Origin of the sequence: Aquabacterium sp. (assembly GCF_035476535.1) — a bacterium.
GTDB lineage: Bacteria > Pseudomonadota > Gammaproteobacteria > Burkholderiales > Burkholderiaceae_C > Pseudaquabacterium.
This window is the reverse complement of the sequence record NZ_DATILJ010000063.1, coordinates 1-56,380: the sequence shown is the minus strand read 5'-3', so window position 1 is coordinate 56,380 and position 56,380 is coordinate 1. Positions and strand designations below refer to the sequence as shown.

The following is a 56,380-nucleotide window of genomic DNA, read 5'->3' as shown; positions in this document are numbered from 1 at the left end:
CCCTGGTATTCCTTCTTCAGCTGGGGCTGGCGTTCACCGGGCGACTGGTGGCGAGCCTTCCGCTTCGAAGGCCGCGAGTACCAGGCGCCGACAGCGATGGTCGACCTGGCCAAGCCCTCGCACAAGTTCGGCGTCGTGCAGCTGCATGTCGGCCTCGATGCGCACAAGCTCGAGGTCAAGGTCACGGCCGACCAGCCGCAGTACGCGGTGCGGCAGAAGGTCAAGGCCAAGGTGCAGGTGCTGCAGAACGGCAAGCCCGCGGCCGGCGCCGAGATCGCCTTTGCCGCGGTGGATGAAGCGCTGTTGGCGCTGATGGGCAACAGCAGCTGGAACCTGCTCGAGGCGATGTTCCAGCCGCGCGGCTGGGCGGTGGAAACCGCCACCGCGCACAGCGAGATCATCGGCCGCCGCCATTACGGGCGCAAAGCCGTGCCGGCCGGCGGCGGCGGCGGGCGCAACCCGACACGCGAGCTGTTCGACACGCTGCTGCTGTGGCGTGGATCGATAAGCCTCGATGCGAACGGAGAAGCCACGATCGAGGTGCCGCTGAACGACTCGCTGACCAGCTTCCGCCTGGTCGCGCTGGCCAGCGCCGGCGCCGACCGCTTCGGCACCGGCAGCACCAGCGTGCGCGTGACGCAGGACCTGCAGATGCTGCCCGGCCTGCCGCCGCTGGCGCGCGAAGGCGACCGCTTCGATGCAATCTTCACGCTGCGCAATACCACGGCTCGCGAGATCCAGGTCGAGGCCACGCTGGCTGCCACCGCGCAGCGCGACGAGGGCGCGGGCATCACCCGCACGCCGATGCCCTTTGCGCCGCAACGCCTGACGCTGCCGGCTGGTGCCGCGGCCGAAGTGAAGTGGCCGGTGGAGGTGCCCACCGGCGCCTTCAGCCTGGCCTATGAAGCGGCCGCCATGCAGACCGGCGGCAGCGCGCAGGACCGTGTGAAGCTGACGCAGCTGGTGAAGCCCGCCGTGCCGGTGCGGGTGTGGGCCGCCAGCCTGCAGCAGCTCGATGGCACGCTCAGCGTGCCGCCACACGATGGCACGCTCAGCATGCCGGTGGCCCCCCCGCCGGACGCCCTGCCGCTCACCGGCGCCAAGTCGGGGGGTATTCAGATCGGCCTGCAGCCGACTCTCGCCGGCGCGCTGCCCGGCATCCGCCGCTTCTTCGAAACCTATCCGTTCAGCTGCCTCGAACAGCAGGCGTCCAAGGCGCTGGCCTTGAAGGACGGCAAGGCCTGGGCGCAGCTCGGCCATGCCTTGCCGGGCTACCTGGATGCCGATGGCCTGGCGCTGTACTACCCGCCGCGCGAAGGCGACCCGCCGCGCGGCAGCGACCGCTTGACGGCTTACCTGATCGCCGCCGCGCATGAAGCGAATCAGCCACTGCCCGACGCCGCGCGTGAACGCATGCTGCTGGCGCTGCAGGCCTTCGTCGAAGGGCGGCTGCTGCGTGACAGCTGGAGCGCGCCCAGCGCCCGCGGCATCGACCTCGATGTGCGCAAGCTCGCGGCGATCGAAGCGCTGTCGCGCCATGGCCGCGCGGCGCCGCAACACCTGCAGTCGATCACCGTCGCACCGAAGCACTGGCCCACGGCCGCTGTCATCGACTGGCTGCGCATCCTGCAGCGCATCGAGGCCTTGCCCGAACGCGCGCAACGCTTGCAGGAAGCGCAGACGATCCTGCGTGCGCGGCTCACCTATGCCGGCACGACGCTGAAGTTCAGCACCGAGGACAGCGACTTCTGGTGGTGGCTGATGGACAGCGCCGATGCCAATGCGGCACGCCTGATCCTGGCCGTCGTCGACGACCCGGCGTGGAAGGACGAACTGCCGCGCATGGTGATCGGCGCGCTGGGCCGGCAGCAGCGCGCGGCGTGGCTGACGACCACCGCCAACCTGTGGGGCGTGCTGGCACTGGACCGCTTTGCGGCGCGCTTCGAAACGGCTGTTGTTGCCGGCCGCAGCAGCGCTACGCTGGGTCCGGCGAGCGCGACGCACGACTGGTCGACGGCACGCCAGGGCGGCCGGTTGATGCTGCCGTGGCCAACCGCTTCAGCGCCGCTGAACGTGCAGCACCAGGGCAGCGGCAAGCCCTGGCTGGCGGTGCAGGCGCTGGCCGCCGTGCCGTTGAAAACGCCGATCGCCGCGGGCTACCGCATCACGCGCAGCGTCAACGCGGTCGAGCGCAAGGACGCAGCGGCCTGGACCCGCGGCGATGTGCTGCGGGTGCGCATCGAGATCGACGCGCAGAGCGACATGACCTGGGTCGCGCTGAACGACCCGGTGCCCGCCGGCGCCACCTTGCTCGGCAGCGGCCTGGGCCGCGATTCGGCGATCGCGACGCAGGCCGAGCGCAAGCAAGGCACGGCCTGGCTGGCGTATGAAGAACGTGGCCAGGAAGCCTTCCGCGCCAGCTGGGAGTTCATGCCGCGCGGCAAGCACGTCATCGAGTACACGCTGCGCTTGAACAGCGCCGGCCGCTTCCACTTGCCGCCATCGCGGGTGGAAGCGATGTACGCGCCGGAGAGTTTTGGCGAGCAGCCGAATGCGCCGCTGGAGGTGCGGCCGTGAAGCCGGTGGCAGCGGCCCGCCGCTGCATCGCACGGTCGGTCGCACTGCCGGTCGTGCAGACCCTCGCGCGGACCCTCGCGCCGATGATCGCGCTGACTTTCGCGATGACCGTCGCGTTGGGGGTCGCGCTGGCTTGTTGCGCGCCGCCGGCCGCTGCCGCCACCGAGCTGCCGAGCTTCTCCGCATGGCGCCAGGCCCATCGCCCTTCCGACCTGCTGCTGCTGGACCGCCACGGCCAGCCGCTGCAATCGCTGCGCGTCGATGCCCAGGCGCGTCGTTTGCCTTGGCTGCCGCTGGACCAGTTCTCGCCCGCGCTGCGCGAGCTGATCGTGCAGGGCGAAGACCAGCGCTTCTGGTCGCACCACGGCGTCGACTGGTCGGCCGCGGCGCGCAGTGCGGTGGCCAACGCGCAGGGCGGCACACAAGGCGCATCGACGCTGACGATGCAGCTCGCGGCACTGCTCGATGCCGACCTGGCGCGTCCGGCCGGTGGCCGCAGCGTGCTGCAGAAGTGGTCGCAGATCGACGCCGCGCGCACACTCGAGACGCGTTGGCGCAAGGCCGAGATCCTCGAGGCCTACCTCAACCGCGTGCCGCTGCGCGGTGAGCTGGTCGGCATGCCGGCCGCCGCCTGGGCCTTGTTCGGCAAGCAGGCCTCGGGGCTGGACCGCAGCGAGGCTGCGCTGCTGGTTGCGCTGGTGCGCGCGCCGAATGCGAAGCCCGATCTCGTCGTGCGCCGCGCCTGCACGCTGTTGGCCGAACCCCCGCGCTGTGAACGCATCGCGGCGCTGGCCGAGCGGGCCTTGAAGCGCAGCGCCGGGCCGCCCTTGACCGAAGCGCTGGCCCCGCACTTTGCGCGCTGGCTGCTGGCCACCCAGCCGCTGTCGGCGAAGGCGGTGGGCCCGGTGCGCACCACGCTCGACGCCCGCCTGCAGCGCAGTGCCATCACGCTGTTGCGCACGCAGATGGCCGAGCTGCAAGGCCGTCAGGTCGAAGACGGCGCGCTGGTGGTGCTGGACAACGCCAGCGGCGAAGTGCGCGCCTGGGTCGGCTCATCCGGCGCGGCCTGGTCCGATGCACCGGAGGTGGATGCGGTGCTCGCGCGCCGCCAGCCCGGATCGACGCTGAAGCCTTTTGTCTACGCACTGGCCTTCGAGCGCGGCCTGATCACGCCGGCCAGCCTGCTGCACGACGCACCGGCGGATCTCGATGGCGGCAGCGGCGCCTTCATGCCGCGCAACTACGACCACCAGTACCGCGGCTGGGTCAGTGCGCGCACGGCACTGGCCGGCAGCCTCAACGTGCCGGCCGCGCGGCTCGGGGCTTTGCTCGGTCCGCAGGAGGTGTTCGACGGCTTCAACCGCGCCGGCCTGCAGTTGACTGAAAGCGGCGGCTTCCATGGCCTGGCGCTGGCGCTGGGCAGTGCCGAGGTCACGCTGCTGCAGCTGAGCAATGCCTACCGCATGCTGGCCAAGCGCGGCCGCTGGACACCGGTGGCCGGACTGCCCGGCGCGCCGGCGCAGGTGCTGCACGAGCGCACGGCCTTCCAGGTCGGCGACATCCTGGCCGATGCCGGCGCGCGCGCGGTGAGCTTCGGACTCGACAGCGCATTGGTCACGCGCGGCTTCGCGGCGGTGAAGACGGGCACCAGCAAGGACATGCGCGACAACTGGTGCATCGGCTTCACTGATCGCTACACCGTCGGCGTGTGGGTCGGCAATGCCAGCGGCGAAGCGATGCATCGCGTCAGCGGCACGCAGGGCGCCGCGCCGGTGTGGCGCGCGCTGGTGCAGCAGCTGCATGCCGGCCTGCCGTCACGGCCGCCTCAGGCGCCAGCGGGACTGCGTCAGCAGGCCGTGATCTTCGATGCCGGACTTGAACCACCGCGTGACGAGTGGCTGGCCGATGCGGCGCCCGCGGCGCCATCGCCTCTGCGCGTGCGCGCCGGCGAGCAGGTGGCGCTGCACCGGCCCAGCGGCATCACGAGCCCGCGCGATGGATCGATCTTCGCGCTCGACCCCGACATGCCGGCGCCGGTGCAGCGCATCACCTTCAGCGGCGAAGCCGGCCAGTGGTGGCTGGATGGCCGCTGGATCGGCAGCGGTGCCGCGCTGGCGTGGCGGCCCTGGCCGGGCCGCCATCGGCTGGTGTTGAAGTCCTCAGCCGGTCAGGTGCTCGGCGAGTCGCGCTTCGAAGTGCGTGGTGCCGTGGTGCGCAGCGATCCTGTCAGCGATCCAGTCAGCGAGCGTGTGCGCGGCAGCGAGGCCACGCGCTGAAGCCACGCGCACAGGCCGGATGCACTTCACAGCTCGCTGCGGCTGAACAGGCGCTCCATCGCCACGTCGATCACCATGCCGCACAGGCTGTAGATCACCGAGCCGATCAGCGCGGCACCGAAGCCCGCGACATTGAAGCTGTCGTTCAGCACCGACGCGGCGGCCCAGAACATCAGCGCGTTGATCACGAAGAGGAACAAGCCCAGTGTCAGCAGCGTCACCGGGAAGGTCAGGATCACCAGCAGCGGACGCACCAGCGTGTTCATCAAACCGAGCACCAGTGCGGCCACCAACGCAGCGCTGAAGCTCGACACCTTGACCCCGGAATACAGGTGCGCCACCAACAGCAGCGCGGCGGCCAACAGCAGCCAGCGAACGATGATCTTCATGGCCGCGCAGCATACACGCGGCGCCTGCGCGACAACATGCGCGCGCCCCTCGCAACAGCACGAGCACGGCCTCGGTTGCCGCCCTGGGCACGCCGAGTGACGTGCCGCGGCGACAAATGCAGGTTTCCGAGAGGAAGAAAGCGCGTTTTACGAGGGAAAACCGCTTCTCAGCACGAATCACGCGCAGTACCATTGCGCCCGCAGAGGTCATGAGAGAAACGAGGGTGCATGCAGACCCCGACCCAGACCCCCGCACATCAACCAATCACGTGATGGAGAGAATCAACATGGCAACTGCGAAGAAGGCCGCTCCGGCCAAAAAGGCCGCACCGGCAAAGAAGGCCGCGGCTCCTGCAAAGAAGGCCGCAACGGCAAAGCCGGCCGCGGCTCCTGCAAAGAAGGCTGCACCGGCAAAGAAGGCCGCTCCCGCCAAGACGGCCGCCCCGGCCAAGAAGCGCACGCCCAACGCCGCCTTCATGAAGGCCATGACGCCCAGCGCCCAGCTGGCCGCCGTGATCGGCGACAAGGCGATCCCGCGCACCGAGGTGACCAAGAAGGTGTGGGAGTACATCAAGAAGAACGGTCTGCAGGACAAGGTCAAGAAGACGATGATCAACGCCGATGCCAAGTTGAAGGAAATCTTCAAGCAGGCCCAGGTGTCGATGTTCGAGATGACCAAGCTCATCAACGCCCACCTCAAGTGAGCGTGAAGTGAACTAAAAGCCCATCATCGGGGGCAGGCCTCCCCTGGCGTTGGGCAGACGAAGGCCGGCTGTGAAGCCGGCCTTTTTCTATGGGCGCAGCCCTTCCAGGGTCTGCCCGCACCAGGCCAGCATGTCGGGGTCGGTGATCTCGGCCAGCAGCGCCCGCATCTGCATCCGATGATCCGCGGCGGCTTGCACCTCACCCGCCGCGCGCTGCGCCAGCACCAGGGCTTCGTGCGCGAAGAAGCGCTCCACCGCATCGGCCGCTTCGGCCTCGCAGATCGACAGACAGGACTGCGCATGGACCAGCGCCGTGCGGCCCTGGCCGGCGGCCGCATGGCACAGCGCGAGCTGGTACTCGGCGCGCTCGATGTGCAGCCAGCTGCCAGCTGCGGCCCAGGCGCGGCGCGCCCGTGCGGCAGCATCGAGCATCAACGCGACGTGCGGTGCGGCGTGCGCTGCGGCCTGCTCACCGTGCTGCGGCAAGCACGCGCGCAACTCGCTGGCCACGTTGTTGGCCGTGGCCGCATAGGCCTTGCGTGCATCGAGCTCTGCATGCACCAGGGCCTGGGCTTCGGGTCGACGCAGCGCATCGGCCGCATCGGACCAGCGGCCCCGGCCGGCGAGTGCCAGCACGACGTTCTGCAGGCCGCGCCATTGCGCCGCGATCGGCAGCTCCGCCGGCGCTTCATCACCGGCCAGCGTGGCCAACGCCCAGGCCGCACGCTGGCGCGCTGCGGCCAGCGCCGGTGCCACCGGCAACTGATCGAGCAGGCGTTGCAGGCTGTCGGCATCGGCCAGGTGGCCGAGCATCACATGCTCGGCCAGACGCACCGCCTCGGCACCGTGCTCGTCATCCGGCAGCGTGGCCGCGCGGGCGAGCAAGGCCTCCGCCACGGCGCGTGGCGCTTTGAGGTGCTCATCCTGCGCACGGTCCAGCCAGTCGCGCAGGCTCATCGTCGGGTCGTCGTTCATCATCCGCGTGACTCCTGTTGCCACAGCGCGGCCATCTCGAGCCGGTGTTCATGGTCATGGGCCAGCATCGCGGCCAGCAGCGTGCCGGCATCGCCGGGCTGCGCGCTGAAAACCAGCGGCCGCGCCAGCGTCGCCGCATCGAAGCGCGCCAGCGCAGCCAGGCTGCGCCGCCGCTGCGTGATGAAGCGCCGCGCGGCCGCGCGCCAGGGCCGCTGCTGGTAGCGCCGCACGATGGCCAGGCGATCCCCATCGACACCGGGCAGCACGGGAGTGGACTCGGCCAGCACCCGCGGCAAGCGCTGTGCCCAGCCGAACTCTTCGACATCGGCCAGGTGCCAGACCTGCGCGGCCAGCGAAAAGCGGTCCGGCGCCGGCTGGGCATAGCCCTGGTCCGGCGTCATCGCCGCCAGCAGCAGGCGCATGGCCTGCGCGCTGCCGGCCAGGTAGTCGCGCGCCAGGTCCAGCGCCGCCTGGCTGCCAATGCGAGCGGCCATCAACACCGCCGCGGGCGGCGCCGCGAGCAGGCGGCCGATGGCATCGCCGGCAGCGGCCACCGGCAGGGCGCCATCGTCGTGCAGCACCGTCAGGCGGCTGCCTTGCGCGTTGGCTTCGATCGACAAGTGCAGCGCACGATCACCGGTCGTGCCCTGGAGTCGAAGCGACAGGCTGCACGGCGCCAGGGCTTCGACGACGGTCAGCCGCAGCGCCTGGCCCTGTTGATCCACGCCGTCGATCCTGCAGCCGGCCTGCAGCAAGACTGACGGCAAGGCCGCGCCCAGGTAGTCGGCGACGAAGCTGCTGTGCACCAGCCGTGCCCACAGCAACTCCGGCGATGCGGCAAAGCGTGTGCTCAACACCTGCGCCGGTCCGGTGGGTGCCCGCGTCAGGTCGGGGGTGCGTGTCGATGCGGCATTCATCATGGTGCTTGCTCCAGCGCGCGTTTCAGTGCCGACAGCGCCGCCGCATGCTCGCGCGCGCTGCTGGTCACCCAGCGCGCCGGCAGCGCCTGCAGCGGCACCGGATTCAGGTAGTGCAGCTTCTCGCGCCCGCGCCACACGGCCACCACCAGTTCGGCCGCTTCCAGCACCGCCAGGTGCTTGGACAGCGCCTGCCGCGACTGGGCAAATCCTGCCGTCAACTCGGTCAGCGTGAGGCCCGGTGCATCGCGCAGCCGGTCCAGCAGGCGACGCCGTGTCGCGTCGCTCAAGGCGCGCAGCAGGCGGTCGAGTTCTTCGTCATCGTCGTCGTCACGCATCGGCAACCCATCGTCGTGCAGTCGTCATCATGCAACCCATCGATTGCATGATGCCACCAAACGCAACGATGTGGTTGCTTTTTTCAGTCGGGGTCGCGCACGCCGAACAGTCGCGCCGCGTTGGCCCAGCCGATGCGCCGCGCCGCATCGGGCGGCAGGTCGCCGAGCCACTGCCGCGCTTCGGCCATCAGCGCCTCGTAGCTGCTCCAGCGTCCGTTGACCCAGGTGTCCGAGCCGATCACGAAACGATCGGGAAACTCGCTGAACAGCGCGCGCCAGTCCGCGCTCAGGCGGCCGGCCGCCTCGGTCAGCCCGGGCCGGTACGACAGCTCGCCGATCAGCAGCGGGTAGCGCTGGAACAAGGCCCGCACGCGCGCCACCGGCACGCCGCCGATGCCGGTGTGGGCCCAGATCAGCCGGGCCTGCGGCGCATGGGCCATCAGCCGGTCGATCGCGTCGTCGTCGACATGCGCCAGCACCGCGAGGCCACGCGCCTGCGCCAGCTTCATCAGCTTGGCAGCCACCACACCATCGGCGTTCTTGCTGTCGTAGAGATGGAATTCGCCCAGGCCCTTGTACGGTCCCGCTGCAGTGCCCGCAGCCAGTTCCTGCTGCACCATCGCATGGATGCTCTCGTCGGCGAACCAGCCGCTGTAGTCAGCGCGGTTGCGGTACAGCCGGATGAAGGGCACCACCGTGACGCCGGCAGCGCGCGTGGCCTCGCCCGCCGCGGCCAGCGACTTGGTACCGTCATTCGGCCGGCTGTTGGCGATGACCGCACGCACGCCGGCACGCTGCATCATCGCCAGCACATCGGCCACCGGGTAGGGGCAGGCGGCATTGAAGGCGCAGGCTTCGTCGTTGTAGTGCAGGTGGGCGTCGAACAGCGGGCCGCGGTAGGGCGCTTGCGCCGCCGCCAGCAGCGGCAGGCACAGCGCGAGCAGGGCAACAACGGGGCGCATGGCGCGGGCTCCTTTCGGGCGGCAGACCGCGGCAGTGTAGGCGCGCGCCTCCGGCCACGCAGCCGTGCCGGCGGTGGGCGGGCGCCTGCTGCACCTAGGCACTTGCCGCCAGCCTGACCTTGCGCAGCGCGCGGCTCAGCGCTTCGGGCTCGACCGACCCCAGCGCCACGCGCAGCGCTTGCGGCACATGCGTCGTCGCTGCAAAAGCTTCGGCGGTGCTCACCAGCACGCCGTCCTGCTTCAAGGCCGCGGCCACCTGGTCGGCGCGTTGCCCGCCGGCCAGCGGCAGCCACAAGTAGTAGGACGACGGGTGGGCGGTGAACGGGCAACCGCGCAACAGCCGGCGCGCCAGCGCCTGGCGCCGCCGTGCGTCGGCGCGCTTGTCGTCTTCGAGCGCGTCGACCCGGCCCGACGCTATCCACAGACAGGCCAGCGCCGTTGTCACCGACGGCGCCTGCCAGGTCGAGATGCGAATGGCTTGCTCGATGCGCGCGATCATCGTCGCCGGAGCGGCCACCAGGCCGACGCGCAAGCCGGCGGCCACGCTCTTGGACAGGCCGGACACGTAGATCGTGCGCTGCGGCGCGAGCTTGACGAGCGGCGTCGGCGCCGGCTCGGCCAGGAAGGCGTAGGTGGCGTCCTCGATGATCAGCACGTCATGGCGCTCGGCCAGCACGACGAGCTGCATGCGCGCGGCTTCCGGCATCACCGAGCCCAGGGGGTTGTGCATCGTCGGCATGGTGTAGATCGCCCGCACCGGGCGCCGCTTGCAGAGCCTGGCCAGCGCGTCCAGGTCGGCTTGCCCGGCCACTTGCGGCAGCGCCAGGATGTCCAGCCGGTGCGCCCGGGCCAGCGCCAGCATGCCCGGGTAGGTCAGCGCATCCATCACGATGGCATCGCCCGGCCTGAGCAGCGCCATCACGGTGACGGCCAGGCCTTGCTGCGCGCCGTTGACAATGAGCACCTGCTCGGCCGGCATCCGGATGCCACGGTTGCGCAAGTGCCTGGCCAGGGTCTGCCGCTCATGCAGGCGACCGCCTTGGGGCGCCGCATGCAGCAAGGCATCCAGGTCGCCTGAAGCCGCCAGGCTGCGCAAGCCCTCGCGCAGCATGCCGTCCTGGCCCGGCAAGGTCGGATAGCTGAACGTGAGATCGATGACGCCGGCGCCGGCACCTGCCGGATGCTGCTCCAGCCTCGACCCGCGCGGCAAGGACGCGTCACGCACAAAGGTGCCGCGGCCGACCTCGCCGACCACCAGGCCGGCGGCCGCGAGTTCGGCCATCACGCGCGAGGCCGTCGCCAGCGCGATGCCATGCTGCTGCATCAGCGCGCGCACCGTCGGCAGCCGATCGCCGGGCCGCAGTTCACCGCGATGGATGCACGCGGAGATCTCGTCGACCAGGGATCGATAGCGCACCGGCGGCATGGCTTGTATCTAGAACAATTTATTGATCGTACTGGATTGGCGATCTACCCTATGCATCTTCGCGCGTCGGCAGCCCGGCCGGCCCGCGCCACGCCAAACCACATCAGGGACTGCCATGCACATCGCCATCCTGACCTTCGACGGCTTCAACGAGTTGGACTCGCTGATCGCCTACGGCATGCTCAGCCGCATCGCACGGTTGGGCGACACCGACTGGCGCGTCAGCATCGCCAGCCCGACACCGCGGGTCACCTCGATGAACGGACTCACGCTGGAGGCCCAGATCGATCTGGCGGCCGCCAACGAGGCCGACGCGGTGGTGATCGGCAGCGGCATGAAGACCCGCGAAGTGGCGGCCGATGCAGCCATCATGGGTCAGCTGCAGTTGGACCCGGACAGGCAGTTGATCGCGGCGCAATGCTCGGGCACCTTCCTGCTGGCCAAGCTCGGGCTGCTCGGCCAAGTGCCGGCCTGCACCGATTCGACCAGCAAGCCCTGGGTGCAGGCCGCCGGCGTGCAGATCCTGAACCAGGCCTTCGTCGCGCAAGGCAACGTCGCGACAGCGGGCGGCTGCCTGTCGGCGCAGTACATCTCGGCCTGGCTGATCAGCCGCCTGAAGGGGCTGGACGCGGCGCGCGAGGTGTTGCATTACTTCGCGCCGGTGGGCGAGAAGGAGGTCTATGTCGAGCGCGCGCTGGCGCACGTCGTACCTGGACATGTGGCAGCGCGAGGCGACAAGGCCAGCGGCCCCACCCGCACTACAGCATCGGCTTCAGAAAGCGCCCGGTAAAGCTCTCCGCGCAATTCGCAATCACCTCCGGCGGTCCTTCGCTGAGCACGCGCCCACCACCGGCGCCGCCTTCGGGGCCCATGTCGATCAACCAGTCGGCCGTCTTGATGACGTCGAGGTTGTGCTCGATCACGACGATGGTGTTGCCGGCATCGCGCAGCTGGTGCAGCACACGCAGCAGCAGTTCGATGTCGGCAAAGTGCAGGCCGGTGGTGGGCTCGTCCAGGATGTAGAGCGTGCGGCCGGTGTCGCGCTTGCTCAGCTCCAGCGCCAGCTTCACGCGCTGGGCTTCGCCGCCCGACAGCGTCACGGCGCTCTGGCCCAGCGTGATGTAGCCGAGGCCGACATCGAGCAGCGTCTGCAGCTTGCGCGCGATGGTCGGCACGGCGCTGAAGAAGGGGTGCGCGTCCTCGACCGTCAGGCCCAGCACCTGGCTGATGTTCTTGCCCTTGTACTGCACCTCCAGCGTCTCGCGGTTGTAGCGCTTGGCGCCGCAGGTGTCGCAGGGCACGTAGACATCGGGCAGGAAATGCATCTCGACCTTCAGCACGCCGTCGCCCTGGCAGGCCTCGCAGCGGCCGCCGGCGACGTTGAAGCTGAAGCGGCCGGCGCCATAGCCGCGCTCGCGGGCCATCGGCACTTCGGCGAACAGCTCGCGGATCGGCGTGAACAGGCCGGTGTAGGTGGCGGGGTTCGAGCGCGGCGTGCGGCCGATCGGGCTCTGGTCGACGTTGATCACCTTGTCGAAGGCGTCGAGGCCTTCGATCTCGTCGTGCGGCGCGGCTTCGGCGTGGCTGTTGTAGAGCTTGCGCGCGACGGCCGCGTACAGCGTGTCGTTGACCAGCGTGCTCTTGCCTGAACCCGAGACACCGGTGACGCAGGTGAACAGGCCGACCGGGATCTCGACGGTGACGTTCTTCAGGTTGTTGCCGCGCGCGTTGACGATGCGCAGGGACCGCGGCTCCGTGCTCGCGGCCAGCGTGTGGCGCAGCGTGGGCACTTCGATGCGCAGCGTATGGGCCAGGTAGCGGCCGGTGAGCGATTCGGCGCTGGCCGCCACTTCGTCGGGCGTGCCCTGCGCAATGATCTGGCCGCCATGCACGCCGGCACCAGGGCCGAGGTCGATGACATGGTCGGCGCAGCGGATCATGTCTTCGTCGTGCTCGACGACCAGCACGCTGTTGCCCAGGTCGCGCAGGTGGCGCAGTGTGCCGATCAGGCGTTCGTTGTCGCGCTGGTGCAGGCCGATGCTGGGTTCGTCCAGCACGTACATCACGCCGGTCAGGCCGGAGCCGATCTGGCTGGCCAGGCGGATGCGCTGCGACTCGCCGCCCGACAGCGTGTCGGCACTGCGGTCCAGGCTCAGGTAGTTCAGGCCCACGTCGTTGAGGAACTTCAGCCGCGAGCGGATTTCGCGCACCACCTTGTCCGCGATCTCGGCCTTGGCGCCCTTCAGCTTCAGCTGCTCGAAATAGGCTTGCGTATCGGCCAGCGTGGCGTGTTCGACCTCGTAGATCGCGAGACGCGGCACGCTGGGTCCTTGGCCCGATTCATCCGCGCCCAGCAGGAAGACATGGCGGGCTTCGCGCCGCAGCCGCGCGCCGCCGCAGTGCACGCAGGGCTTGGCGGCCTGATAACGCGCGAGGTCCTCGCGCACGGCGACCGAATCGGTCTCGCGGTAGCGCCGTTCAAAGTTCGGAATGATGCCTTCGAAGGGATGCGAACGTTTCACCGTGCGCGCTTTGCCCTTGGCGGTTTCCGCGGTGTAGACGAATTCGATGTCCTCGCTGCCTGAGCCATGGAGCAGTGCTTTCTGCGCCTTCTTCGGCAGTTCCTCGAACGGTGCGTCGATGTCGAAGCCGTAGTGCCGGGCCACCGATTCGAGCATCGAGAAGGTGTAGGCATTGCGCCGGTCCCAGCCCTTCACCGCGCCGCCGGCCAGGCTCAAGCTCGGGAAGGCGACCACACGCTCCGGATCGAACACCGTCTGCTGGCCCAGGCCGTCGCAATGCGGGCAGGCACCCATCGGCGCGTTGAACGAGAACAGCCGCGGCTCCAGTTCCGGCAGCGCATAGCTGCACACCGGGCAGGCGAACTTGCTGCTGAACAGGTGCTCCTTGCCGGTGTCGATCTCCAGCGCAATGGCGCGGCCCTCGGCGGCACGCAAGGCAGCTTCGAAGCTCTCGGCCAGGCGCTGCTTGACGTCGGGGCGTGACTTCAGCCGGTCGATCACCACATCGATGTCGTGCTTCTCGGCCTTCTTCAGCTTCGGCAGTTCGGTGGCTTCGACGACCTGGCCATCGACGCGAAAGCGCACATAACCACGCGCCTGCATGTCGGCGAACAGGTCGCCGAACTCGCCCTTGCGGTCGCGCACCACCGGGCTCAGGATCATCAGCTTGGTGTCCTCCGGCAGCGCCAGCACCGCGTCGACCATCTGGCCGACGCTTTGCGCCTCCAGCGGCAGGTCGTGGTCGGGGCAGAACGGCGTGCCGGCGCGGGCATACAGCAGGCGCAGGTAGTCGTGGATCTCGGTGACGGTGCCCACCGTCGAGCGCGGGTTGTGGGAGGTTGCCTTCTGCTCGATGCTGATCGCCGGCGACAGGCCTTCGATGACGTCGACGTCGGGCTTGTCCATCAGCTGCAGGAACTGCCGCGCATAGGCCGACAGGCTTTCGACATAACGCCGCTGGCCCTCGGCATACAGCGTGTCGAAGGCCAGGCTGGATTTGCCCGAACCCGACAGGCCGGTGATGACCACCAGCGCGTGCTTGGGGATGTCGAGGTCGATGTTCTTCAGGTTGTGCGTGCGCGCGCCGCGGATGTGCAGGTGGGTGCTGCCGGCAGGGCTGTGCCTGGGGGGAGATACCGGGGGAGGTTCCGGGGATGTTTCGGGGACGGCAAGGGCGGGGCGGGGCATGGTCGGGCGCGGCGAGGGCAACCGGCCATGATAGCGGCGCGGGCCTGCGGCCGCACACCCCTGGGGAGTCGGCGCGTCAGAGCCTGCGCGTCAGAGCCGATGCAGGAGCGGCGGGGCGTCAGAACTGTGCGCGCAGCCGTGTCACGGCCGAAGCATCCAGCGGCGCGAACCAGCGCGTGCCGTCGGGCTCGGTCCAGCGCACGCCGTCGGCGTCGATGCGCAGGCCGCTCAGGCCCGAGGGCCCGGCCCATTGGTGCTGCGGCGTTTCCCGCTCCGTCGCCGTGCCGGGCAGGCGCTGCCAGCGCTGACGGGTCAGGCTGTCCAGTTGCTGCAGCGCACTGCGTTCCGACTCGCCCAGCGCCGCACTGCCAGCGCCCAGCAAGGCGGCCAGCGACGGCGGGCGCTCGGCGCTGGCCACGGCTTTGGCGGCGCTGCTGCGGCTTTCGAGCGCCTGGTTCAGGCCCGCGGCCGGCTGAGCCGGCATGCGCACGGGCGGCGCCACGGCGGCCGGAGCAGGTTCGGCACGATCCGCAGACGCCGTCGCCTCGGCCAGGCGGCGCTGCGGCGCAGCCGGAGCGAGGACGGCCGCGCGTGCCGGCGGCGGTGCAACGGCGGTGGGTGTCGATGGCTGGGCAATGGCTGCAGGCGCCGGTGGCGGTGGCGGTGCAACGACCATCGGTGCAGGGGCCGGCGCGGGGACCGGCGACGGCGGCGGGGCCACGGCGCCGGCAGCCGCGGCATCGCGGCCTGGGCCTGGGCTTGGGCTTGGGAGACCTGGAAAAGCACGCGGAGCGGCCTTGGCCAAGGCCTCGGGCTTGTCGGCCATGGCGCCGGCGGGCGCCTTGGCGTCGGTGGGACCGGCTGCGGGGCCGGCCACGGATCGATCGACGGGGCGGTCGGTGCGTTCGGCCTGGCGCGCGCGCGCGGCAACGGCTGGCGGCGTCGCAGGCGCCGGCGCGGCCGGGGGTGTCGCAGTCACCGGCCCGGGCGATGGCGGGGCGGGCGGGCGCGGCGCCGCGGCCTGCTTCGACTCCGGCGCTTCAGCCGGCGCCGAGCGCGGCGCTTCGGCCCGCCCCGAGACAGGCGCTTCGGCCTTGTGGGCCTTGTCCGTGTCAGCCGCGGGCGCTCCTCGCGCCGCCGCCGGCGCCTCTTCCCGCGGCGCTGCGGGAGGTGCCTCGGACAACACCGCCGGCGGGATCGGCTCGCCGACCCAGATCGACACCGTCAACCCGGCCACGACCATCGCCGCGGCGCCGCCGGCCCACACCGAACGCGGTGCGGCCAGGCCTTGCCAGAACGCACTCACGGCTTGCCGGAAGCCCCTGGGTTGACGCGCCGACACGGGTGCCGTGCGCAGCGCCGCGCGCGCTGCTGCGGTGATGGCCGCGCTCACCGCGGGCGGCGGCGCCAAATCGTTGTCCGGCGCATGGCGCAGCGCGGCTTGCAGCCGGGCGTCCTGCGGCGGCAGCCCGTCGTGCGGGGCGGGGGCGTCGTGGCGGCTCATCGGCTTCTCAGCAGCGCATCGGCGCCCAGGTAGGCGCCCATGCAGGTGCGCAGTTTGCTCATCGCGTAGCGCAGCCGGCTCTTCGCGGTTTCGAAGCCCAATTCCAGCGCCTGCGCAATGTCGTCCAGCGTGCACTCGTCGTCGTGGTGCATCAGGAAGACCACCCGCTGGGCCGCCGGCAGCTCGTCCAGGCAGCCCAGCAGGCGCTCGCCGGCACGGCGCCAGAACAGCCGGTCTTCATGCGTCGCGCCAGCGGGCGCCGGCCAGTCCAGCCAGGGTTCGCCGCTGGGCGTGAACGGGTCGCCTTCATCGTCATCGCCCGAGTTCGAGACCTCGCGGCCGCTGCGCCGCAGCAGGTCGATGGCGCGGTTCTGCGCCAGCGTGAACAGCCAGGTGCGGAACGTCGCGCCCTGCGGCGAAAACCGCTCGCGGGCATGCACCACGCGCAGCCAAGTGTCCTGGAACACCTCGTCGGTCTGCGCCGCCAGCGCCGGGCCCAGCACGCGCCGCACGAAGCGGTACAGCGCCGCGTGGTGGCGCGCGTACAGCTGGTCGAAGGCGGCAGCTTCACCCCGCGCAAACGCGGCCATCAGGCGCGCGTCATCGTCGGCACCGGCATCGGTGCGCGGGTCAGCGGCGGCGGGGCGCGCGAGCGGGTCGCTCATGGCCGGGCAGTCTGCCACGGGCCATCGCACCTGCCACCCCGGAACAAGCGGGGGCCGCCGATGGGGCAGCACATGAAGGTCCATGCCGGGTTGTACGGCTGACGCACCGATGTGGGGTTGACCGCGCGACGGGCAGGGCCGCCATCCAGCGGCGTAGCATGCCGGCATGAACCGCAGCATCCGCTTCGACCGCTGGCTGGGCTGGCTGGCCACGCTGGCCATCGCCGGCGGCCTGGCGGCCTGCGGCGGCGGCCTGTACATCGCCGTCGGCGACGATGGCTACGACGATCCGCCGCAAGTCAACCTGGTGGCCAGCAGCAGCAGTGCCAGCCCCGGCCAGGGCGTTCGGCTGGCCGCCGCGGCCAGCGACGACTACGGCGTGCAGCGGGTGCAGTTCTTCCGCATCGAGCCCGACGGCGCGGCCACCGCGCTGGGCAGCGACGGCGTCGCACCCTTCGAATGGGACACGACGCTGCCGGCCACCACCGCGAACGAGGTGCGCTACTTCGCACGCGCCTTCGATGACGCGGGCCAGGCCACCGACAGCGCGTCGATCGCGGTGACCGTGCAGCGCTGACGGTCCGGCGACCCTGGGGCCCGGGCGCCCGGATGAAGAGGTCCGAAAACGGCCGGTGTGCCACCCCTCGCCGGCCTACGCTGGCGTTCCTCATCCACCCCGATTTCGACTGGAGTTCCCATGGCAGCCATCCACCAAGAGATTTCGATCGACGTGCCCGCCGAACAGCTGTGGGACGCGATGCGCGATGTCGGCGCGCTGCCGACGCGGCTGGTCGCAGGCTTTGTCAGCGACTGCCGGCTCGATGGCAATGCGCGCATCGTCACCTTCGCCAACGGCATGGTGGCGCGCGAAGTGATCGTCGACCTCGACGACACCAGGCGTCGCCTGGCCTGGTCCGCGACCGGCGGGCGCCTGACGCACCACAACGCCTCGGCCCAGGTCTTTGCCGAAGGGCCTGGCCGCTGCCGCGTGGTCTGGATCGCCGACCTGCTGCCCGATGCGATGGCACCGGCCATCGCCGGCATGATCGCGCAGGGCCTCACGGCGATGAAGACAACGCTGGAAGCGGCGCCGCGGCCCGACCCAGCACGCCCCCTTGGCGCACGATGAACGCGTGCAGGCGCTGCGGGTAGTCCGCGGCGACCGCGGCCCGCCGAAGGTGCCTATTCGGTCGCCAGCACGCGCAAGATCTCCCGCCCATAGGCTTCGAGCTTCTTCGCCCCCACCCCACTGATGCCCGCCAACGCATCCAGCGAATCCGGGTTCTCGCGCGCCATCTCGGCCAGGGTCGCATCGTGGAACACCACATAGGCCGGCAGGTTGTGCTCCTTGGCCACCTCCGCCCGCCAGGCCTTCAGGGCCGCGAAACGCTGCAAACCGCTATCGTCCAAAGGCAGTGGCGGCGCCTTGTCCTTGCCGCCCGCCGCAACCCGGCTGCCGGAGCGAGCGGACCTGGCGCGCTTCGGCGCTTCGGCCGCAACCCGCAGCATCACCGGCACGTCGCCCTTGAGCACCGCCCGCGCCGACTCGCTCAGCTCCAGCGTGTTGTATTCGCCCTCGGCCCGCACATGCCCCTGCGCGACCAGCTGGCGCAGCACCCCGCGCCATTGCGTTTCGCTCAGGTCGGCGCCGATGCCAAAGGTCGAGAGATCTTCATGGCGGTGCTGCGCCACCTTCTCGGTGCGCTTGCCGCGCAGCACGTCGATCAAATGGCCGGCGCCAAAGCTGATGCCGCCATGCTGGCGGAAGCGGTAGATGCAGGACAGCGCCTTGCGCGCCGCATCGGTGGCGTCCCACACCGCCGGCGGCTGCAGGCAGTTGTCGCAATTGCCGCAGGGGTGGCTGTCTTCGCCGAAGTAAGCCAGCAGCCGCACGCGCCGGCAGTCATGCGCCTCGGCCAGCGCCAGCAGCGCGTCGAGCTTGCTGCGCTGCAGGCGCTTGAACTCGTCGCCGGCCGGGCTCTCGTCGATCATGCGGCGCTGGTTCACCACGTCCACCAGGCCATAGGCCATCCAGGCATCGGCCGCGGCGCCGTCTCGGCCGGCGCGGCCGGTCTCCTGGTAATAACCTTCAATGTTCTTGGGCAGGTCCAGGTGCGCCACGAAGCGCACGTCCGGCTTGTCGATACCCATGCCGAAGGCGATGGTGGCGACCATCACGATGCCTTCTTCGCGCAGGAAGCGGTCTTGATGGCGGCGCCGCACATCGGCATCCAGCCCGGCGTGGTAGGGCAGCGCAGTGAGGCCTTCGCCGCTCAACCACACGGCCGTTTCTTCGACCTTCTTGCGACTCTGGCAGTAGACGATGCCTGCATCGCCCTCGTGCTCGTCGCGCAGAAAACGCAGCAGCTGGCGCTTGGGTTCGTCCTTCTCCACCAGCTGGTAGCGGATGTTCGGCCGGTCGAAGCTGGCGACGAACTGCTGCGCCTCGCCCAGCGCCAGGCGCTCGACGATGTCGGCACGGGTGTGGTCGTCGGCCGTCGCGGTGAGCGCGATGCGCGGCACGTCCGGAAAGCGCTCGTGCAGTTGCGACAGGCCGAGGTACTCCTCGCGGAAATCATGGCCCCACTGGCTGACGCAATGCGCCTCGTCGATCGCCACCAGGCTGAACAGGCCGCGCTCGTTCAGCGAATCCAGCATCGCCAGGAAGCGTGCGGTGAGGATGCGCTCCGGCGCGGCGTACAGCAGCACCAAGCGGCCACCGAGCAGTTCACGCTCGATGCGCCGCGCCTCGTCGCCTTCCAGCGTGGAGTTCAGGAAGGCCGCATGCACGCCGGCTTCTTCGAGCGCGCCGACCTGGTCGTGCATCAGCGCGATCAGCGGGCTCACCACCAGCGCCACGCCGCGGCCGGCGCGGTGGCGGGCAATCGCCGGCACCTGGTAGCACAGGCTCTTGCCGCCGCCGGTGGGCATCAGCACCAGCGCGTCGCCGCCGGCGATCACACGCTCGACGATCGCCGCCTGCTGGCCGCGGAAGGCGCCGTAGCCGAACACCTGTTGCAGGATGGCCAGCGGCGAGGTGCTGGCAGCGCTATCTGCGGCGCTATGGGCGGCAGCTTGGGCGGTGGGTCGTGTGGCAAGCATGAAGCCGTGATGGTACCGATGCCGCGCCGCCTGGGCGCGTGGCCGGCGCGGACTATGCTGCACGCCATCACTTCTCAACCGCAGGATTGCCGATGAGCACCGACCGTGTCGCCACGCTGCGCCAGCAGCTGATCCGCAATGTCAACGAACTGCCGCTCGAACACATCCAGCGCGCGCCGCGCTACGACTCGCGCTTCACCGGCCTGACCGAAGGCACGGTGGCGCGCAAGCTCGGCGCCGGCTTCGACGTGCTGGCCCCTGGCGCCCAGGTGTGCCCCTACCACTTTCACCATGTGCAGGAGGAGATGTTCGTGATCCTCGAAGGCCAGGGCACGCTGCGCGTGGCCGACGAGCGGGTGCCGATCCACGCGGGCGATGTCATCTTCATCCCGCCCGGCCCGGAGTACCCGCACCACATCCTGAACACCTCGGATGCGCCGATGAAGTACCTGTCGATCAGCACGCAGGAGCGGCCCGACATCTGCGAGTATCCGGATTCGAAGAAGCTGGCGGTGATCGGTGCCGGCGAACGTTTCATCCAGCGCCGTGACGCAAGCCTCGACTATTGGGACGGCGAAGCCTGAACCCCGGCGCAGCCTGCGGCGCCCCTGAGTGGGGCGGCTACACTGGACCGGCCCATTCCGAGGAGCGCATGGCCGGCGCCGACCCCACTGCTGTACCCCCGTTGCCTGCTGACGCCGCGCTCACCGGCGTGCTGGCCGGTGTGTTGACAGGCTCGCGGCTCGGCGTATTGCTGGTGTCACCCGAGGGCGTGCTGCACTGGCACAACGCGGCGGCCGCCTTGATGCTCGAGGGCCAGGCCGACGCCGCGCTGCAAGGCCGCTTGCTGGCCAGCTTCTTCCAGGACGACGCGCCGCAGCAGCAAGCCCTTGCAACTGTGCTGGCCGGCCTGGCGCCAGGCGCAACGCCGTCGCCTGGCGCCGAATTGCCACTGAAGCGGCACCCGCGCTGGCTGCGCCTGGATGCGCAAGGCATTGGCGCCGACCTGCACGCCGGCGCCGGACTGGCCGGTGCGATCTCGCTCTCCGACGTCACCACGCAGCGCCGCGAGCGCCTGGACGCCGACCGCGAAGGCACGCTGCTGCGCCAAGCCGCGCACTTGGCTCGCATCGGCGCCTGGTCTTTCGAGCCCAGCGAGTTTCGAGTGCGCTGGAGCGACGAGATCTTCGCAATCCACGAGCTGCCCTTGGGCCGCTCGCCCGACCCGCTGCAGGCGCTGGACTACTTCGAAAAAGGCTCGCGCCAGCGCCTGCGCGAAGCCATCGAACTGGCCATGGCGCAGGGCACAGCTTTCGATTTGTCGCTGGGGCTGATCACCGCCAACGGCCAGGCCAAGCGCGTGCGCACGATCGGCAGTGCCGAGCGGGATGAAAACGGCCGCGTCGTGCGCGTGGCCGGCCTGTTCCACGACATCACCGAACGCGAGCAGCATGCGCAGGCACTGCTGGACAAGGCCGCGGCCGAGCAGGCCAGCCGCGCGAAGAGTGACTTCCTGTCGCGCGTGAGCCATGAGCTGCGCACGCCACTGAACGGTGTGCTGGGCTTTGCGCAACTGCTGCAGCACCGTGCCGGCGACCTGCCGGGCTGGACGGCTGAGCCACTGCGCCTGATCCGCCAGGCCGGCGATCACCTGCTGACCTTGATCGACGACATGCTGCACCTGGGCACGGTCGAATCGGGCGCGCCGCCGCTGACGCTGGCGCCGGTGTCGCTGGACGCGGTGGTCGGCGAAGCGCTGCGCCTGGTCGCGCCGCAAGCCCTGGCTGCCGGCGTCGCGCTACGGCCCTGGGGGCCCAGCCCGGCCTGGGTGCTGGCCGACGTGACACGGCTGCGCCAGATCCTGCTGAACCTGCTGTGCAACGCGATCAAATACAACCGCGCCGGTGGCGACGTGCGGCTGCTGCTCGACAGTGACGCCGCGCAGTGGACGCTGCGGGTGGTCGACAGCGGGCCCGGGATCAGCGCGCAACGCCGGCTCGAGCTCTTCCAGCCCTTCAACCGGCTGGGTGCCGAAACCGGCCTGATGCCGGGCAGCGGCCTGGGCCTGACCATTGCGCGTCACCTGACGCAGGCCATGGGCGGGCAGCTGGAACTCGCGCCGCCGGGCCCCGGCGGCGCCGAGTTGCGGGTGAGCCTGCAGCGTGCCGAGCCAGCCGCTGACGCGCCGGCACCGGCTGGGTCGCCGCTCGCGGAGGCCGGTGTCCCGGGCGTGTGCCGCGTGCTCTACGTCGAAGACCATCCCGTCAATGCCATGCTGGTCAGCGAAGCGCTGGCGCTGCAGCAGCCGCGGCACCAGCTGCGTGTGGCCGAGACCGGCGAAGAAGGCCTGGAAATGGTCGCCGCCGAGCGACCGGACATCGTGCTGCTGGACCTGAACCTGCCCGGCGCCGACGGCTACGAAGTGCTGGCGCGGCTGCGCGCCCACCCGGCCTGGGCCGGCATGCCCTGCGTCGCCGTCTCGGCCGATGCGATGCCGGAGGAACTGGCCCGCGCGCGGGCCGCCGGCTTCGACGACTACTGGACCAAGCCGCTGACCATGGTGGGGCTGGCCGACCGCATCGCAGCGATCGTCGCCGGCACGGCCGCAACGGGCGGATAACACGCGCCGGTGGACCTGAAGCCACTCGAAAAGACCGAGTGGCACTGGACCTGTTGGCGCGCTTTCTGCGCTGCCCTGGGCTCAGGCCGGCGGCGCGGTGTCCACGAAGCTCGGCCGCGAGGCCAGCTTTTCAGCCAGGCGGGCCAGGTTCGGATGGTCGCCGCGCCAGTCGATCTGCGCGAAGCGGAAGTCCAGGTAGGCCAGCGCCACGCCCACCGACACATCGGCCAGCGTGAAGTGGTTGCCGTTGCACCAGGGCTTGTCGCCCAGGCCCAGGCTCATCGCCTTCAGCGCCGCATGCACGCGGCTCATCTGGCGGTCGATCCAGGGCTGGCTGCGCGCTTCGCCGCGCGGGCCCCAGCTCTGCTCCAGCCGGGCCAGGATGGCGGCATCGCAGACTCCATCACCCAGCGCTTCCCAGGTGCGCACCTCCACGCGCTCACGGCCTGACGGCGGGATCAGCTTGCCCACCGGCGACAGCGTGTCGACATATTCGACAATGACGCGGGAATCGAACACCGCTTCGCCGCCTTCCATCACCAGGCAGGGCACCTTGCCCAGCGGGTTGGATTTCATGATCGCTTCATTGGCCCAGACGTCTTCCAGCACCAGCTGGTAGTCGAGCTTTTTTTCCGCCATCACGACCCGCACTTTGCGCACGTACGGGCTGGTCAGCGATCCGATCAGTTTCATGGGTGGCTTGGCTCTGGCGGGCTGGGCGCCCCTGTCGAGTTCATTCTAGCGAAGCGCTTCTGGGCGACGGGGCCCCACGTTCGAAGGATCCGGCGCTGTCGCTCGCAGCCCACGGCGGGCCGCGATCCGGGCCCCGGCCGGCCGCAGGCTGGCGAGAATACGGGTCCGGCTCAGCGCGGCAAGGTCCAGTCGATGCGCGCCGATCGCCCCGGCAGCGACAGCTGCGCCACCGCCGGCGCCGTGCGCGCGATCAGCTCGCCGCGGCGCAGCACCGCCAGCCGCGTGGCGCGCAGCCGGATCGCCTCGATCGGTGAACGCGCCTGCAGCAGCACCGCATCGGCATGGCAGCCCACTTCCAGCCCGTAGCCTTCGAGGCCCATCACCCGCGCGGCATTCACTGTCACCGCGTCGAAGCAGGCCCGCATCTGCGCCTGCGAGGTCATCTGCGCGACATGCAGCCCCATCTGAGCCACCTCCAGCATGTCGGCCGAGCCCAGCGAATACCACGGGTCCATCACGCAGTCATGGCCGAAGGCGACGTTGACGCCGGCGGCCATCAGCTCGGGCACGCGGGTCATGCCGCGGCGCTTGGGGTAGCCGTCGTGCCGGCCCTGCAGCGTGATGTTGATCAGCGGGTTGGCCACGGCATGCACGCCGGCTTCGGCGATCAGCGGCAGCAGCTTGGACACGTAGTAGTTGTCCATCGAATGCATCGAAGTCAAGTGCGAGCCGGTGACCCGGCCGTGCAGCTTCAGGCGCTGGGTGTGGAAGGCCAGCGTCTCGATGTGGCGCGACAGCGGGTCATCGCTCTCGTCGCAATGCATGTCCACGCGCAGGCCGCGCTGCGCGGCGATCTCGCAGAGCAGCTTCACGCTCTCGGCGCCGTCACTCATCGTGCGTTCGAAATGCGGGATGCCGCCGACCACGTCGACGCCCTTGTCCAGCGCGCGCTGCAGGTTCACCAGCGCGGTGGGCGAGCGCAGCAGGCCGTCTTGCGGAAAGGCGACCAGCTGCAGGTCGATGACCGGGCGCACCTGTTCACGCACCTGCAGCAGCGCATCGACCGCAAGCAGCCGCTCGTCGCAGACATCGACATGCGTGCGGATGGCCAGCAGGCCCTTGGCCGCGGCCCAGTCGCAGTACTGCAGCGCACGGTCGACCAGTGCCTGCTGCGTCAACAGCGGCTTCAGCTCGCCCCACAGCGCGATGCCTTCGAGCAGCGTGCCGCTGGCGTTGACACGCGGCAGGCCGTAGCTCAGGGTCGCGTCCATGTGGAAATGCGCATCGACGAAGGGCGGGCTCAGCAGCCAGCCTTCGGCGTCCAGCACCGGCTCGCCTTCGGGCAGCGGCAACGCGTGTGTCAAGTTCGGTCCGATGGCGGCGAAGCGGCCATCGCGCACCAGCAGGTCGATGCCGGTGCGGCCGTCGGGCAGGGTGGTGTTGCGGATCAGCATGGTGATGCGGGCGGCCCGCTGCGCGTGAGGATTTCGCATAGGCTACAGGGTTTCGTTGCAAGCCCGATGCCATGGCCACCCTCCGCACCCTGACCGAACCCGCCGCCAAGGACACCTGATGATCACCAAACGCCGCCTGCTGACGATGCCGGCCGCCGGACCTGGCCGCGCGCTCGGTCTCCGAAGCGCTGGCCAGGGCTTGGCCAACCGCATGAAGGCCGACACGGCCCAGATCGGCGGCATCATCATGATGCGCGGCATCAAAGTGGATTCCTGAGATCATGCTAGTGGACGAACAGATTGCAAGTTATCGCCAGAACGGCTACCTGGTGCTGCCGGGTTTCAAGACGGCGGCCGAAGTGGCGACGCTGCGCGAACGCGCGGCGCAGATCGTCGAGGCCTTCGATCCCGGCGACCGGCGCACGATCTTTTCCACCACCGACCAGGCGCGCGGCACCGGCGACGAATTCCTGGCCTCGGCCGAAGGCATCCACTGCTTCTTCGAGGAAGAGGCCTTCGATGCCCAGGGCGCGCTGAAGCAGGCGAAATCGCTGTCGATCAACAAGATTGGCCATGCGATGCACGACCTGGACCCGGTGTTCAGCCGCTTTTCGCGCGGGCCGCGTTTGCAGGCGCTGGCGCAGGACCTGGGGCTGGCGCAGCCGCAGCTGTGGCAGTCGATGTACATCTTCAAGCAGCCCGGCATCGGCGGCGAGGTCAAGTGGCACCAGGACGCCAGCTTCTTCGACACCACGCCCGGCAGCGTGACGGCCTTCTGGTTTGCGCTGGAAGATGCCACGCGCGACAACGGCTGCCTGTGGGTGCAGCCCGGCGGCCACCGCACGCCCTTGCGCGAGCGCTTCGTGCGCGAAGGCAACACCGTGCGCATGGAGCAGGTCGACGCCATGCCCTGGCCCGATCAGCGCAGCGCCGTGCCGGTGGAAGTGGAACGCGGCACGCTGGTGTGCTTCCACGGCCTGCTGCCGCACTGGAGCGCGCCGAACCGCTCGGCCGTATCGCGCCATGCCTACACGCTGCATGCCACCGACGGCCGCTGCGATTACGCGGCAGCAAACTGGCTGCAACGCAGCCCGGGCTTCCCGGTGCGCGGTTTCGACGAGTGAGGGCTGACTGAGGGCCGGCAGGCCGCGCGCCGCCGCCTGGCCTGCCCGAACACGCCCAGCAGTCCGATGGCCAGCATGCCCCAGGTGGCCGGTTCGGGGACCGGCGTCGCCAGAAAGCTGTGCGTCACGCCGGCGCCATCTTCAAAAAATCCGACCAGTTGACCGACGTCGTTGATGCCGTAGACGCCGCTCTCGGCGGCACCCGGCATGTCGATCGTCGTCACCGACCCGCCAATTCTGAGAAAACCGTGATACCCGCCGGCATCGGTAAAGACACCGACGATCTGGCCCGCGTCGTTGATGCCGGTGGCGTTGGTGTGGAGCGCGCCGGGCACATCGATGTTCGTCAACAGCGCGCCGTCTTTCAGGAAGGCGTGCTGCGGACCCGACACGATGTCGGCGGCATTGAACCCGACGACCTGACCGACATTGTTGATGGCCAGGGCGCCGCTGAATGCAAAGCCGGGCACATCGATGGTGGTGAAGGCCGGCCCGTCTTTCAGGAAGCCGTGATCATCCACGCCGCTGACGACGTTGAATTCGCCGACGATCTGGCCCGCGTTGTTGATGCCCCAGGCGGCCGACATGTCGGCGCCGGGCACGTCGATGGGCGTGAAACTGGCCCCGTCCTTCAGGAAACCGTGCCGGCCTGTCGCATCGTCGAAGACGCCGACGATCTGGCCGGCGTCGTTGATCCCGTAGGCGTAGGTCAGGGTGCTGCCCGGCACATCGATCAGCGTGTAGCTGGACCCTGCTTTCAGGAAGCCGTGAACACCGCTCGCATCGCGCACGGTGCCCACGATCAGGCCCGTGTCGTTCACCGCATTGGCCAGGGTCCATGTCGCGCCCGGTACGTCGACCGCGGTGAAGTGGTAGTCAGCCGCGAAGGCGCTGGACGCCAAGCCGAGTACAAGGGCTGCGGCCAGGCCCGTCGATCGCCGCAGGCGCGGACCGGGTCCGGCTTCAGGCGGCAGGGACGGCGCGTTCGCGAGCCCGTCGGGCGTGGAATGGAGGACATGGGCATGCATGGTGTTGCTCCTGGACTGTGCGCGGTGTGCGCGGGTTGAATGAGTGACATCGTTCGTTGTTCAGCGCCGCCGGAGCTTCAATCCGACAAAGCCCAGGCCCGCGAGCAGCAGCGCCCACTGGTTCGGCTCCGGCACCACGGTGACCATGGCCTGGCCCAGGCTCGGCGTGATCAGCTGGCCGGCTTTGCCGCCCACCGTGCCGATGAATTGCCCTGACACCAGCGCGAGCGATCCCGCGCCGGGTGCCAGGGCTCTCAGCGTCAGGGTGGCAATGTCGAAGTTGTCGTCGGTGGTCGCCGGGAAGGCACCGAAGGCCACGCCGGTCAGCGTGCCGCTGGCCTGGTCGATGACGCCCTCCCGGTTTCCGGCGGCAAAGGTCCAGCGCGGGTCGATGCTGACGCTGAGCAGTTCGAAGCTGAGCGGGTCATAGGCGACATTGAGTTTCTGCCCGCCGGTGACGTTGCCGATCGGCGCGCCGTCGGCGCTCAGGTCGAAGGACCGGCCCTGCAGCACCAGATCGAAGACCTGGCCGATGGCGACCGTTTCGACGTGCGCGGCGAACCGGACTTCGGCCGTGGCCTGCGCGGCCGTGGCCGCAACCGCGACGGCAAGACCGATGAGCGTTGACTTGAACATGGTGCTACTCCTGGGGTGGGTTGATCACGACAACAGTTCGCCGAGTGCGCTGCCACCGGTGTCGGCCGGCAGGCCGACCAGCAACAGCTCGGGATGCGCCGCCGCGAGCGGCTCGACCGGGGCGGCCGGGTCGACATAGGACGGCCCCGGCGCTTTGCCGAACAGGCTGTCCAGCAGCGACAGGTCGACAAAGTCCACCACCCCGTCGCCGTTGAGGTCGGCATCCGGGTCGCCGGTGAAGAACACACTGCCGAGCATCGACAGGTCGAACAGATCGACCATCAGGTCCTGGTTGAAATCGGCATCGGCAACGTTGCCGTAACCATCGCCATCGCTGTCGCGCTGGTCGGCGTTGGGCACACCGATCGCGTTGTCGCGGAAGTCGCCGACCCCATCACCGTCGCTGTCCAGCATCAGGCGCACCTGGGTCGACGCCGGCTGATCGGCCGCGCTCGGCGTGGCAACGAACTCGCCGACCAGCCCGGCGGCCAGGTTCACCAGCGTGGCAAAACTGCCATTGGCATTGCTGTCCAGCGCCAGCACGCCGGTGGTCGGGTTGTAGTGCAGCGCGCCGAAGCGCACGCCCGAGACCTCGATGATGTCGTCCAAGCCCAGGTCAGCGATCTGGTCCTGGTACAGGTTGACCGGCGAGTCGATAAAGTGGTCGGAACCGGCCCCGCCGTAGAGCGTGTCGATGCCCGCACCGCCGCTGAGCGTATCGTCCCCGGCGTCACCGAACAGCAGGTTGTGTGCCGCATTGCCGATCAGGCTGTTGTCCAGGTCGTTGGCGAACACCTCCAGGCTGCCGGTCCCGGTGACCTGCACGTTCTCGACATGGGCGTCGAGAAAGAATCGGGCATTGCCTTGATAACTGACGAAGACCGTGTCCGTCCCGCCATTCGCGGCCTCGCCGACGGCGTCGTAGCGAGACCCCGATTGATCATCGATAAACGTGAGGTCGTGCAGGAAATAGAAGTCGTCGCCGTCGCCACCGATCAGCTCGTCATAGCCCGCGCCGCCATCGATCGTGTCGTTGCCACCCTGGCCGTAGAACAGGTTGTGCGCGGCATTGCCGACCAGGTTGTTGCCGAGCCCGTTCGCAAACACCTCCAGGCTGCCGGCCCCCGTGACCTGAACGTTCTCGACGTTATCGTCGAGAAAGAATCGGGCATTGCCTTGATAACTGACAAAGACCGTGTCATTGCCACCGTTCTCGGCTTCGCCGACGGCGTCGTACCGGGAGCCCGACTGCTCGTCGATGACGCTGACATCGTCCAGCACATAGGCATCGTTGCCGTCGCCGCCGAGCAACTCGTCGAAGCCGGCGCCGCCATTGAGCATGTCGTCCCCGGCCTCGCCATAGAACAGGTTGTGCGCGGCATTGCCGGTGAGGCTGTTGCCGAGCCCGTTGCCGATGACGGTAAAACCGGCGCTGCCCGAGACCACGGCGTTCTCGACGTTCGGGTCGAGCGTGTAGCTGCTGTTGCCGAAATAGCCGACCGACACGGTGTCGGTACCGCCGGTGGCCGACTCCAAGATCAGGTCGTAGCGGTAGCCCGATTGTTCGTCCATCAGCCACAGGTCGCCGAGCTCGTAGTAATCGTTGCCATTGCCGCCGGCCAGCGTGTCGGCGCCGCCAGCACCCTGCAGGTAGTTGTTGCCGTCGTTGCCGAACAGCAGGTTGTCCAGGCTGTTGCCGAAGGCATTGACGCTGGCGCTGCCGGTCAGGATCAGCACTTCCAGGTTGTCGCCGAGCACCCAGCGCACCGACGAGCGCACGGTGTCGTGGCCGGCATCGAAGGCTTCGACCAAGGCATCCTGATCGTCGACCAGGTAGGTGTCGTCGCCGGCACCGCCGTACAGGCTGTCGATGTAGCCGAAGCCGCCTTCGAGCGTGTCGTCGCCGTCGGCGCCATACAGCAGGTCGGCGCCGCCAGCGCCGATCAGCCTATCGTTGCCGCCCATGCCGTTGAGGATGTTGTCGCCGTCGTGGCCGGTGAGGGCATCGTTGCCGGTGCCGCCGTTGGCGTTTTCGATGTCCACGTTGTAGGCGATGGCCACATTCAGCGTCAGCGCGCCGACATCGGAGAACGCGCCGGCGTTGAGGTCGATGCGCTGGTCCTGGCTGAAGCCCGAGCAGTCCAGCGTGTCGTTGCCGCCAGCGTCCCAGATCGCGATGACCGGGTTCGGGTTCAGGTTGAAGTTGAACGCGCCGCGGTCGGCATTCGAGTTGAAGCCGTAGACCGTGTCACCGGTGCGCGTCGTGACGTCGGCGCCGTACTTGGCCTGGATCGCGGCGATGTCGTGCAGCAGCGGTGTGGAGGCATTGATGCCGTCGCTTTTGAGGTCACTGGCGCCCGCGACAATCCGATCGACGGGAGTGCCGTCAGCGCCCGCCGCCCAATAGGACATGATGGTCCATTGCAGCGTGTCCTGGCTGTACTCGGCATTCTCGTAGCTCGAGCCGTCGCCGGCGTTGTAGCTGCCCGGATGCGACAGGCCGAGCGCGTGGCCGATCTCGTGCACGTAGGTCTCCATGCCACGCTCGCCATAGCCCATGTTGGCGTCCTGCAGCTCGGGCCAGACGATGGCGTTGGAGCTCATCCAGGCGCGCTGGTGATCGATCTCCCGATCGAAGGTACTGCTGCCGGGCGCTTGGGCCGTGAGGAACGGTGTCGTGTAGGTGCCACCGTCGGTGGTCGTCGACGAATAGGCCAGCGTGATCTGTGCGTCCTGGCTGCTCGTCTCGCTCAGGTTGGTCTGGATCAGGTCATCCCACAATTCGAAGGCTTCGCGGGCAAAGGCCTTCTGCGTTGCCGTCATCGGGATGAAGCCGTCCGCTTCGCTGGCGCGGTTGTTGTTCGGCGCGGCATCGGGCATCGCGTAGTCGAGCGTGCCGTCGTACCAGGTGCGGGTCGTACCTTCGTCGGCGCCGCCCCACTGGCGCTGGAGCTGCTGGGTGATCTGTTCTAGCGTAAAGACTGGGGCTGCCATGGTGTGTCCTGATGAAGGCCCGTTGCAAAGGTGGTGGAGGTGGGGCCTGTTCATGTCCTCCTTGTTCGCTGTTACGAGGGCCGGCCCACCCAGGCGGACAGGCACACACACAATGTCGCAACAGGGTGCGAAAGCGCACGACGCGACCGGCCGCATGTCCGCTTGCGGCGTCGCTTCTCGTAAAGGTTCAGGACAGCTGACAAGGACGCGGCCATGGCACATCTGAGCTTTCTTGCCGACGACTGGCCGCTGATCAGTCGGCGGCTGGATGAAGTGCTGGCGCTGGCGCCGGCGCAGCGCGAGGCCTGGCTGGACGCTCTGGACGAGGCAGCGCCGATCAAGCACAAGCTGCGGCAGCTGCTGTGCGAGCCGGTGGGCATCGAGACCGACGATCTGCTGGCCACGCTGCCCAGGCTGGCGCTCGCCGCGGCCGAGACCATGCCGCCGGACAGCACCGAGGGCATTGCCGCCGCTGCGCGCATCGGCCCCTACCGGCTGATCCGCGAACTCGGTGCCGGCGGCATGGGCGTTGTCTGGCTGGCCGAACGCGCGGACGGCGGCCTGAAGCGCCAGGTGGCGCTGAAACTGCCGCGGCTGAACTGGTCGCAAGGCCTGGCCGAACGCATGATCCGGGAGCGCGACATCCTGGCCAGCCTGGACCATCCGAACATCGCGCGCATCCACGACGCCGGCCTGGACGATCACGGCCGCCCCTACCTGGCCCTCGAATACGTCGAGGGCGAGGCCATCGACGTGTACTGCCGGGCTCTGGCGCTGACGATCCACGACCGTCTGATGCTGGTGCTGCAAGTGGCCCGCGGCGTCGCGCACGCCCACGCGCGGCTGGTCGTGCACCGCGACCTGAAGCCGGCCAACATCCTGGTCACCGCGGCCGGGCAGGCGCGGCTGCTGGACTTCGGCATCGCCAAGCTGATGGAAGGCGAGTTGACGCAGGAGACGCTACTCACGCGGCAAGGCGGGCGTGCCCTGACGCTGGACTACGCCAGCCCGGAGCAGATCCGCGGCGAGCCGATCGGCACCGCCAGCGACGTCTACAGCCTGGGCGTGGTGGCCTATGAACTGCTGGCCGAGGCAAAGCCTTACCAATTGAAGCGCCAAAGCGCCGCTGCGCTGGAGGAGGCCATCGCCTCGGTGGACGTGCGGCTAGCCAGCACTGCCGCGGCCAGCCCAAGCGCGCGCCGCGGGCTGCAAGGCGACCTGGATGCCATCCTGAACAAGGCGCTGAAGAAAAGCGTCGCCGAGCGCTACCCGAGCGTCGAGGCCTTCACCCAGGACATCGAACGCCACCTGGCGCGGCTGCCGGTGCTGGCCCGGCCCGATGCGCTGGCCTACCGCGCGCGCAAGTTCGTGGCGCGCTACCGCTTCGAAACCGCCGGCGTGCTGCTGGCCGTGCTGGGCCTGGCCACTGCCGCTGCCGTTGCGCTGGTGCAGGCGCGCAGCGCAACGCTGGAGGCCCGCAAGTCGGAAGCGGTGAAGGCCTTCCTGCTGCAGATGCTGACCAGCGCCGACCCCGGCATGCCGGTCGGGCGCCCACCCGGCGAAGTGAGCGTCCAGCAGCTGCTCGACCGCACGAGCGAAGAGGTGGCGAGCAGCCTGGACGAGCAGCCCGACGTGAAGATCGACATGCTCTACACGCTGGCCAGCGCGTATTCGACGATCGACCGCGGCGCCACGAGCATTGCGCTGCTGAAGCAGGGGCTGGCCTTGTCGGAACGGCACGACGGCGTGCCGCACGCCAACCAGGCACGCTTTCTCGCCTACCTGGCCAATGTCGAGGTCTTCGCCGGGCACTTCGACGCCGCCGATGCCTGGCTGGGCCGGGCCGAGCCGGTCTTCGCCGCGCTCGGCGACAACAGCTCGCTGTCGTACGCCCAGGCGCTGAAGCTGCGCGGCTTGCTGCTGCGCCGCGGCGGCACGGCGGCCTTCCCGGCCGCGCGACGCGTGCTGCAGCAGGCGGCCGCGGTGTTTCGACAGCGCTACCCGGCCGACGAGGGCCGGGTCGGCACGCTGATGCAGCTGGCCCAGGTCGAGCGCGGCCTCGACGACCTGACCGCTGCCTTGGCGATGGCCGACGAAGCGGTCGCGGTCGCGTCGCTGAACGGCGGCCGGCGGATCGAAGCCGCCAACGCGCAGTCGCTGCGCGCAGCGGTGCGCGACGCGGCCGGCGATGCGCAGGGCGCGCTGGCCGACTACACGGCCGCCGCGCAGGGCTACACCCGGCTGGCCGGGCCCGAGCACTTTCTGACCTTGCAGAACGACAGCCTGCGCGGCCTGGCCTTGCTGCATCTGGGTCGGCAAGCCGAGGGGCTGGCGGCGATGGCCACGGTCGCCGACCGGCTGGGCCACACGCGTGCCGGCAGCAACACCCACGCAGCGGCCGTCACGCGCCTGGGTGTGGCCCTGGTCCAGCTCGGCCTGATCGAGCGCGCCGAGCCGGTGCTGCGCCAGACGATGGCGATCTGGCAGCAGCGCGGGGACGCACTGCAGCTCAGTGGCGCCGTGGTCGCGCTGGCGAACGTGCTGCAGCAACGCGGCGACGAGGCGGCGGCCAAAGCCTTGCTGGATGAAGCCCTGGCCGTGCGGCAGCGCCAGGAGCACCACACGCTGCTCCCGCTGGCTGAAGTGCAGTACCGGCTGGGCCTGCTGGCGCTGGACGCCGCGCGCCACGACGAAGCGCAACGCCAGCTCCAGGCCTCGCTGGCAAGCGCCGGCGGCCCCGGCCCCGGCGACCAGGCCCAGCGCTCGCGCAGCCAGGCGGCGCTGGCCCGGCTGGCGCTGGCGCGCGGCGATGCCGGCGCCGCGCTCGCCACCAGCCAGGCCGCGCTGACCGCCGCCGAAGCGTCGCTGCTGGCAGGCGATGCGCTGGCCCGTGCCGCGGCCCTCGAAGCGCGCGGCGCCATCGCCTGCGCGCTGGGCCAGCCGGCCGAAGGCAAGGCCCGGCTGGCGCAGGCCCTGGCGCTGCGCGACCCGCTGATCGATGCGATGTCGCTCGAGGGCGCGGCCACCCGCCTGAGCCTGGCCGTCTGCCTGCAGCAGCTGGGCCACGACGCGCAGGCCCGCGAAGCGCTGGCCACCGCACGCACGGCCATCGCCACGCACCCGCAGGTTGCCACCCTGCTGGCCGAGCAGCTGCGCCACGCCGGCGAGCTGCTGGGGCCACGCTGAACGCGCCGCGCGCCCGTCGTCACGATGCGGGATGGCCCCGGCCCGGCTTGCCGCTAGCATCGGCATCACTGAGCAGCGGATCCGGCGGCATCCCATGGGCGACATCACGCTTCTGATTCACCAGGCCCGCGAAGGGGACCGCGGAGCGCTGGACAGCCTGTTCCAGAAGCTGTATCCGGAGCTGCGCCGCATCGCCCACACACGCTTGAGGCGTGGTTTCCCCGACCCCGACGTCGGCACCACGGCGCTGGTCCACGAGTGCTATCTGAAGCTGCGCGATGCCCAGCGCCTGGGCGCCAGCGACCGGGCGCATTTCTTTTCTTACACCGCTTCGGCGATGCGCTCGATCATCGTCGACATCGCCCGCGCCAAGGCCACCGAGCGGCGCGGCGCCAATGCGGTGCATGTGACGCTCGACGAAGAACTCGCCGGCGCCGCCCCGGCGGCAGAAGACGAGATCCTGCGGGTGCATGAAGCGCTGCAGGAAATCGGCCAGCTCGACGGGCGCCTGGCCCGGCTGGTCGAGATGCGCTATTTCGGCGGCATGAGCGACCCGGAAATCGCCGCCGCGCTGGACATCACCGACCGCACCGTGCGGCGCGACTGGCAGAAGGCACGGCTGCTGCTGGCGGCGGCCTTGCGCTGAACCGCTTCGGCCGCGCGGGCGCATGCCCGCAAGCGCCGCAGAGTCTCTTGATGGCAGTCGCCGGGCCGATGACAGGCAAGCGGCGACAATCCGGCCAGCCCGAGGATCCCGCCATGAATGAACCCTTCGTCGCCGTGCGCCTGACGCAACGCCAGGACTTCCAGTTCGACAACCAGTTCGCAGACGGCCAGCCGCCGCTGCTGAGCGACGAGCCGCCGCCGATGGGCCAGGGCGCCGGGCCCGAGCCCGAGCGCCTGCTCGCCGCCGCGGTGGGCAACTGCCTCAGTGCGTCGCTGCTGTTCGCGCTGCGCAAGTTCAAGCAGCAGCCGGAGCCGCTATCGTGTGAAGTGAGCGTCGAAATTGGCCGCAATGCCGACAAACGCATGCGCGTGCTGGGCCTGGACGCACGGCTGACGCTGGGCGTGCCCGCCGCGTCGCTGGAGCACCTGGACCGGGTGCTGGCCAGCTTCGAGGACTTCTGCACCGTCACCGCCAGCGTGCGCGCGGCGATTCCGGTCAGCGTGACGGTGTTCGATGCGCTGGGCGCGCAGCTGAAGTAAATCCTTCAGCGCACGCCCAAGGGCAGCAGCCGGTCCGCGGCCGCCACCGGCGTCTGCGAATCCAGCTCGATCGCCACCTGCGTGCACACCGCGCGGCACAGCGTGGCCACACGCTCGCTCTGCAGCCGGTAGTAGATCTGCGTGCCCTCGCGCCGCTTGCCCAGCACGCCGGCGCGGTACAGCGTGGACAGGTGCTGCGACATGTTGGGCTGCGTGGTGTCGATCTGCGCCAGCAGCTGCGAGACGTTCTTCTCCTGATCGCACAGCGCCCCGATGATCTTCAGCCGGATCGGCGTGGACAGCAGCGCAAACAGCTCCGCCACTGATTCGAAGACGGCGTCGGCACTGTCGCTGGGTTCCATCGTGACGCTCCGGCAGGGAAGACCTTGATTCTATGCGTACACACGAATAAACGGCGATGCCCGGGGCTGGCGGACGATTGACGGCCCGGCGCCGCCCCGGTTCATCTCGCGGCCGTGCCGGTGTGGCGTTAAGTGCCTCAGTTGAGCGACATGGCGCCTCCTCAGCTGCGCCACGGCAGTTCGAGCGCGCTGCCATCGTTGGCGAAGGTGCCCACCGGCGTCGCGCCGAAAATGCCCAGGATCTCCAGCGGCAGCGCACCGGTGTTGAAGATCTGGTGCGCGCTGCCGCGCGGCAGCACCAGCGTGCTGTCGGCGCCGAAGCGGTGCACTTGGCCGTCGACATGCAGTTCGCCCCAGCCGGCCAGGCACAGCACCACTTCATCGCAGTCGTGGCTGTGAGGCGGCGTGGCGCCGCCCGGTGCCATGGTCTGGCGCCACAGCGACAGCTGCCGCAAGCCCTGGTCCCGGCCGGCCCAGGTGGCATGGTGAAGGCCCGCAATCGCAGCCGGTACGGGGCGCTCTTGTTCGATGACGTACATGGTTTCTCCGTGGTGTTGCACAAGGGAAGTGGATGGATTCGACAGCCCGCGGCGCCACGGACAGGCACAGTATTCGTCGACGCGCATCGAACGACAATCCGTCGCGGTGGCCTAAGATTGAGGACACTTCTTCCTCAATACTTCCCCAACCCGGAGCCCCCGATGCACGGCCTGCAACCCCTGCTGGCGTTCTCCGAAACCGCCAAGCACGGCGGTTTCGCCGCCGCCGCGCGCGAGCTGGGCACCGTACCGTCGACGCTGGCCAAGGCCGTCGCGCGGCTGGAGGCCACGCTGGGCCTGCGGCTGTTCCACCGCACCACGCGGCAGGTGAGCCTGACGGTCGACGGCGAACGCCTGTTCCAGCGCTGCCAGCGCGTGCTGGCCGAGCTGGACGAGCTGCAGACCGAAGCCGCCGGCGTGCGCGCCGCGCCCAGCGGCACGCTGCGCATCGACATGCCGATCGCCTTCGGCCGCCTGGTGATGCTGCCGCTGCTGGCCCGGCTGGTGCAGCAGCACCCGGGCCTGCAGCTCGACGCGCGCTTCTCCGACACCCCTGTCGACCTCGTGAAGGACGGCATCGACGTCGCCATCCGTGCCGGCGAGCTGCAGGATTCCACGCTGGTGGCCCGCCGCTTCGCGAGCCAGGCGCTGATCCTCGTCGCCTCGCCGCGCTACCTGACCGAACGCGGCACACCGCAGGCACTGGACTCGCTGGCGGCGCACCGCGCCATCGTCTTCCGCATGCCCGGCAGCGGCCGCGACCGGCCACAGCAGTTCAGCGTCAAGCGCCGCGTGGTGGCGCTGCAGCCCAGCGATGGTTTGCGGCTCAGCGACGGCGACGCGATGGTGCAGGCCGCCGTGCTGGGCATGGGCCTGGCGCAGATTCCGCACTACATGGCGACGGCCGACCTGGCCGCCGGCCGCCTGGTCGAAGTGCTGGCCGATCACCGGCCGCCGGAGATGCCGATCCATGCGGTGATGCCGGCCAGCCGCATGGTGCCGGCGCGCGTGCGCGTGCTGCTGGTGGCGCTGGACGAGATGGCCGCCGCCGAACGGGCGGCACGCGCCGCGCCGGCGACAAAGGCCACGCCACCACGCAAACGCTCACCTCGCCGCTGAACTCGCGGCCTATCATTGCGGCAGCGCCCGGCGCGCGCATGCCCAACCCCAACAGGAGAACCCGCATGGCTTTGTACGTCGATGGTTTTGTAGTCCCGGTGCCCCAGGCCAACCTGGCGGCTTACAAGAAAATGGCGCGCAAGGCCGGCAAGATCTGGATGGAGCATGGCGCGCTGCAGTACCGCGAGTGCGTGGCCGACGATGTCAAGCCCGGCAAGAGCACCTCCTTCCCGCAGGCGGTGAAGTTGAAGGACGGCGAGGTCGTGGTCTTCTCGTACATCGTCTACAACTCCCGCCGCGAGCGCGACCGCATCAACAAGGCGGTGATGGCCGACCCGCGCCTGGCCGACATGATGGACCCCAAGGCCATGCCCTTCGACGGCAAGCGCATGTTCTGGGGCGGCTTCAAGGGCATCGTCGAACTCTGACAGCCCCGCCCGGCGCGTTCATGCGCCAGGGCCGCAGTCCAGGCAGCGCTCGATGGGCGGCGGGCCCATGCGCAGCGCGCGCTGCAGGTTGCGCAGCGCCGTGCGCAGGCCTTCTTCGATCACCGGGTGGTAGAACGGGCTGTCGAGCATCTGCTGCACGGTGTCGCCGCGCTGCACCGACCAGGCCAGCAGGTGGCCGATGTGTTCGGCGGCCGGGCCCAGCATCTCGGCGCCGAGGAAGCGGCCGCTGCTGCGTTCGGCGTAGACATGCAGCGCGCCCTGGTTCTTCAGCATCACGCGGCTGCGGCCCTGGTCGGTGAACGACACTTCGCCGGTCTCGAAGTCCACGCCCTCGGCCACCAGCTGCGCATGGCTCTGGCCGGCGATCATGATCTGCGGGTCGGAGAACACCACCGCCAGCGGCGCGCGCCGCGGCCGCACCCGCACATCAGGAAAGCGCCCGGCGTTGTCGCCGGCGATGCGGCCCTCGTCGGCGGCTTCGTGCAGCAGCGCCAGTTCATCGCTGGCGTCACCGGCGATGAACACATGGCTGTCGCCGACCTGCGCGCTGCGGCGGTTGAACAGCGGCACGCCCTGCGCGTCCAGCGGCAGCCGGGTGTTGTGCAGCTGCAGCGCATCGACATTGGGCCGGCGGCCGGCGGCGGCCAGCACCCAGTCGAAGCGCTGCTCGTCGGCGCCGCTTTGCACGATGACCTGGTCGCCCTCGCGGCGCAGCTGCAGATCGCTGGCATTCAAAGTGAGCGGCATCACCTGGTCGAAGGTCTGGCGTGAGCGCACCTGCAGCACCGGGTCGGTCAGCGGGCCAACCCGGTTGCCGCGGGCATACATCCGCACCCGCACGCCCAGCCGGTGCAGCGCCTGCGCCAGCTCCAGCGCGATGACGCCGGCGCCCAGCACCGCCACCGAGGCCGGCAAGGTGGTCCAGCCGAACACATCGTCGCTGACGATCAGCCGCTCGCCCACCGCGTCGCGCCAGGCCGGTGGCACCTGCGGATGCGAGCCGGCGGCGATGACGATGCGCCGCGCCTCCAGTTGCAGTGCGCCGTCCGCCCCGTCGACCTGCAGCGTGTGCTCGTCGACGAAGTGCGCGCGGCCACGCAGGCGGTGCTCGGCCGGCCACTGGTCCACCGTGTCGGTGACGAAGCCGACGAAACGATCCCGCTCGCTGCGCACGCGCTGCATCACCGCTGCGCCGTCGATCGTGACGCTGGGCACCCGGATGCCGAAGGGGCCGGCATGCGCGGCGGCGTGCGCCGCTTCGGCCGCGGCGATCAGCAGCTTGCTGGGCATGCAGCCCACGCGGGCGCAGGTGGTGCCATAGGGCCCGCTCTCGACCACCACCACGCTGCGCGTGTGCGCCAGCGCCGCGCGGTAGGCGCCCATGCCGGCCGTGCCGGCGCCGATGATGGCCACATCCACTTGCCGGGTCTGCATGCCGCATGCTCCTGTCGCTGACGGGAACCCGACGATACCTGGGCCTGGGCGCGGCCGGCGGCCGTGCGGGCGATCGGTGGCCCGATCGTCACGCGCGCGTCACTCGCGCGTCACGCACGGTCGCCATGCTTGCCGGTTTGTCATCTGCAGCAACCCGACCATGGCCAAGGACTTCGACACGATGGAGGACAGCAACCGCTCCTCCAACCCCAGCATCCACGAGCTGTCCGACCCGGCCCGCCGCCGGTTGTTGCGCGGCGGGCTCGGTGCCACGGCCGGCGGGCTGCTGGCACCGCTGTCCGGCGTCGCCGCGCTGGCCGGCTGCGCGACGACGAGCGGTGACGGTGACGAAGGCGGCGCGCCGCTCGGCTTCAAGAGCGTGCCCGTCTCCACCGCCGACACGGTGAGCGTGCCCGAGGGCTACAGCGTGCAGGTCATCGCGGCCTGGGGCGAGCCGGTGGGGCTGTCGGGCGACAACCCGGCCTTCCAGCCCGACGGCAGCAACACCGCCGCCCAGCAGGAAGCGCAGATGGGCATGCACCACGATGGCATCCACTACTTCGCGCAGAACGGATCCAACGGCGGCCTGCTGGTGATGAACCACGAATACACCGACGACGGCCTGCTGCACCCGGGAGGCATGAGCCCCTGGACCGCGGAGAAGGTGCGCAAGGCCCAGGCCGCGCACGGTGTCTCGGTGATCGAGGTCGAGCAGAAGAACGGCCGCTGGGACGTCGTGCGCCCGTCGCCCTGGGCGCGCCGCTTCACCGCCAGCACGCCGATGGCCGTTGGCGGCCCGGCCGCCGGCCATGCGCTGCTGCGCACCGCCGCCGACCCCCAGGGCCGGCGCGTGCTGGGCACGCTGAACAACTGCGCCAGCGGCATCACGCCCTGGGGCACCTACCTGACCTGCGAAGAAAACTTCATCAACTACTTCAAAGGCCCCGACCAGCCGGACGCCCACCAGGCGCGCTGGGGCCTGCGCAAGGGCGACCCGTCGGGCTACCGCTGGCACGAGCACGACGCGCGCTTCGATGCGACGAAAAACCCGAACGAGCCGAACCGCTTCGGCTGGGTGGTCGAGATCGACCCCTTCAATCCCAGCAGCACGCCGGTCAAGCGCACTGCGCTGGGCCGCGCCGCGCATGAAGGCGCCACGGTGGCGATGACCCGGGACGGCCGCGCCGTCGTCTACATGGGCGAGGACGCGCGCTTCGAGTACATCTACAAGTTCGTCAGCCGCGACCGCATGCAGCCCGGCGGCGCCAGCGCCAATGCCGGCCTGCTGGACCATGGCACGCTGCACGTCGCGCGCTTCGACGCGGACGGCAGGGGCCGCTGGATCGCGCTGAGCCATGGCCAGGGGCCGCTCACTTCAGCCAATGGCTTCGCCGACCCCGGCGAGGTCCTGATCAAGACCCGCCAGGCCAGCGACCTGCTGGGCGCGACCAAGATGGACCGGCCGGAGTGGATTGCCGTCGACCCGCAAGGCTGGGTCTACTGCACGCTGACCAACAACAGCAACCGCGGCGGCAAGGACCAGCCCGGGATCGACGCGGCCAACCCGCGGGCGAACAACACCATGGGCCACATCATCCGCTGGAAGGAAGACGGCGACTTCGATGCCGCCACGTTCCAGTGGAACCACTTCGTGCTGGCCGGCGATGCCAGCAATGAGCGCGCCGAGGCCAAGGGCAAGGTCAAGGGCGACGCGCTGGGCTGCCCCGATGGCCTGTGGGTCGATGCCCGCGGCCTGCTGTGGATCCAGACCGACATGTCGACCTCGGCGATGGGCAAGGGCGATCTGGCGCGGCTGGGCAACAACGCGATGCTGGCCGCCGACCCGCGCAGCGGCGAGATCCGCCGCTTCCTGGTCGGCCCCGCCGGCTGCGAGATCACCGGCGCCACCGGCACGCCGGATGGGCGCACGATGTTCATCAACATCCAGCATCCCGGCGAAAGCCCCAGCGAGCGCAGCGACCCGGCGAGCCCGCGCCGCCTGTCGAACTGGCCGGACCACAACCCGGCCGGCCGGCCGCGCTCGGCCACCGTGGTGATCCGCAAGAACGATGGTGGCGTGATCGGCAGCTGAACCCGTCGCGGGCTGAACCCCACCGCTGCCGCAGCTGCGCGGTGGCAGCGGTGCCTGCTCAGCCCGGCTCTGGCAGACTCGCCGCGATGAGCGAGACCCTGCCCGCCGAGGCCACGCTGGTGGCCTGCCTGTGTGCCGCCTGGTGCGGCACCTGCACCAGCTACCGCGGCACGCTGGCCGCCGCCGCCGCCGCGCACCCGGAGCTGCACTTCGCATGGATCGACATCGAGGACGACAGCGATGCGCTGGGCGAGGCCGCGCTGGACATCGAGGACTTCCCGACGCTGATGCTGCTGCGCGCCGGCCGGCCGCTGTTCCACGGCACGGTGCTCCCGCACGCCGGCACGCTGGCGCGCCTGCTGGCCGCGCTGGCCGAGCACTCGCTGGCGCCCGGCGACGCGGCACGCGTGCCGCCGGCCATGGCCGCTGCGGTGTGGCGGCTGGCGCCGCTGCGGCCGGTGTGAGCCCGTCGCTGCCCAGCCCTTCACCGCTGAATCCTTCACCCCTTGCGAGCACACCGCCATGATCGACCACCTCGACCACCTGGTTCTGACGACGATCGACCGCGAGGCCTGCGTCGACTTCTACACCCGCGTGCTGGGCATGCGGCTGGAGACCTTTGCCGGCGGCCGCTTGGCCTTGTGCTTCGGCCAGCAGAAGATCAACATTCACGAGCGGGGTCACGAGTTCGACCCCAAGGCGCACCTGCCAGTGCCGGGCGCGCTGGATTTGTGTTTCATTGCCGACCGGCCCTTGGCGCAGGTCATTGCGCAGCTGCAGGCCGCGCCCTGGCCGATCATCGAAGGCCCGGTAGAGCGCACCGGCGCCACACAGCGCATCCGCTCGGTCTATCTGCGCGACCCGGATCTGAACCTGATCGAGATCTCGGAGCTCATCTGACACAGCGCAATCCGCGCTGCTGGGCAGTCGGACAAACGGCTGTTGCAGTTCAGACTTGAAACCGCCCGGTGTACAAGCTCACCATCCCTCGTTCATGGAGCCCGCAGACAGACGATCCGACCTTCGATGGCCTGGCGCTGCTCTTCGCGCAGGCTCGCAGTCTGAAGTGCCAGCAGCTCGAAGCCGTGGGCGGCGGACAGCGCACGCAGATAACGCTCGGAATGAGCGTAGCGAAAACTGCGACGCAACTGCCAGCCGTGTTCGTCGCCGGTCGCTTCGACCGAGAAGGCGAACACACCGCCGGCCTGCAACACGCGCCGCACGCCGGCGAATACCGCATCGAGATCGCCAATGTAGATGAAGACATCGGCGGCCACCACCAGCGCGTGCCGCCGGGGCGTGTGCTGCAGGTGCTCGGCGATGTCGGCCTGCACGAGATCGTCGTAGACCGCGCGCTCGGCCGAACGCGCCAGCATCGTCGGCGACAGGTCCACCCCTGTCAGCTGGCGGGCCAGCGGCCGCAGCAGCGGGCCGCACAAGCCGGTGCCGCAGCCCAGGTCCAGCGCCGAGGAGAGCAGCCCGGGGCCCGGCAGCAGCGCAGCCTGCGCCGCCTGCACCACCAGCGCATGCGCGCGGTAGTGCAGCGTCTGCACCAGGTGGGTCTCGAAGTCCTGCGCGTAGCTGTCGAACAGCGCCCGCACATAGGCCGGCGGCGTCGCCGGCGGGGCTTCACGGCCGGTCAGCGCGGCCAGGAAGTAGTGGTTCATCGGCCGCTCGTCGCCGCAGGCAGCCGCACGCTCGAAGGCCAGCGCCGCAGGCTGCGGCTGGCCCAGGTCGTTCAGCAAGTGGCCCAGGTGGCTCCAGGCCCGGCCCAGCGCGGGGTCCAGCGCCAGCGCCTGTTCGTACGAGGCTTGTGCCTGCGCGTGCCGGCCCAGCGACTGCAAGGTCTGGCCGTGCAGCATCCAGGCCTGGCTGTGCGCCGGCGCGTCGCGCAGCAGGCCGTCGAGCGCGTCCAGCGCCTGCGCATGCCGGCCCCGCCGGTTCAGCGTGGCGGCACGGTGGTAGCGCGCCGGCACCTGGCCGGGCTCGAGCGCCAGCGCGCGGTCGAAACTGTGCAGCGCATCGTCGTCCCGGCCCAGCTCGCTGCAGGCGATGCCGCGGTGGCACCAGGCATCCGCGTGCTGCGGCTCCGCCGCCAGCGCCTCGTCCAGTGCCGTCAGCGCCTGACGCGGCTGCGCCAGCTGCAGCCGCGCCGCGGCCAGGTTCACCAGCACCGACACCCGCCCGGGCACCCGCGCCAGCGCCGCCTCGAAGCACAAGGCCGCGGCTGCCGCGTCGCCCGCCTCGTAGCGGCGCACGCCGTCGAGGAAGTGCTGTCGTGCGGACTCGAAACTGTCGTTCATCGGCGGTTCATTGGTGGGCCTCTGCGGGATTGTCTCAGCGCCACGCAGTGCCCGGCCCTTGCGGCTAGCATGCGGGCCAGACCGCCATCCCTGCCCACACAAGGAGCCCGTTCATGATCCGACGCCGCACCGCCCTGGCCCTGCCGGCCGCGCTGGGCCTCAGCCCCTGGATGGCCCAGGCCCAGGCGAAGAAGGACACGCTGGTGCTGGCCATGACGCTGGAGCCGACGCCCGGGCTGGACCCCACGGCCGGCGCGGCCGCGGCGATCGGCGAGGTGGTGCTCTACAACATCTTCGAGACGCTGACCAAGATCAACAGCGACTCGACGATCACGCCGCTGCTGGCGCAAAGCTGGACGGTGACGCCGGACAACAAGACCTGGGCCTTCCAGCTGCGCCCCGGTGTCACGTTCCAGAACGGCGAAGCCTTCAACGCGCAGACCGTGAAGTTCACGCTGGAACGCGCGGTGGCCGCCGATTCGGTGAACAAGGACAAGGCCACTTTCGCCAACATCCTCAACATCGCGCTGACCGACGACATGACGGTGGTGCTGACGCTGAAGAACCCGAACCCCGATTTCCTGTTCCAGCTGGGCCAGGCCACCGCGGTGATGGTCGAGCCCAAGAGCGTGGCCGGCAACGGCACCCAGCCGGTGGGCACCGGGCCGTACAAGCTGGAGAGCTGGGCCAAGGGCTCGGCCGTCGTGCTCGCGCGCTGGGACGGCTACCGCGATGCCAAGGCCATCAAGCTGCGCCGGGTGACGATGCGCTTCATCAGCGACAGTGCCGCGCAGGTGGCCGCGCTGCTGGCCGGTGACGTGGACTGCTTTCCGCGCGTCACGGCCGGGCGCTCGCTGGACCAGTTCAAGCGCGACAAGCGCTTCCAGATCGTCATCAGCGGCTCGCGTGCCAAGACCATCGTGGCGATCAACAACAAGAAGAAGCCGCTGGACGACGTGCGCGTGCGCCGCGCCATCGCGATGGCCATCGACCGCCAGCAGATCATCGATGGCGTGGCCGATGGCCATGGCCTGCCCATCGGCAGCTTCTACACGCCGGGCGCGCCGGGCTATGTCGACCTGACGGCTGTGAATGCCTACAACCCCGACAAGGCGCGCGCGCTGCTGAAGGAAGCCGGCGTGACGGCGCCGCTGGAGTTGTCGCTGAAGCTGCCGCCGCCGCCGTATGCCCGCCAGGGCGGCGAGGTCATCGCCGCGATGCTGGCCAAGGTGGGCATCATCGCCAAACAGGAGAATGTGGAATGGGCGCAATGGCTGTCCGGCGTGTACGGCCAGAAGGCCTATGACCTGACCATCGTGGCCCATGTGGAACCGCTGGACATGGGCAACTTCGCGCGGCCGGGCTACTACTGGAACTACGACTCGCCGAAGTTCAACGCCCTGTGGGCCCAGGTCAACGCCACCGCCGATGCCAAGCTGCGCCACCAGTACCTGGCCGAGGTGCAGCGCCTGGTGGCCGACGACGCGGTGGCCGCCTACCTGTATGCGCCCTCGTACATCACGGTGGCCAACGCGCGGCTGAAGGGCGTGTGGAAGAACATGCCGATCTCGGTCAACGACCTGTCCTCGCTGTCCTGGGAATAGGCGCGCCGTGATCGCCGCGCGCGACCCCTTCGGCAACCCCATCCGGGTGCAGCACGAGGCCAGCGTGGCGGCGGTGGCCGGATTCATCAACGGCTTCCTCGGCTACACGCCGGACATCCTGGCGGTGCTGGCCGCCGCCGAGGCCGATCACAGCCTGATCGTGCAGGCCTGCGCCGCCGCGCTGCAGATGTTTGCCGAAGCGCCCAGCGCTCCGCCGGCCGCGCGCGCCCACCTGGCGCGCGCCGCCAAGGCAGGACTGCCTAGCACAGAAAGAGAGCGTCAGTTCGCCAGCGCCGTGGCCGCCTGGGTCGACGGCGACGCGGCCACGGCGATCGGCCAGCATGCGCAGACGCTGGCCGAGCACCCGCGCGACCTCTGCGCGCTGAAGCTGGCGCAGTACCACGCCTTCAACCTGGGCGATTCGCCGGCGATGCTGCGGCTGGCGCTGCTGGCCTTGCCGGCCGCCGCCGACCTGGCCTGGCTGCACGGCATGCTGGCCTTTGCCTGGGAGCAATGCCACCGGCTGGCCGAAGCCGAGCTGGCGGCGCGCCAGGCGCTGGCGATGCAACCGGCCGAGCCCTGGGCCCAGCATGCGCTGGCCCACGTGATGCTGACCGAAGGCCGGCTGCACGAAGGCGCGGCCTTCCTCGCGGCCGTCAGCGGTCCGTGGTCCGGCCTGAGCTCGTTCATGCGCACGCACAACTGGTGGCACCTGGCGCTGTTCCGCATCGAACTCGGCGACGATGCCGCCGCGCTGGCGCTGTACGACCACGAGGTCTGGGGTGTCGACAAGCGCTATTCGCAGGACCAGGTCGGTGCGGTGTCGCTGCTGGCGCGGCTGGAACTGGCCGGCGTGGCGGTGGGCGAGCGCTGGGCGGAGCTGGCCGGCTGGTTGGCCGCGCGGGTGCAGGACCAGGTGCAGCCCTTCCTCGACATGCAGTACCTCTACGGCCTGGCCCGGGCCGGGCGGCCGGAAGCGGATGTGCTGCTCGCTCACATCGCGCGTCATGCGCCGCAGGCCCCCCCGGCGTCGCGCCTGGCCTGGCAGCAGGTGGCCCTGCCGGCCTGCCGCGGCCTGCTGGCCCATGCCCGCGGCGACTGGGCCACGGCGGCCGCCCAGCTGGCGCAGGCCTTGCCGCGGCTGACGGCGATCGGCGGCAGCCATGCTCAGCGGGAGCTGTTCGAGCAGGTCCACCTCGATGCGCTGCAGCGCAGCGGCCAGCTGGCCGGCGCACTGAACCTGCTGCAGCCGCTGGCCAACGCGCAGCCCGAATCCGAACGCTTGCAGCGCCGGCTGCAGGCGGTCTGCGCCGGCCTCGGCCTGCCGCCGCCGCGGGTCCGACACTGAACCGCCCGCCGGCTCGGCGGGCGCGAGAACAGGGCGCGGCCCGCTCGGCCTCAGCGCAACGCCGGCACCGTGCTGGGCTGATCGGGCAGGCCGTGCAGGTGATCGGCCTCGGCCCAGCTCAGGATCTGCAGCGCGTCGCCGGTCCAGCGCAAGCGGTTGATGCCGGTGTTCGGGATCTCGCAGGTGCGCGGGCCGTGCAGCGGCTGAGCCCGCGCGGCACGCCACAGCATGTCCAGCACACCGCCGTGCGTGACCACGGCAATGCGCGCACCGGCATGCGCGGCCACGGTGGCCCGCAGTGCCTGCATCACGCGGGCGAAGAAGCCGCGGTTGCTTTCGCCGCCGCCGGGCAGGGCGTAGTCGGCCTCGTGGCGCACCCATTGGTCCCACAAGGGCGCGTGCTGGCTGCGGATGGTCGGCACGTCCAGGCCTTCCAGCACGCCGAAGGCCTGCTCGCGCCACAGCGGTTCGGCCTGCACCGTCTGCGAGCGCCGCCGTGCCAGGGCCTGCGCGGTGCTGTGGGCGCGCTGCAGGTCGCTGGCCACCAGCACGTCGATCGTTTCATCGGCCAGCCGCTCACCCAGGCGTTCGGCCTGGGCCAGGCCGGTGGCATTCAGCGGCACGTCGATCTGGCCCTGGAAGCGGTGCTGGCGGTTCCAGTCGGTCTCGCCGTGGCGGATCACGATCAACTCGGTCATGGGTCGGATTGTCGGGGCATTCCCGCAAGGACATGCCTGCTTGCATGTGCCGCGGGGCTTTGCAGCAGGGGATCGCCGGCACGATCCCTGCTGGCTATAGTGGGTTGGCGACTGGACGGGCCGCATCCTGCCAGGCGCATTGAGGGAGAACACGACATGCGCACTGCAACGACCGGCCTCCTGGTGTTCGGCGTGGCCCTGGTGGCCGTTGGCGGCACGGTGTTCCGCGTCGCCACCGCGCCGGACCGCATCCGCGATCGCATCGAAACCGCACGCAAGGTCTGCGCCGAACGCGGCGGCGAATGGGTCACCGTCAACCGCCGCGAACAGTGCCGCTTGCCCGGCGCGACGTCGGGGATACTGCCCTGAGCCCCGAACGCCCCAAGCGTCTGGCCTCCGAGGGCGGATCAGGCTGCCGTCCGATGGCCATCGCCTTCGCGTGTTTGCAACGGAAGGCGCTTGAGCTGCTGGCGCAGCCGGTGCGGCGCGCAACCCGTCGTCAGTGGCCGCGCAACGCGCTCACCATGGCGCCCGCATCCCCCTGGCTGATCAGCTCCAGCTCGCCCTGCGCCACGCAAGCCTGCGGATCGGCCAGCGCGCGCTGCACCAGGCCTTCGCCGCGCAGCTGCGGGCCGGCGGCCAGGCCCATCCAGCAGTTGCGGCTGCTGCGCTTGGCGGCGTAGAGCGCCAGGTCGGCCAGCGCCAGCGCATCTTCCCAGCTCAGCAGGGCCGCGCCGCCGGCCTGCGTCGCGGCTGACGCGGCGGCCTTGTCGGCGTCCGGTGGCGCGACCCGGTCGCCCGGCGGTTCGGGCTCGAACGGCAGGCAGGCGAAGCCGATCGACACCGTCATCGTCAGCAGCGCGCTGTCGTCCTGCCGGATGTCGTGCTGCGCTGTGTCGTGCGACGCGTGGCCCGACAGCGCCACCGGCGCATGGATGCAGCGGCGCAGCCGCTCGGCCAGCGCGGCGGCGCCGCGTGCCGCGATGCCATGGGCCACCAGCAGGAACTCCTCGCCGCCCCAGCGCACCAGGTGGTCGCCGGGCCGCAGCTGCTGCTGAAGGCGCTGCGCCACGGCCACCAGCGCCGCGTCGCCGACGGCGTGGCCGCGGCTGTCGTTGATGAGCTTGAAGTGGTCGATGTCGATCAGCAGCATCGCGAAGCCGGCGTCGCCAGCGCCGGGCGTCGCGAGGCGCCCGGTGAGGTAGCGGCGGTTGTGCAGGCCGGTCAGCGGGTCGGTCAGGCTGGCCTGTTCCAGCGCCATCGATTTGCGCTCCAGTGCGGTGGACTTTTCGGCCAGGCGCTGCGTCACCTCGCGCAGCTGCGCGGTGCGTTCGTCGACGCGCCGCTCCAGCCAGGCCTGCTGCTGGCGCAGGCGCCGCGTGCGCAACTGCAAGGTCAGCGCGCCCAGCAGCAGCACGGCCAGCACGCCGCCCACGCGCGCCCACCAGGTCTGGTACCAGGCCGGCAGCACGCGCAGCGGCAGTTGCAGCGGCTTGTCGGTCCACAGGCCGTGGCGGTTGGTGGCCCGCAGCAGCAGCGTGTAGTCGCCCGGCGGCAGCTTGGCGTGGCTGACCAGCCGGTGCTGCGCATCGGTCTCGACCCAGTCGCGGTCCACGCCCTGCAGCATCGTCGCGTAGCGCAGCCGCGCCGGGTCGGAATAGTCCAGCGCGGCGAACTCGACGATCAGGCTGTTGGCCTCGGGTGCGATGTCCAGGCGCTGGCCGGCCTGCAGCGCCTGCGGCGGGCGTGGCTGGCCGCCGACCTGCAGCGCCGTCACCACCACCGGCGGCGTGTAGCGCCAGTCGCTCACCGCCTCGGGCCGCACGACGGTCATGCCGCCGGCGCCGCCGAACAGCAACTCGCCCTGGGCCGTGCGCGCGGCCGCGCCGGTCCAGTAGATCGGGAACATCACGCCGTCGGAGGCGCGCAGCGCGCGCACGCTGAGCGTGGCCGGGTCGATCAGCGCCAGGCCGCTGTCGGTGCTGGCCCAGACGCGGCCCTGCGCGTCTTCGAGCAGGGCATTGACGTTGTCGTCCGGCAGGCCCTCGGCCGCGCCCGCGCGGCCGGCGCGCGGTTCTGCCGCGCCAGGGCGGCCGGCGCCAGGCTCGGCGGCGCTGAGGCGGCGCACGCGCAGCGGCTGTTCCAGCGGCCGCTCGATCAGGCTCAGGCCGGCGCCGAAGGTGCCGACCCACAGCCGGCCCGCGCGGTCGGTGTGCACGGCAGTGATGAAGCCGCCGGCCAGCGCCTGCGGGTTGTCGCGTTCGGGCAGCCAGCGGCTGAGCACGCCACGCTGCGGGTCGACGCGGTTCAAGCCGTTGCGCGTGCCGACCCACAGCGTGCCCTGCGGCGCCGCGGCGATCACCGTGACCCGGTCTTCGCTGAGCTGCCAGGCCGCGGTATCGGCCGCCGCGACTTCGCCGCCCGGGCTGCTGCGCCGCTGGCTGCGGCCGCTGCGCAGGTCCAGCGACCACAGGCCATCGGTGCCGCCGCCGATCCACAGCGTTTCGCCGTCGCGCCACAGCGCCCAGGTGCTGGCCGCGGGGTCGCGCCCCGCCAGCGGTACGCGCTGCAGTTGGCGGCCGTCGGCACTGGCGCGGTACAGGCCACGCTTGGTGGCGATGTATTTCTCCTGTGCCAGGCCTTCGACGATGGCCAGCACGATGTCCTGCGGCAGCGCGCTGAGCGACTGCGTGGCATCGGGCCGCAGCGCCTGCGCGGCGCCGCCCGCCGGGTCGACGATGACCACGCCCTGCTTGTGCGTGCCCAGCCACAGCCGGCCGTCCGCGGTCGGCAGGATCCAGCTGATCTCGGCGCCGGCGCGCGAGGCGGCCGACGCGTCCAGCCCGAACATCGTCATCACCGCCGTCTGCGTCGGGTCATGGCGGCTGATGCCGCGGTCGGTGGCCAGCCACAGCAGCCCGGCACGGTCGCGGAACAGGCTGCGCACGGTGTTGTCGGCCAGGCTGCCGGGCGAGGCCGGCGTGTGGCGGATGCGCCGCGCGTCCCAGCCCGCGCCCAGCAACGCGGCGGGGGAGTCCGACGGGTCCTGCGCGCTGCTGTCGCCGCCGAGCTGGATCTCGACCACGCCCTGGCCCAGCGTCGCCAGCCAGACCACGCCGGGGCGCACTTCGCTGATGCTGGTGACATGCTCGTCCTGCAGCGGCGTGCCCTGCCAGGGCGTCAGCTGCAGCGCGCGGGCGCTCGGCTGCCCCGCACCCCAGACGAAGGCACCGTGCTGCTGCGTGCCGATCCACACGCGGCCGCGACTGTCCTGCTGCAAGGCCTGCACGGCAGGCTGCACGTCGGCGGCCAGCGGGACGCGTTCGAAGGCGGCCGCGCCGCCATGTGCCGGGGCGCCCGGCGCCGACTGCCGAAACAGCCCCAGCTCGGTGCCCACCCACAGCCGGCCCTCACCATCGCGCAGCAGCGACAGCACCCGCGTGCGCGGCAGCCCGGCCAGGGCCGCGCCGGCCGATGCCTGCGGCGTGACCTGCAGCGTGCGCGCGTCGATGCGGTCCAGCCCGCCATCGGTGCCGACCCACAGGCGGCCGCTGCCGTCGTCCAGCAGCGCATGCACATTGACATGACTCAGGCCCCGCGGGCCGGCGCCGACGGTGTCGAAGCGGTCCAGCGCCGCGTCGTAACGCGCCAGGCCGCCGCCGCTGGTGCCCACCCACAGCCGGCCAGCGGCGTCCTGCTGCAGCACCTGGATCCAGCCGTCGGGCAGCAACCCGGCAGCCGGCGGCCCCGAGCGGTACAGGCGTGCGGCGTAACCATCCCAGCGCGCCAGGCCGCTGACCGTGCCGATCCACAGAAAGCCCTGCGCGTCCTGCGCGACGCTGTAGACCACGTCGTTGGGCAGGCCCTGGCTGCGCGCCAGCGTCTGGAACACCGGTTCCGTCAGGCGTGACCAGCGCGTGGGCGTGGCGGGTGCGGCCGGCGCCGCCGGCACGGCCAGGGCGTGGGCCGTGAACGACAGCAGCAGCGCCGCCAACAGCGCGCCCATCACGGTGCGGACAAGGGGTTCAGGCATCAGAACAGCGGACAAGGACAGCAGGGATGCCCGGCCTGGCAGGGGAGCGGCGAGGCTAGCACAGCGCCCCGTCATGCCGCCCCGTGCGCTGGCACCGATCCGGGACATGCGCGGACATGTTGGCACACTGCAGCGCTTTCACCGGAGACCCGCGATGGACTACCAGGCCCTGCTCGAACAGATCCACGACCAGCTGCGGCCGGTCATCGGCCAGGGCCAGGTCGCGAACTACATCCCGGAGCTGGCGGGCGTATCGCCGCAGCATTTCGGCATGGCGGTGGTGCAGCTCGACGGCACCGTGCATGCGGTCGGCGATGCGCGCGTGCCGTTCTCGATCCAGAGCATCAGCAAGCTGTTCACGCTGGTGATGGCGCTGCAGTGCGAGGGCGATGCGCTGTGGCAGCGCGTCGGCCGCGAGCCTTCGGGCAACCCCTTCAATTCGCTGGTGCAGCTGGAGCGCGAATCGGGCATTCCGCGCAACCCCTTCATCAATGCCGGCGCGCTGGTGCTGGCCGACGTGCTGTGCACACGTTATGCGGTGCCGGAAACCGCGGTGGTCGACCTGACACGCAAACTGGCCGGCCACGAGGACATCCACTACAACCGGCGCGTCGCGAAATCCGAACGCGACACCGCGCACCGCAATGCTGCGATGGCCTACTTCATCAAGAGCTTCGGCAACCTGCGCAACCCGGTGCCGCAGGTGCTGGACGCCTACTGCCGGCATTGCGCGATCGAGATGAACTGCGTCGACCTGGCCCGCGCCGTGACCTTGCTGGCCCACCACGGCGTGCTGCCGCGCACCGGCGAACGCCTGCTCAGCCTGGGTGCGGCCAAGCGCATCAACGCGCTGATGCTGACCTGCGGCACCTACGATGCTGCCGGCGACTTCGCCTTCAGCGTCGGCCTGCCGGCCAAGAGCGGCGTGGGCGGCGGCATCGTCGCGCTGGTGCCGGGCGAATGCGGCGTCTGCGTGTGGTCGCCCGGGCTCGCGCCGTCGGGCAATTCACTGGCCGGCTCGCTGGCGCTGGAGCACTTCACCACGCTGACCGGGAGATCGATCTTCTAGGTTTTGTCTCGGCGTCGTAGCGGTAGGCGTTGTGCAGCCGGGCAGGCCGGCGGTGGCCTGCACGAAGGGGTCGTTGAAGACGTTGCTGCGGGGCTGGGCCGCAGCGAACCGGGGAGCTATCGGCACCAGCACGTCGACCCCTGCACTTGAGCATATGCAAGCGCGTTTTGCTTCGTTCAACTCAAGCGGCCTGCTGCGTATCGTGCAGGCATCGTTGATTCCCACCCACGGCCATGCACGTCGTCAGCCTCTCCGGCAGCCCTTCCGCAAGTTCCCGCTCAGCCTGGCTGCTGCACCAAGCCGCCGAACGTGTGGGCGCGCGCGCCGACTCGTTCCACCCCATCGATCTGCGCCGCCTGCCGGCCGAGGCCTTGCTGGCCGGTGATGCGCGCCACCCGGCCTTGCGCGCGGCGATCGAGCCGGTGCTCGCGGCCGATCTGCTGCTGGTGGCCACGCCGATCTACAAGGCCGCGTACAGCGGACTGCTGAAGGTCTTCATCGACCTGCTGCCGGCCGACGCGCTGCGCCACACCACCGTGCTGCCACTGGCCACCGGCGGCTCGCCCGGCCACCTGCTGGCGCTGGACTATGCGCTGAAGCCGGTGTTGTCGGCCCTCGGTGCACGGCACATCCTGGATGCGGTGTATGGGCTGGACGCTCAACTGCCGCGTCATGCCGATGGCCACTACACGCTGGCCGATGAGCTGGCGCAGCGGCTGGACCGCGCGCTGGCCGGTCTGTTCGAGCCGACGCGCCGCGCGGTCGCCGTGCCCTGTTGACGCTCATCGGTTGACCTCGCCGCGTCGACCCTGAGGTCCCGTTTGTCTCCCGGTCTCACCCGAGACCGTTCAGCCCCGCGCGGCCCGCGTCGCGCGGGGGCTTTTTCCCCTCTTGCCGGTTCTCGCTCATGAAGATCTCGAAGTCCTTGAAGTCCTGGTTCGCCGCGCTCACGCTGGCGGCCTTGCTGCCCGCCGCCGGCGCGCAATCGAACGAGTTGCTGCGCATCGGCTACCAGAAATCGGCCAGCCTGCTGGCCTTGCAGAAAGCCCAAGGCACGCTGGAGCGCAAGCTCGCGCCCTTGGGCGTGGCGGTGAAGTGGGTGGAGTTTCCCGCCGGGCCGCAGCTGCTGGAGGGCTTGAACGTCGGCGCGGTCGATGTCGGCTTCGTCGGCGAGGCGCCACCGATCTTTGCGCAGGCCGCCGGCGCCAACTTCGTCTACATCGGCAACGATCCGGCGGCGCCGGAGGCCGAGGCCATCGTCGTCGCGAAGGACTCGCCGATCAAGCGCGTGGCCGATCTGAAAGGGCGCAAGGTGGCGCTGAACAAGGGCAGCAACGTGCACTACCTGCTGCTGCGCGCACTGGAAGCGGCGGGCCTGAACTATGCCGACATCCAGCCGGTGTTCCTGCCGCCGGCCGATGCGCGCGCGGCCTTCGAGAAAGGCGCGGTCGACGCCTGGGTGATCTGGGACCCCTTCCTCGCCGCCGTGGAAAAGCAGAGCGGCGCACGCGTGCTGGCCAACGGCCGCGGCCTGGTCAACAACTACGCCTACTACCTGGCCGAGCGCCACTACGCGGCGAAGCAGCCGCAGGTGATCAAGGCCTTGTTCGACGACAGCGTCGAGCGTGCGCAATGGTTGAAAGCCAACCTGAAGCAGGCGGCCGCACTGATCGGCCCGCTGCAGGGCCTGGACGTCGATGTCGTGGAACTGAGCCTGAGGCGCTACCCCTTCGGCGTGGTGCCGGTCACTGCCGCCGTCGGTGCCGAGCAGCAGAAGATCGCCGATGCCTTCCATGCGCTGAAGCTGATCCCGAAGCCGATCCGCATTGCCGATGCACTGCCGGGCAGCCCGGTGAACGCTGCCGCCGGTGCCACCACCGCGCAGGCGAAGTGAGGTGATGACCATGAGCCGCCTCACCCGCCGCCGTGCGCTGCAACTGCTGGCTGCGACCGGCGCCGCCAGCGCGTCGTCCTTCAGCCAGGCCCAGGCGCCCACCGAGTTGCGCATCGGCTTCCAGAAGGGTTCGTTCAACCTGGTCGTCGCCAAGAGCCTGGCGCTGGTGGAAAAACGCCTGCCCGGCGTGGCCGTCAAGTGGGTCGAGTTCCCGGCCGGGCCGCAGCTGCTGGAGGCCCTGGCCATCGGCAGTGTCGACTTCGGCGGCGTCGGCGATTCACCGCCGGTCTTTGCACAGGCCGCCGGCAAGGACCTGTTCTACGTCGGCGCCGAACCGGCCAAGCCCGACAGCTCGGCGATCCTTGTCAAACCCGAGGCCGCACTGAAGACGCTGGCCGACCTCAGGGGCAAACGCATCGCCGCGCAGAAAGGCTCCAGTGCGCATTTCCTGCTGGTGCAGGCGCTGGCCAAGGGCGGTGTCGCCTGGAACGAGGTGTCGCCCGTTTACCTGCCGCCGGCCGATGCGCGCGCGGCTTTCGAGAAAGGCGCTGTCGATGCCTGGGCGATCTGGGATCCGTACTACGCCGCGGCCGAGATCGCCGGCGGCGTGCGCGTGCTGGCCACCAGCCGCGGTCTGACCAACAACAACACCTTCTACCTGGCCGGCCGCGGCCTGACACAGCGTGAGCCGCAGCTGCGGCAGCTGTTCACCGCGCTCACCGAGGCCGATGCCTATGTGCAAAGCCAGCGCAAGCCAGCTGCGCAGCTGTTCGCCGATTTCGCCGGCCTGGGGCTGGCCACCGTGCACCGCGTGCTGGAACGGCGCCAGCCCTCGCCGGTGGGGCCGCTGACGCCCGCACTGGTGGCCGAGCAACAGCGCGTGGCCGATGCCTTTGCCCAGCTCGGGCTGATTCCGAAACCGATCCGCGTGGCCGACATCGTCTGGCAACCGGGCGCTGCCCGCGTGGCGCAGGCCGTGCGCTGAAGGAGATTCGACCGTGACACTCAAGATCCTGTGGTTCATCCCGACCCATGGCGACAGCCGCTACCTCGGCACCTCGCGCGGCGGCCGCCATGCCGATTTCAGCTACTTCAAGCAGGTCGCTGTGGCCGCTGACACCCTGGGTTATGAAGGTGTGCTGCTGCCCACCGGCCGCTCCTGCGAAGACCCGTGGACCGTCGCGTCCAGCCTGATCGACGCCACGCGGCGGCTGAAGTTCCTGGTGGCCCTGCGGCCGGGACTGGTGCAGCCGGTGCAGCAGGCCCGCGTGGCCGCCACCTTCGACCGCCTGTCCGGCGGCCGCCTGCTGGTGAACCTGGTGACCGGGGGCGATGCCGACGAACTGGAAGGCGACGGCCTGTTCCTGAACCATGCCGATCGCTACCAGCTGTCGACCGAGTTCCTGACGATCTGGCGCGAGGTGCTGGCGCGCAGCCACCACGGCGAGCCGCTGGATTTCGCCGGCGAGCAGCTGAAGGTGCGCGGCGCGAAAGTCATCTACCCGCCGGTGCAGGCGCCGTACCCGCCGCTGTTCTTCGGCGGCTCGTCGCCCGAGGCGCATGAACTCGCGGCGCAGCAGCTCGACACCTACCTGACCTGGGGCGAACCGCCGGCCGCGGTGGCCGCGAAGCTGGCCGACATCCGCGAACGCGCCGCACGGTACGGCCGCACGCTGAACTTTGGCATCCGGCTGCATGTGATCGTGCGCGAGACCGAAGAAGCCGCCTGGGCCGCTGCCGGCGAACTGATCCAGCACCTGGACCCCGCCACCGTGGCCGCCGCGCAGAAGAAGTTCGCGGCGATGGACAGCGTCGGCCAGCGCCGCATGGCTGCGCTGCACGGCGGGCAGTACGACCCGGGCAACATCCGCAAGGGCCTGGAAGTGGCGCCCAACCTGTGGGCCGGTGTCGGCCTGGTGCGTGGTGGCGCCGGCACGGCACTGGTCGGCAACCCGGAGCAAGTGGCCGCACGCATTCGCGAATATGCCGATCTGGGGCTGCAGTACTTCATCCTGTCAGGCTATCCGCACCTGGAGGAGGCTTACCGCTTTGCCGAGCTGGTGTTCCCGCTGCTGCCGCTGGGCGTGCGCGAGAAGCTGGTGCAGCCGGAGTCGATCGCCGGGCAGCCCCAAGATCGACTGCCCCCCTCGGGGGGTGGAACGCCGCAGGCGTTCCAGGGGGCCCGATACACCGGCCCGTTCGGCGAGATCGTTGCCAATACCTATCTGCCGAAGTCAGCGGCAGCCAGTTGAGGGGCGCAAGCATGCAACGCTGGACTTCGCGTGCCGCACCCTGGCTGGTGCCGGTGCTGATCCTGCTGGCCTGGGAGGCCGCCTCGTCTTCCGGCTGGTTGTCCACCCGCGTGCTGCCGGAGCCGCTGGCGGTGTTCAAGGCTTTCTGGCAGTTGGCCGCCTCCGGCGAGATGGCCACGCATGTGGCGGTGAGCACGCGCCGCGCGGCGCTGGGGTTTGCCATCGGCGGTGGGCTGGGCCTGCTGCTGGGTCTGGCCACCGGCAGCTTCCGCATCGCCGAGACGCTGCTCGATTCCACGCTGCAGATGGTGCGCAACATCCCGGCGCTGGCGCTGATTCCGCTGGTCATCCTGTGGTTCGGCATCGATGAGTCGGCCAAGCTGTTCCTGGTCGCGCTGGGCGTGTTCTTCCCGCTGTACCTGAACACCTTCCACGGCATCCGCTCGGTCGACAAGGGCCTGATCGAGATGGCGCGCAGCTACGGCCTCAGCAGCTGGGCGCTGTACCGCCAGGTGATCCTGCCCGGCGCATTGCCCTCGATCCTGGTCGGCGTGCGTTTTTCGCTGGGGCTGATGTGGGTGCTGCTGATCGTTGCCGAGACGATCTCGGCGCAGGCCGGTATCGGCTACCTGACGATGAATGCGCGTGAGTTCCTGCAGACCGATGTGGTGCTGGTGGGGATCCTGCTCTACGCGGGA

48 protein-coding genes (1 of these 48 cut by a window edge) are annotated in these 56,380 nt (G+C 70.1%); 27 read left to right on the top strand and 21 right to left on the bottom strand.

The features are described 5' to 3' along the window. Together VLK61_RS06645 and pbpC are read left to right on the top strand one after the other, a co-directional pair. On the top strand, window positions 1–2,577 hold the end of the coding sequence (locus VLK61_RS06645) for an alpha-2-macroglobulin family protein (protein WP_325419478.1). 3,267 nt of this gene lie to the left of the window's left edge; 2,577 of the gene's 5,844 nt are visible here — the last part of the coding sequence; the start codon falls outside the window, past its left edge; it ends in the stop codon at window positions 2,575–2,577. Between the two features lie 104 nt (window positions 2,578–2,681). After that, a complete protein-coding gene (pbpC, locus tag VLK61_RS06640) occupies window positions 2,682–4,853 on the top strand; it encodes a penicillin-binding protein 1C (RefSeq protein ID WP_414636778.1) in 2,172 nt (723 codons plus the stop codon). A gap of 26 nt (window positions 4,854–4,879) precedes the next feature. Here pbpC and VLK61_RS06635 read toward each other — a convergent pair whose 3' ends face one another. Next, entirely contained in the window at window positions 4,880–5,242 is a 363-nt protein-coding gene (locus tag VLK61_RS06635; protein WP_325419476.1) for a phage holin family protein, read from the bottom strand. Window positions 5,243–5,529: 287 nt separating this feature from the next. On the opposite strand from VLK61_RS06635, the gene VLK61_RS06630 reads away from it, so the two are divergent. Then, on the top strand, window positions 5,530–5,946 hold the full coding sequence (locus tag VLK61_RS06630) for an SWIB/MDM2 domain-containing protein (RefSeq protein ID WP_325419480.1): 417 nt from the start codon (window positions 5,530–5,532) through the stop codon (window positions 5,944–5,946). 87 nt (window positions 5,947–6,033) lie between these two features. Here VLK61_RS06630 and VLK61_RS06625 read toward each other — a convergent pair whose 3' ends face one another. The 5 genes from VLK61_RS06625 to VLK61_RS06605 form a co-directional block, all read right to left on the bottom strand. After that, the gene (locus tag VLK61_RS06625; protein WP_325419475.1) at window positions 6,034–6,921 is read right to left on the bottom strand and encodes a hypothetical protein; all 888 of its coding nucleotides are present in this window, start codon (window positions 6,919–6,921) and stop codon (window positions 6,034–6,036) included. Continuing rightward, window positions 6,921–7,841, bottom strand: coding sequence for a DinB family protein (locus VLK61_RS06620; RefSeq protein ID WP_325419474.1), 921 nt, complete (start codon window positions 7,839–7,841; stop codon window positions 6,921–6,923). Before VLK61_RS06620 ends, VLK61_RS06625 begins: the two co-directional genes overlap by 1 nt. Further along, window positions 7,838–8,176 carry an ArsR/SmtB family transcription factor gene (locus tag VLK61_RS06615; RefSeq protein ID WP_325419473.1) on the bottom strand — a complete coding sequence of 113 codons (339 nt, stop codon included), beginning with the start codon at window positions 8,174–8,176 and terminating at the stop codon, window positions 7,838–7,840. Before VLK61_RS06615 ends, VLK61_RS06620 begins: the two co-directional genes overlap by 4 nt. Window positions 8,177–8,259: 83 nt before the next feature. Further along, window positions 8,260–9,138 carry an amidohydrolase family protein gene (locus VLK61_RS06610; protein ID WP_325419472.1) on the bottom strand — a complete coding sequence of 293 codons (879 nt, stop codon included), beginning with the start codon at window positions 9,136–9,138 and terminating at the stop codon, window positions 8,260–8,262. Between the two features lie 94 nt (window positions 9,139–9,232). After that, entirely contained in the window at window positions 9,233–10,564 is a 1,332-nt protein-coding gene (locus VLK61_RS06605) for a PLP-dependent aminotransferase family protein (RefSeq protein WP_325419471.1), read from the bottom strand. A 115-nt stretch (window positions 10,565–10,679) separates the two neighbouring features. On the opposite strand from VLK61_RS06605, the gene VLK61_RS06600 reads away from it, so the two are divergent. After that, window positions 10,680–11,354 (top strand): DJ-1/PfpI family protein, encoded by a 675-nt coding sequence (locus tag VLK61_RS06600; protein WP_325419470.1) that lies wholly within the window; start codon window positions 10,680–10,682, stop codon window positions 11,352–11,354. Here VLK61_RS06600 and uvrA read toward each other — a convergent pair. The 3 genes from uvrA to VLK61_RS06585 all read right to left on the bottom strand — a co-directional run bounded on the left by uvrA (window position 11,323) and on the right by VLK61_RS06585 (window position 16,443). Beyond that, entirely contained in the window at window positions 11,323–14,274 is a 2,952-nt protein-coding gene (gene uvrA / locus VLK61_RS06595; RefSeq protein ID WP_325419469.1) for an excinuclease ABC subunit UvrA, read from the bottom strand. The genes VLK61_RS06600 and uvrA overlap by 32 nt on opposite strands. A 118-nt stretch (window positions 14,275–14,392) precedes the next feature. Then, window positions 14,393–15,778 carry a hypothetical protein gene (locus VLK61_RS06590; protein WP_325419468.1) on the bottom strand — a complete coding sequence of 462 codons (1,386 nt, stop codon included), beginning with the start codon at window positions 15,776–15,778 and terminating at the stop codon, window positions 14,393–14,395. Continuing rightward, window positions 15,775–16,443: a sigma-70 family RNA polymerase sigma factor gene (locus VLK61_RS06585; RefSeq protein ID WP_325419467.1), complete on the bottom strand. Its 669-nt coding sequence runs from the start codon at window positions 16,441–16,443 to the stop codon at window positions 15,775–15,777. The genes VLK61_RS06590 and VLK61_RS06585 overlap by 4 nt, the downstream gene beginning before the upstream one ends. Window positions 16,444–16,609: 166 nt before the next feature. Here VLK61_RS06585 and VLK61_RS06580 point away from each other — a divergent pair, with 166 nt between their 5' ends. Together VLK61_RS06580 and VLK61_RS06575 are read left to right on the top strand one after the other, a co-directional pair. Continuing rightward, window positions 16,610–17,020, top strand: a complete 411-nt coding sequence (locus VLK61_RS06580; RefSeq protein WP_325419466.1) for an Ig-like domain-containing protein — start codon at window positions 16,610–16,612, stop codon at window positions 17,018–17,020. Between the two features lie 120 nt (window positions 17,021–17,140). Then, a complete protein-coding gene (locus VLK61_RS06575; RefSeq protein WP_325419465.1) occupies window positions 17,141–17,572 on the top strand; it encodes an SRPBCC family protein in 432 nt (143 codons plus the stop codon). A 53-nt stretch (window positions 17,573–17,625) separates the two neighbouring features. Here VLK61_RS06575 and recQ read toward each other — a convergent pair whose 3' ends face one another. After that, on the bottom strand, window positions 17,626–19,545 hold the full coding sequence (recQ, locus tag VLK61_RS06570) for a DNA helicase RecQ (protein ID WP_325419464.1): 1,920 nt from the start codon (window positions 19,543–19,545) through the stop codon (window positions 17,626–17,628). Between the two features lie 92 nt (window positions 19,546–19,637). On the opposite strand from recQ, the gene VLK61_RS06565 reads away from it, so the two are divergent. Together VLK61_RS06565 and VLK61_RS06560 are read left to right on the top strand one after the other, a co-directional pair. After that, the gene (locus tag VLK61_RS06565) at window positions 19,638–20,129 is read left to right on the top strand and encodes a cupin domain-containing protein (RefSeq protein WP_325419463.1); all 492 of its coding nucleotides are present in this window, start codon (window positions 19,638–19,640) and stop codon (window positions 20,127–20,129) included. 101 nt (window positions 20,130–20,230) lie between these two features. Then, the gene (locus tag VLK61_RS06560) at window positions 20,231–22,165 is read left to right on the top strand and encodes a hybrid sensor histidine kinase/response regulator (protein ID WP_325419462.1); all 1,935 of its coding nucleotides are present in this window, start codon (window positions 20,231–20,233) and stop codon (window positions 22,163–22,165) included. Window positions 22,166–22,246: 81 nt separating this feature from the next. Here VLK61_RS06560 and VLK61_RS06555 read toward each other — a convergent pair whose 3' ends face one another. Continuing rightward, window positions 22,247–22,858 (bottom strand): glutathione S-transferase family protein, encoded by a 612-nt coding sequence (locus tag VLK61_RS06555; RefSeq protein WP_325419461.1) that lies wholly within the window; start codon window positions 22,856–22,858, stop codon window positions 22,247–22,249. A 170-nt stretch (window positions 22,859–23,028) separates the two neighbouring features. Further along, window positions 23,029–24,351 (bottom strand): amidohydrolase family protein, encoded by a 1,323-nt coding sequence (locus VLK61_RS06550; protein WP_325419460.1) that lies wholly within the window; start codon window positions 24,349–24,351, stop codon window positions 23,029–23,031. 79 nt (window positions 24,352–24,430) lie between these two features. On the opposite strand from VLK61_RS06550, the gene VLK61_RS06545 reads away from it, so the two are divergent. Both VLK61_RS06545 and VLK61_RS06540 read left to right on the top strand, forming a co-directional pair. Beyond that, complete coding sequence (locus VLK61_RS06545) at window positions 24,431–24,589, top strand: hypothetical protein (protein WP_325419459.1); 159 nt, start codon at window positions 24,431–24,433, stop codon at window positions 24,587–24,589. A 4-nt stretch (window positions 24,590–24,593) separates the two neighbouring features. Further along, window positions 24,594–25,436 (top strand): phytanoyl-CoA dioxygenase family protein, encoded by an 843-nt coding sequence (locus VLK61_RS06540; RefSeq protein WP_325419458.1) that lies wholly within the window; start codon window positions 24,594–24,596, stop codon window positions 25,434–25,436. Here VLK61_RS06540 and VLK61_RS06535 read toward each other — a convergent pair. From VLK61_RS06535 to VLK61_RS06525, 3 genes are read right to left on the bottom strand one after another with little or no spacing between them, the layout of a single operon-like run. Then, entirely contained in the window at window positions 25,373–26,464 is a 1,092-nt protein-coding gene (locus VLK61_RS06535) for a PEP-CTERM sorting domain-containing protein (protein WP_325419457.1), read from the bottom strand. The genes VLK61_RS06540 and VLK61_RS06535 overlap by 64 nt on opposite strands. Before the next feature lie 60 nt (window positions 26,465–26,524). After that, window positions 26,525–27,100: a PEP-CTERM sorting domain-containing protein gene (locus VLK61_RS06530; RefSeq protein WP_325419456.1), complete on the bottom strand. Its 576-nt coding sequence runs from the start codon at window positions 27,098–27,100 to the stop codon at window positions 26,525–26,527. A gap of 24 nt (window positions 27,101–27,124) precedes the next feature. After that, window positions 27,125–30,094, bottom strand: coding sequence for a M10 family metallopeptidase C-terminal domain-containing protein (locus VLK61_RS06525; RefSeq protein ID WP_325419455.1), 2,970 nt, complete (start codon window positions 30,092–30,094; stop codon window positions 27,125–27,127). Window positions 30,095–30,307: 213 nt separating this feature from the next. On the opposite strand from VLK61_RS06525, the gene VLK61_RS06520 reads away from it, so the two are divergent. From VLK61_RS06520 to VLK61_RS06510, 3 genes are all read left to right on the top strand, one after another. Next, entirely contained in the window at window positions 30,308–33,280 is a 2,973-nt protein-coding gene (locus tag VLK61_RS06520; protein WP_325419454.1) for a serine/threonine-protein kinase, read from the top strand. Between the two features lie 94 nt (window positions 33,281–33,374). Further along, window positions 33,375–33,926 (top strand): ECF-type sigma factor, encoded by a 552-nt coding sequence (locus VLK61_RS06515; protein WP_325419453.1) that lies wholly within the window; start codon window positions 33,375–33,377, stop codon window positions 33,924–33,926. Window positions 33,927–34,039: 113 nt separating this feature from the next. After that, complete coding sequence (locus VLK61_RS06510) at window positions 34,040–34,486, top strand: OsmC family protein (RefSeq protein ID WP_325419452.1); 447 nt, start codon at window positions 34,040–34,042, stop codon at window positions 34,484–34,486. Window positions 34,487–34,491: 5 nt separating this feature from the next. On the opposite strand, the gene VLK61_RS06505 is transcribed toward VLK61_RS06510, so the two are convergent. Next, window positions 34,492–34,848, bottom strand: a complete 357-nt coding sequence (locus VLK61_RS06505) for an ArsR/SmtB family transcription factor (protein ID WP_325419450.1) — start codon at window positions 34,846–34,848, stop codon at window positions 34,492–34,494. A 161-nt stretch (window positions 34,849–35,009) separates the two neighbouring features. After that, entirely contained in the window at window positions 35,010–35,387 is a 378-nt protein-coding gene (locus tag VLK61_RS06500; RefSeq protein WP_325419448.1) for a cupin domain-containing protein, read from the bottom strand. A 162-nt stretch (window positions 35,388–35,549) separates the two neighbouring features. Here VLK61_RS06500 and VLK61_RS06495 point away from each other — a divergent pair, with 162 nt between their 5' ends. Both VLK61_RS06495 and VLK61_RS06490 read left to right on the top strand, forming a co-directional pair. Continuing rightward, window positions 35,550–36,506, top strand: coding sequence for a LysR family transcriptional regulator (locus VLK61_RS06495; RefSeq protein WP_325419446.1), 957 nt, complete (start codon window positions 35,550–35,552; stop codon window positions 36,504–36,506). Between the two features lie 65 nt (window positions 36,507–36,571). Then, window positions 36,572–36,934 carry a DUF1428 domain-containing protein gene (locus VLK61_RS06490; protein WP_325419444.1) on the top strand — a complete coding sequence of 121 codons (363 nt, stop codon included), beginning with the start codon at window positions 36,572–36,574 and terminating at the stop codon, window positions 36,932–36,934. Window positions 36,935–36,952: 18 nt separating this feature from the next. Here VLK61_RS06490 and VLK61_RS06485 read toward each other — a convergent pair whose 3' ends face one another. After that, complete coding sequence (locus tag VLK61_RS06485) at window positions 36,953–38,389, bottom strand: dihydrolipoyl dehydrogenase (RefSeq protein ID WP_325419442.1); 1,437 nt, start codon at window positions 38,387–38,389, stop codon at window positions 36,953–36,955. A gap of 160 nt (window positions 38,390–38,549) precedes the next feature. Between VLK61_RS06485 and VLK61_RS06480 the strand changes: the two genes are divergently transcribed. The 3 genes from VLK61_RS06480 to VLK61_RS06470 all read left to right on the top strand — a co-directional run bounded on the left by VLK61_RS06480 (window position 38,550) and on the right by VLK61_RS06470 (window position 41,381). After that, window positions 38,550–40,481, top strand: coding sequence for a PhoX family protein (locus tag VLK61_RS06480; protein WP_325419440.1), 1,932 nt, complete (start codon window positions 38,550–38,552; stop codon window positions 40,479–40,481). An 86-nt stretch (window positions 40,482–40,567) separates the two neighbouring features. Then, a complete protein-coding gene (locus VLK61_RS06475) occupies window positions 40,568–40,945 on the top strand; it encodes a thioredoxin family protein (RefSeq protein ID WP_325419438.1) in 378 nt (125 codons plus the stop codon). Between the two features lie 58 nt (window positions 40,946–41,003). After that, window positions 41,004–41,381 (top strand): VOC family protein, encoded by a 378-nt coding sequence (locus tag VLK61_RS06470; protein ID WP_325419436.1) that lies wholly within the window; start codon window positions 41,004–41,006, stop codon window positions 41,379–41,381. Between the two features lie 92 nt (window positions 41,382–41,473). Here VLK61_RS06470 and VLK61_RS06465 read toward each other — a convergent pair whose 3' ends face one another. After that, window positions 41,474–42,784: a tetratricopeptide repeat protein gene (locus VLK61_RS06465; protein WP_325419434.1), complete on the bottom strand. Its 1,311-nt coding sequence runs from the start codon at window positions 42,782–42,784 to the stop codon at window positions 41,474–41,476. A 113-nt stretch (window positions 42,785–42,897) separates the two neighbouring features. Here VLK61_RS06465 and VLK61_RS06460 point away from each other — a divergent pair, with 113 nt between their 5' ends. Continuing rightward, window positions 42,898–44,388, top strand: coding sequence for an ABC transporter substrate-binding protein (locus VLK61_RS06460; protein ID WP_325419432.1), 1,491 nt, complete (start codon window positions 42,898–42,900; stop codon window positions 44,386–44,388). 7 nt (window positions 44,389–44,395) lie between these two features. Then, window positions 44,396–45,736 (top strand): tetratricopeptide repeat protein, encoded by a 1,341-nt coding sequence (locus tag VLK61_RS06455; protein WP_325419431.1) that lies wholly within the window; start codon window positions 44,396–44,398, stop codon window positions 45,734–45,736. 50 nt (window positions 45,737–45,786) lie between these two features. Here VLK61_RS06455 and VLK61_RS06450 read toward each other — a convergent pair whose 3' ends face one another. After that, the gene (locus VLK61_RS06450) at window positions 45,787–46,434 is read right to left on the bottom strand and encodes a histidine phosphatase family protein (RefSeq protein ID WP_325419429.1); all 648 of its coding nucleotides are present in this window, start codon (window positions 46,432–46,434) and stop codon (window positions 45,787–45,789) included. 156 nt (window positions 46,435–46,590) lie between these two features. Between VLK61_RS06450 and VLK61_RS06445 the strand changes: the two genes are divergently transcribed. Continuing rightward, the gene (locus VLK61_RS06445; protein ID WP_325419427.1) at window positions 46,591–46,803 is read left to right on the top strand and encodes a hypothetical protein; all 213 of its coding nucleotides are present in this window, start codon (window positions 46,591–46,593) and stop codon (window positions 46,801–46,803) included. Window positions 46,804–46,933: 130 nt separating this feature from the next. Here the strand turns inward: VLK61_RS06445 and VLK61_RS06440 are convergent, their stop codons facing one another. Then, window positions 46,934–50,467, bottom strand: coding sequence for a two-component regulator propeller domain-containing protein (locus tag VLK61_RS06440; RefSeq protein ID WP_325419425.1), 3,534 nt, complete (start codon window positions 50,465–50,467; stop codon window positions 46,934–46,936). Window positions 50,468–50,621: 154 nt separating this feature from the next. On the opposite strand from VLK61_RS06440, the gene VLK61_RS06435 reads away from it, so the two are divergent. The 6 genes from VLK61_RS06435 to ssuC all read left to right on the top strand — a co-directional run. After that, on the top strand, window positions 50,622–51,536 hold the full coding sequence (locus VLK61_RS06435) for a glutaminase (RefSeq protein ID WP_325419423.1): 915 nt from the start codon (window positions 50,622–50,624) through the stop codon (window positions 51,534–51,536). A 233-nt stretch (window positions 51,537–51,769) separates the two neighbouring features. Beyond that, on the top strand, window positions 51,770–52,315 hold the full coding sequence (gene ssuE, locus VLK61_RS06430; RefSeq protein WP_325419421.1) for an NADPH-dependent FMN reductase: 546 nt from the start codon (window positions 51,770–51,772) through the stop codon (window positions 52,313–52,315). A 128-nt stretch (window positions 52,316–52,443) separates the two neighbouring features. Further along, entirely contained in the window at window positions 52,444–53,430 is a 987-nt protein-coding gene (locus VLK61_RS06425; RefSeq protein WP_325419419.1) for a sulfonate ABC transporter substrate-binding protein, read from the top strand. A gap of 10 nt (window positions 53,431–53,440) precedes the next feature. After that, window positions 53,441–54,415, top strand: a complete 975-nt coding sequence (locus VLK61_RS06420; RefSeq protein ID WP_325419417.1) for an aliphatic sulfonate ABC transporter substrate-binding protein — start codon at window positions 53,441–53,443, stop codon at window positions 54,413–54,415. A gap of 13 nt (window positions 54,416–54,428) precedes the next feature. Beyond that, complete coding sequence (gene ssuD / locus VLK61_RS06415; protein WP_325419415.1) at window positions 54,429–55,682, top strand: FMNH2-dependent alkanesulfonate monooxygenase; 1,254 nt, start codon at window positions 54,429–54,431, stop codon at window positions 55,680–55,682. Window positions 55,683–55,693: 11 nt separating this feature from the next. After that, window positions 55,694–56,380 (top strand): aliphatic sulfonate ABC transporter permease SsuC (gene ssuC / locus VLK61_RS06410; RefSeq protein WP_325419413.1); only part of this gene is annotated, 687 nt, incomplete at its 3' end.

Excerpts from the sequence above, each read along its gene's own strand:
- VLK61_RS06635 (WP_325419476.1), bottom strand. The coding sequence starts at position 5,242 with ATGAAGATCATCGTTCGCTGGCTGCTGTTGGCCGCCGCGCTGCTGTTG.
- VLK61_RS06460 (WP_325419432.1), top strand. The coding sequence starts at position 42,898 with ATGATCCGACGCCGCACCGCCCTGGCCCTGCCGGCCGCGCTGGGCCTC.
- VLK61_RS06600 (WP_325419470.1), top strand. The coding sequence starts at position 10,680 with ATGCACATCGCCATCCTGACCTTCGACGGCTTCAACGAGTTGGACTCG.
- VLK61_RS06540 (WP_325419458.1), top strand. The coding sequence starts at position 24,594 with ATGCTAGTGGACGAACAGATTGCAAGTTATCGCCAGAACGGCTACCTG.
- VLK61_RS06585 (WP_325419467.1), bottom strand. The coding sequence starts at position 16,443 with ATGAGCGACCCGCTCGCGCGCCCCGCCGCCGCTGACCCGCGCACCGAT.
- ssuE (WP_325419421.1), top strand. The coding sequence starts at position 51,770 with ATGCACGTCGTCAGCCTCTCCGGCAGCCCTTCCGCAAGTTCCCGCTCA.
- VLK61_RS06575 (WP_325419465.1), top strand. The coding sequence starts at position 17,141 with ATGGCAGCCATCCACCAAGAGATTTCGATCGACGTGCCCGCCGAACAG.
- VLK61_RS06620 (WP_325419474.1), bottom strand. The coding sequence starts at position 7,841 with ATGATGAATGCCGCATCGACACGCACCCCCGACCTGACGCGGGCACCC.
- VLK61_RS06520 (WP_325419454.1), top strand. The coding sequence starts at position 30,308 with ATGGCACATCTGAGCTTTCTTGCCGACGACTGGCCGCTGATCAGTCGG.
- VLK61_RS06500 (WP_325419448.1), bottom strand. The coding sequence starts at position 35,387 with ATGTACGTCATCGAACAAGAGCGCCCCGTACCGGCTGCGATTGCGGGC.
- VLK61_RS06610 (WP_325419472.1), bottom strand. The coding sequence starts at position 9,138 with ATGCGCCCCGTTGTTGCCCTGCTCGCGCTGTGCCTGCCGCTGCTGGCG.
- VLK61_RS06445 (WP_325419427.1), top strand. The coding sequence starts at position 46,591 with ATGCGCACTGCAACGACCGGCCTCCTGGTGTTCGGCGTGGCCCTGGTG.
- VLK61_RS06495 (WP_325419446.1), top strand. The coding sequence starts at position 35,550 with ATGCACGGCCTGCAACCCCTGCTGGCGTTCTCCGAAACCGCCAAGCAC.
- VLK61_RS06450 (WP_325419429.1), bottom strand. The coding sequence starts at position 46,434 with ATGACCGAGTTGATCGTGATCCGCCACGGCGAGACCGACTGGAACCGC.
- VLK61_RS06470 (WP_325419436.1), top strand. The coding sequence starts at position 41,004 with ATGATCGACCACCTCGACCACCTGGTTCTGACGACGATCGACCGCGAG.
- VLK61_RS06625 (WP_325419475.1), bottom strand. The coding sequence starts at position 6,921 with ATGAACGACGACCCGACGATGAGCCTGCGCGACTGGCTGGACCGTGCG.
- VLK61_RS06555 (WP_325419461.1), bottom strand. The coding sequence starts at position 22,858 with ATGAAACTGATCGGATCGCTGACCAGCCCGTACGTGCGCAAAGTGCGG.
- VLK61_RS06435 (WP_325419423.1), top strand. The coding sequence starts at position 50,622 with ATGGACTACCAGGCCCTGCTCGAACAGATCCACGACCAGCTGCGGCCG.
- VLK61_RS06510 (WP_325419452.1), top strand. The coding sequence starts at position 34,040 with ATGAATGAACCCTTCGTCGCCGTGCGCCTGACGCAACGCCAGGACTTC.
- VLK61_RS06615 (WP_325419473.1), bottom strand. The coding sequence starts at position 8,176 with ATGCGTGACGACGACGATGACGAAGAACTCGACCGCCTGCTGCGCGCC.
- VLK61_RS06535 (WP_325419457.1), bottom strand. The coding sequence starts at position 26,464 with ATGCATGCCCATGTCCTCCATTCCACGCCCGACGGGCTCGCGAACGCG.
- VLK61_RS06605 (WP_325419471.1), bottom strand. The coding sequence starts at position 10,564 with ATGCCGCCGGTGCGCTATCGATCCCTGGTCGACGAGATCTCCGCGTGC.
- VLK61_RS06545 (WP_325419459.1), top strand. The coding sequence starts at position 24,431 with ATGATCACCAAACGCCGCCTGCTGACGATGCCGGCCGCCGGACCTGGC.
- VLK61_RS06525 (WP_325419455.1), bottom strand. The coding sequence starts at position 30,094 with ATGGCAGCCCCAGTCTTTACGCTAGAACAGATCACCCAGCAGCTCCAG.
- VLK61_RS06425 (WP_325419419.1), top strand. The coding sequence starts at position 52,444 with ATGAAGATCTCGAAGTCCTTGAAGTCCTGGTTCGCCGCGCTCACGCTG.
- VLK61_RS06630 (WP_325419480.1), top strand. The coding sequence starts at position 5,530 with ATGGCAACTGCGAAGAAGGCCGCTCCGGCCAAAAAGGCCGCACCGGCA.
- VLK61_RS06440 (WP_325419425.1), bottom strand. The coding sequence starts at position 50,467 with ATGCCTGAACCCCTTGTCCGCACCGTGATGGGCGCGCTGTTGGCGGCG.
- VLK61_RS06490 (WP_325419444.1), top strand. The coding sequence starts at position 36,572 with ATGGCTTTGTACGTCGATGGTTTTGTAGTCCCGGTGCCCCAGGCCAAC.
- VLK61_RS06565 (WP_325419463.1), top strand. The coding sequence starts at position 19,638 with ATGAGCACCGACCGTGTCGCCACGCTGCGCCAGCAGCTGATCCGCAAT.
- uvrA (WP_325419469.1), bottom strand. The coding sequence starts at position 14,274 with ATGCCCCGCCCCGCCCTTGCCGTCCCCGAAACATCCCCGGAACCTCCC.
- VLK61_RS06485 (WP_325419442.1), bottom strand. The coding sequence starts at position 38,389 with ATGCAGACCCGGCAAGTGGATGTGGCCATCATCGGCGCCGGCACGGCC.
- VLK61_RS06550 (WP_325419460.1), bottom strand. The coding sequence starts at position 24,351 with ATGCGAAATCCTCACGCGCAGCGGGCCGCCCGCATCACCATGCTGATC.
- VLK61_RS06465 (WP_325419434.1), bottom strand. The coding sequence starts at position 42,784 with ATGAACGACAGTTTCGAGTCCGCACGACAGCACTTCCTCGACGGCGTG.
- VLK61_RS06480 (WP_325419440.1), top strand. The coding sequence starts at position 38,550 with ATGGCCAAGGACTTCGACACGATGGAGGACAGCAACCGCTCCTCCAAC.
- VLK61_RS06420 (WP_325419417.1), top strand. The coding sequence starts at position 53,441 with ATGAGCCGCCTCACCCGCCGCCGTGCGCTGCAACTGCTGGCTGCGACC.
- VLK61_RS06505 (WP_325419450.1), bottom strand. The coding sequence starts at position 34,848 with ATGGAACCCAGCGACAGTGCCGACGCCGTCTTCGAATCAGTGGCGGAG.
- VLK61_RS06580 (WP_325419466.1), top strand. The coding sequence starts at position 16,610 with ATGAACCGCAGCATCCGCTTCGACCGCTGGCTGGGCTGGCTGGCCACG.
- VLK61_RS06515 (WP_325419453.1), top strand. The coding sequence starts at position 33,375 with ATGGGCGACATCACGCTTCTGATTCACCAGGCCCGCGAAGGGGACCGC.
- VLK61_RS06475 (WP_325419438.1), top strand. The coding sequence starts at position 40,568 with ATGAGCGAGACCCTGCCCGCCGAGGCCACGCTGGTGGCCTGCCTGTGT.
- VLK61_RS06590 (WP_325419468.1), bottom strand. The coding sequence starts at position 15,778 with ATGAGCCGCCACGACGCCCCCGCCCCGCACGACGGGCTGCCGCCGCAG.
- pbpC (WP_414636778.1), top strand. The coding sequence starts at position 2,682 with ATGACCGTCGCGTTGGGGGTCGCGCTGGCTTGTTGCGCGCCGCCGGCC.
- recQ (WP_325419464.1), bottom strand. The coding sequence starts at position 19,545 with ATGCTTGCCACACGACCCACCGCCCAAGCTGCCGCCCATAGCGCCGCA.
- VLK61_RS06530 (WP_325419456.1), bottom strand. The coding sequence starts at position 27,100 with ATGTTCAAGTCAACGCTCATCGGTCTTGCCGTCGCGGTTGCGGCCACG.